Annotated in this window: 48 protein-coding genes (1 of these 48 running past the window's edge); 24 read left to right on the top strand and 24 right to left on the bottom strand. The window is 59.5% G+C overall.

Annotated elements, in window-relative coordinates:
* Positions 1–122: 122 nt before the first annotated feature.
* The gene (locus tag KFE13_RS06855) at positions 123–1496 is read left to right on the top strand and encodes an MATE family efflux transporter (RefSeq protein WP_260706421.1); all 1374 of its coding nucleotides are present in this window, start codon (positions 123–125) and stop codon (positions 1494–1496) included.
* Here the strand turns inward: KFE13_RS06855 and KFE13_RS06860 are convergent.
* The 3 genes from KFE13_RS06860 to KFE13_RS06870 all read right to left on the bottom strand — a co-directional run bounded on the left by KFE13_RS06860 (position 1493) and on the right by KFE13_RS06870 (position 6807).
* Complete coding sequence (locus tag KFE13_RS06860) at positions 1493–3664, bottom strand: FUSC family protein (RefSeq protein ID WP_260706422.1); 2172 nt, start codon at positions 3662–3664, stop codon at positions 1493–1495. The two genes, KFE13_RS06855 and KFE13_RS06860, sit on opposite strands and share 4 nt — an antisense overlap.
* 26 nt (positions 3665–3690) lie before the next feature.
* The gene (locus tag KFE13_RS06865) at positions 3691–4608 is read right to left on the bottom strand and encodes a DMT family transporter (protein WP_260706423.1); all 918 of its coding nucleotides are present in this window, start codon (positions 4606–4608) and stop codon (positions 3691–3693) included.
* Positions 4609–4689: 81 nt separating this feature from the next.
* A complete protein-coding gene (locus KFE13_RS06870; RefSeq protein WP_260706424.1) occupies positions 4690–6807 on the bottom strand; it encodes a M13 family metallopeptidase in 2118 nt (705 codons plus the stop codon).
* A gap of 163 nt (positions 6808–6970) precedes the next feature.
* Here KFE13_RS06870 and KFE13_RS06875 point away from each other — a divergent pair, with 163 nt between their 5' ends.
* Complete coding sequence (locus KFE13_RS06875) at positions 6971–8599, top strand: hypothetical protein (RefSeq protein ID WP_260706425.1); 1629 nt, start codon at positions 6971–6973, stop codon at positions 8597–8599.
* Between the two features lie 90 nt (positions 8600–8689).
* Here the strand turns inward: KFE13_RS06875 and rpsT are convergent, their stop codons facing one another.
* Positions 8690–8965 carry a 30S ribosomal protein S20 gene (gene rpsT, locus KFE13_RS06880; RefSeq protein WP_260706426.1) on the bottom strand — a complete coding sequence of 92 codons (276 nt, stop codon included), beginning with the start codon at positions 8963–8965 and terminating at the stop codon, positions 8690–8692.
* A 452-nt stretch (positions 8966–9417) separates the two neighbouring features.
* Between rpsT and KFE13_RS06885 the strand changes: the two genes are divergently transcribed.
* The 3 genes from KFE13_RS06885 to KFE13_RS06895 all read left to right on the top strand — a co-directional run bounded on the left by KFE13_RS06885 (position 9418) and on the right by KFE13_RS06895 (position 12422).
* A complete protein-coding gene (locus KFE13_RS06885) occupies positions 9418–10452 on the top strand; it encodes a PhoH family protein (RefSeq protein WP_260706427.1) in 1035 nt (344 codons plus the stop codon).
* Between the two features lie 102 nt (positions 10453–10554).
* Entirely contained in the window at positions 10555–11055 is a 501-nt protein-coding gene (gene ybeY, locus KFE13_RS06890) for an rRNA maturation RNase YbeY (protein WP_260706428.1), read from the top strand.
* Positions 11052–12422, top strand: a complete 1371-nt coding sequence (locus KFE13_RS06895; RefSeq protein WP_260706429.1) for a hemolysin family protein — start codon at positions 11052–11054, stop codon at positions 12420–12422. The genes ybeY and KFE13_RS06895 overlap by 4 nt, the downstream gene beginning before the upstream one ends.
* Positions 12423–12808: 386 nt before the next feature.
* Here KFE13_RS06895 and KFE13_RS06900 read toward each other — a convergent pair whose 3' ends face one another.
* Positions 12809–13873: a rod shape-determining protein gene (locus KFE13_RS06900; RefSeq protein WP_313900687.1), complete on the bottom strand. Its 1065-nt coding sequence runs from the start codon at positions 13871–13873 to the stop codon at positions 12809–12811.
* Between the two features lie 188 nt (positions 13874–14061).
* On the opposite strand from KFE13_RS06900, the gene ald reads away from it, so the two are divergent.
* The 4 genes from ald (at position 14062) to KFE13_RS06920 (ending at position 21968) form a co-directional block, all read left to right on the top strand.
* Complete coding sequence (gene ald / locus KFE13_RS06905) at positions 14062–15177, top strand: alanine dehydrogenase (protein ID WP_260706430.1); 1116 nt, start codon at positions 14062–14064, stop codon at positions 15175–15177.
* Between the two features lie 30 nt (positions 15178–15207).
* Positions 15208–17592 (top strand): sensor histidine kinase, encoded by a 2385-nt coding sequence (locus tag KFE13_RS06910; protein WP_260706431.1) that lies wholly within the window; start codon positions 15208–15210, stop codon positions 17590–17592.
* Entirely contained in the window at positions 17589–18968 is a 1380-nt protein-coding gene (locus tag KFE13_RS06915; RefSeq protein ID WP_260706432.1) for a sigma-54-dependent transcriptional regulator, read from the top strand. The genes KFE13_RS06910 and KFE13_RS06915 overlap by 4 nt, the downstream gene beginning before the upstream one ends.
* 354 nt (positions 18969–19322) lie before the next feature.
* Positions 19323–21968, top strand: coding sequence for a DNA translocase FtsK (locus KFE13_RS06920; RefSeq protein WP_260706433.1), 2646 nt, complete (start codon positions 19323–19325; stop codon positions 21966–21968).
* A gap of 21 nt (positions 21969–21989) precedes the next feature.
* Here KFE13_RS06920 and KFE13_RS06925 read toward each other — a convergent pair whose 3' ends face one another.
* Entirely contained in the window at positions 21990–23297 is a 1308-nt protein-coding gene (locus tag KFE13_RS06925) for a hypothetical protein (protein WP_260706434.1), read from the bottom strand.
* Entirely contained in the window at positions 23294–25396 is a 2103-nt protein-coding gene (locus KFE13_RS06930; protein WP_260706435.1) for a DUF2339 domain-containing protein, read from the bottom strand. The genes KFE13_RS06925 and KFE13_RS06930 overlap by 4 nt, the downstream gene beginning before the upstream one ends.
* A 79-nt stretch (positions 25397–25475) precedes the next feature.
* Here KFE13_RS06930 and KFE13_RS06935 point away from each other — a divergent pair, with 79 nt between their 5' ends.
* From KFE13_RS06935 to KFE13_RS06945, 3 genes are all read left to right on the top strand, one after another.
* Entirely contained in the window at positions 25476–26216 is a 741-nt protein-coding gene (locus KFE13_RS06935) for a response regulator (RefSeq protein ID WP_260706436.1), read from the top strand.
* On the top strand, positions 26213–26917 hold the full coding sequence (locus tag KFE13_RS06940) for a response regulator (RefSeq protein ID WP_260706437.1): 705 nt from the start codon (positions 26213–26215) through the stop codon (positions 26915–26917). Before KFE13_RS06935 ends, KFE13_RS06940 begins: the two co-directional genes overlap by 4 nt.
* Before the next feature lie 77 nt (positions 26918–26994).
* On the top strand, positions 26995–28008 hold the full coding sequence (locus tag KFE13_RS06945; RefSeq protein ID WP_260706438.1) for a YpdA family putative bacillithiol disulfide reductase: 1014 nt from the start codon (positions 26995–26997) through the stop codon (positions 28006–28008).
* On the opposite strand, the gene KFE13_RS06950 is transcribed toward KFE13_RS06945, so the two are convergent.
* The 4 genes from KFE13_RS06950 to KFE13_RS06965 are packed head-to-tail and all read right to left on the bottom strand — an operon-like array spanning position 28005 to position 34319.
* Positions 28005–28874 carry an ABC transporter permease gene (locus KFE13_RS06950; protein ID WP_390891606.1) on the bottom strand — a complete coding sequence of 290 codons (870 nt, stop codon included), beginning with the start codon at positions 28872–28874 and terminating at the stop codon, positions 28005–28007. The two genes, KFE13_RS06945 and KFE13_RS06950, sit on opposite strands and share 4 nt — an antisense overlap.
* A 4-nt stretch (positions 28875–28878) precedes the next feature.
* The gene (locus tag KFE13_RS06955) at positions 28879–29820 is read right to left on the bottom strand and encodes an ABC transporter ATP-binding protein (RefSeq protein WP_260706439.1); all 942 of its coding nucleotides are present in this window, start codon (positions 29818–29820) and stop codon (positions 28879–28881) included.
* A 45-nt stretch (positions 29821–29865) separates the two neighbouring features.
* Positions 29866–31065: an efflux RND transporter periplasmic adaptor subunit gene (locus tag KFE13_RS06960; RefSeq protein WP_260706440.1), complete on the bottom strand. Its 1200-nt coding sequence runs from the start codon at positions 31063–31065 to the stop codon at positions 29866–29868.
* Positions 31066–31088: 23 nt separating this feature from the next.
* Entirely contained in the window at positions 31089–34319 is a 3231-nt protein-coding gene (locus KFE13_RS06965; RefSeq protein WP_260706441.1) for an efflux RND transporter permease subunit, read from the bottom strand.
* A gap of 243 nt (positions 34320–34562) precedes the next feature.
* Here KFE13_RS06965 and KFE13_RS06970 point away from each other — a divergent pair, with 243 nt between their 5' ends.
* Positions 34563–34817, top strand: coding sequence for a hypothetical protein (locus KFE13_RS06970; protein ID WP_260706442.1), 255 nt, complete (start codon positions 34563–34565; stop codon positions 34815–34817).
* 52 nt (positions 34818–34869) lie between these two features.
* Here KFE13_RS06970 and KFE13_RS06975 read toward each other — a convergent pair whose 3' ends face one another.
* Together KFE13_RS06975 and KFE13_RS06980 are read right to left on the bottom strand one after the other, a co-directional pair.
* Entirely contained in the window at positions 34870–36492 is a 1623-nt protein-coding gene (locus tag KFE13_RS06975) for an OmpA family protein (protein ID WP_260706443.1), read from the bottom strand.
* 166 nt (positions 36493–36658) lie between these two features.
* On the bottom strand, positions 36659–37393 hold the full coding sequence (locus KFE13_RS06980) for a GvpL/GvpF family gas vesicle protein (RefSeq protein WP_260706444.1): 735 nt from the start codon (positions 37391–37393) through the stop codon (positions 36659–36661).
* Between the two features lie 372 nt (positions 37394–37765).
* Here KFE13_RS06980 and KFE13_RS06985 point away from each other — a divergent pair, with 372 nt between their 5' ends.
* Positions 37766–38977: a DUF481 domain-containing protein gene (locus KFE13_RS06985; protein ID WP_260706445.1), complete on the top strand. Its 1212-nt coding sequence runs from the start codon at positions 37766–37768 to the stop codon at positions 38975–38977.
* Between the two features lie 74 nt (positions 38978–39051).
* Here KFE13_RS06985 and KFE13_RS06990 read toward each other — a convergent pair whose 3' ends face one another.
* The gene (locus KFE13_RS06990) at positions 39052–39600 is read right to left on the bottom strand and encodes a c-type cytochrome (protein ID WP_260706446.1); all 549 of its coding nucleotides are present in this window, start codon (positions 39598–39600) and stop codon (positions 39052–39054) included.
* Between the two features lie 157 nt (positions 39601–39757).
* Between KFE13_RS06990 and KFE13_RS06995 the strand changes: the two genes are divergently transcribed.
* A complete protein-coding gene (locus KFE13_RS06995; RefSeq protein ID WP_260706447.1) occupies positions 39758–40447 on the top strand; it encodes an outer membrane protein in 690 nt (229 codons plus the stop codon).
* On the opposite strand, the gene KFE13_RS07000 is transcribed toward KFE13_RS06995, so the two are convergent.
* Entirely contained in the window at positions 40440–41909 is a 1470-nt protein-coding gene (locus KFE13_RS07000) for an aspartate ammonia-lyase (protein ID WP_260706448.1), read from the bottom strand. The two genes, KFE13_RS06995 and KFE13_RS07000, sit on opposite strands and share 8 nt — an antisense overlap.
* A 205-nt stretch (positions 41910–42114) precedes the next feature.
* Here KFE13_RS07000 and KFE13_RS07005 point away from each other — a divergent pair, with 205 nt between their 5' ends.
* The 4 genes from KFE13_RS07005 (at position 42115) to KFE13_RS07020 (ending at position 45925) form a co-directional block, all read left to right on the top strand.
* Positions 42115–43650, top strand: a complete 1536-nt coding sequence (locus KFE13_RS07005) for a fumarate hydratase (protein ID WP_260706449.1) — start codon at positions 42115–42117, stop codon at positions 43648–43650.
* Positions 43651–44021: 371 nt separating this feature from the next.
* Positions 44022–44453 carry a hypothetical protein gene (locus KFE13_RS07010; protein ID WP_260706450.1) on the top strand — a complete coding sequence of 144 codons (432 nt, stop codon included), beginning with the start codon at positions 44022–44024 and terminating at the stop codon, positions 44451–44453.
* Positions 44454–44459: 6 nt separating this feature from the next.
* Positions 44460–45659 (top strand): lactonase family protein, encoded by a 1200-nt coding sequence (locus KFE13_RS07015; protein ID WP_260706451.1) that lies wholly within the window; start codon positions 44460–44462, stop codon positions 45657–45659.
* A gap of 2 nt (positions 45660–45661) precedes the next feature.
* Positions 45662–45925 (top strand): hypothetical protein, encoded by a 264-nt coding sequence (locus KFE13_RS07020; protein ID WP_260706452.1) that lies wholly within the window; start codon positions 45662–45664, stop codon positions 45923–45925.
* Positions 45926–45939: 14 nt separating this feature from the next.
* Here the strand turns inward: KFE13_RS07020 and KFE13_RS07025 are convergent, their stop codons facing one another.
* The 5 genes from KFE13_RS07025 to KFE13_RS07045 form a co-directional block, all read right to left on the bottom strand.
* Positions 45940–46485, bottom strand: a complete 546-nt coding sequence (locus KFE13_RS07025) for an adenine phosphoribosyltransferase (protein ID WP_260706453.1) — start codon at positions 46483–46485, stop codon at positions 45940–45942.
* A gap of 3 nt (positions 46486–46488) precedes the next feature.
* Positions 46489–46770 carry an acylphosphatase gene (locus KFE13_RS07030; protein WP_260706454.1) on the bottom strand — a complete coding sequence of 94 codons (282 nt, stop codon included), beginning with the start codon at positions 46768–46770 and terminating at the stop codon, positions 46489–46491.
* A 99-nt stretch (positions 46771–46869) separates the two neighbouring features.
* The gene (gene efp, locus KFE13_RS07035) at positions 46870–47430 is read right to left on the bottom strand and encodes an elongation factor P (protein WP_260706455.1); all 561 of its coding nucleotides are present in this window, start codon (positions 47428–47430) and stop codon (positions 46870–46872) included.
* A 124-nt stretch (positions 47431–47554) separates the two neighbouring features.
* Positions 47555–48577 carry a nuclease gene (locus tag KFE13_RS07040; RefSeq protein ID WP_260706456.1) on the bottom strand — a complete coding sequence of 341 codons (1023 nt, stop codon included), beginning with the start codon at positions 48575–48577 and terminating at the stop codon, positions 47555–47557.
* A 16-nt stretch (positions 48578–48593) separates the two neighbouring features.
* Positions 48594–49181, bottom strand: coding sequence for an anthranilate synthase component II (locus tag KFE13_RS07045; RefSeq protein ID WP_260706457.1), 588 nt, complete (start codon positions 49179–49181; stop codon positions 48594–48596).
* A gap of 51 nt (positions 49182–49232) precedes the next feature.
* Between KFE13_RS07045 and KFE13_RS07050 the strand changes: the two genes are divergently transcribed.
* Positions 49233–50099 carry a hydroxypyruvate isomerase family protein gene (locus KFE13_RS07050; RefSeq protein WP_260706458.1) on the top strand — a complete coding sequence of 289 codons (867 nt, stop codon included), beginning with the start codon at positions 49233–49235 and terminating at the stop codon, positions 50097–50099.
* Between the two features lie 86 nt (positions 50100–50185).
* Positions 50186–50470, top strand: coding sequence for a hypothetical protein (locus KFE13_RS07055; protein ID WP_260706459.1), 285 nt, complete (start codon positions 50186–50188; stop codon positions 50468–50470).
* A 69-nt stretch (positions 50471–50539) separates the two neighbouring features.
* On the opposite strand, the gene KFE13_RS07060 is transcribed toward KFE13_RS07055, so the two are convergent.
* Positions 50540–51391: a hypothetical protein gene (locus KFE13_RS07060; protein WP_260706460.1), complete on the bottom strand. Its 852-nt coding sequence runs from the start codon at positions 51389–51391 to the stop codon at positions 50540–50542.
* A gap of 240 nt (positions 51392–51631) precedes the next feature.
* Here KFE13_RS07060 and KFE13_RS07065 point away from each other — a divergent pair, with 240 nt between their 5' ends.
* Entirely contained in the window at positions 51632–52129 is a 498-nt protein-coding gene (locus tag KFE13_RS07065; protein WP_260706461.1) for a GNAT family N-acetyltransferase, read from the top strand.
* Here the strand turns inward: KFE13_RS07065 and trpE are convergent.
* Positions 52126–53661, bottom strand: a complete 1536-nt coding sequence (gene trpE, locus KFE13_RS07070; protein ID WP_390891607.1) for an anthranilate synthase component I — start codon at positions 53659–53661, stop codon at positions 52126–52128. The genes KFE13_RS07065 and trpE overlap by 4 nt on opposite strands.
* Before the next feature lie 231 nt (positions 53662–53892).
* Here trpE and KFE13_RS07075 point away from each other — a divergent pair, with 231 nt between their 5' ends.
* The gene (locus KFE13_RS07075; RefSeq protein WP_260706462.1) at positions 53893–55158 is read left to right on the top strand and encodes a Glu/Leu/Phe/Val family dehydrogenase; all 1266 of its coding nucleotides are present in this window, start codon (positions 53893–53895) and stop codon (positions 55156–55158) included.
* 62 nt (positions 55159–55220) lie between these two features.
* Here KFE13_RS07075 and KFE13_RS07080 read toward each other — a convergent pair whose 3' ends face one another.
* Positions 55221–56720 carry an Ig-like domain-containing protein gene (locus KFE13_RS07080; protein WP_260706463.1) on the bottom strand — a complete coding sequence of 500 codons (1500 nt, stop codon included), beginning with the start codon at positions 56718–56720 and terminating at the stop codon, positions 55221–55223.
* A 222-nt stretch (positions 56721–56942) separates the two neighbouring features.
* On the opposite strand from KFE13_RS07080, the gene pgsA reads away from it, so the two are divergent.
* A complete protein-coding gene (pgsA, locus tag KFE13_RS07085) occupies positions 56943–57650 on the top strand; it encodes a CDP-diacylglycerol--glycerol-3-phosphate 3-phosphatidyltransferase (protein WP_260706464.1) in 708 nt (235 codons plus the stop codon).
* A 4-nt stretch (positions 57651–57654) separates the two neighbouring features.
* On the opposite strand, the gene KFE13_RS07090 is transcribed toward pgsA, so the two are convergent.
* Positions 57655–57671, bottom strand: the 3' portion of a protein-coding gene (locus tag KFE13_RS07090; RefSeq protein ID WP_260706465.1) for an alginate lyase family protein. Its footprint extends 1201 nt past the window's final position; only the last 17 of its 1218 coding nucleotides appear in the window; its start codon lies beyond the right edge, outside the window; its stop codon occupies positions 57655–57657.

Here is a 57671-nt window from a genome sequence, read left to right on the forward strand (position 1 = left end):
AAAGCCCCGATTCGTCGGGGCTTTTCTCGTTACCAGGTCTTACAGACCTCCGTAACTGCTCCAATAAGTCATATCATTCGAATACTTTGCGCAAATCAGTCCAGGGAGGAGGGGTCACACGCATGTCAATCCGTCAGCAGATTCGCCCCGTCCTCACCCTTGCCATCCCTCTTATCGCCGCCGAACTGGGCTGGATGACGATGGGCCTCGTCGACACCATGATGGTCGGCCACATGCAGAACCCGGCCGTGAACATCGCCTCCGCCGCGCTCGGACAGGTGCTCTACAACACGCTCGGCTTCGGCATCGCTGGCATCCTGCTCTCGCTGGACACCTTCCTCTCCCAGTCGCACGGCGCAGGCCGTTACGACGAAGCCAACCGCTGGCTTTACCACGGCATCCTCCTCGCCGCCATCCTGGCCGCCAGCTTCGGGGGCCTTATCCAGCTCGCGCCCTTCTTCATGCGCCTCATGCCCATCGACCCCACGGTCATGGACGGAGCCATCCGCTTTCTCCATGCCCTCAACTGGGGCACGCCGACACTCTTTCTCTACTTCGCGCTGCGCCGCTATCTGCAGGCCTTCAACCACGTGCGCCCCATCGCCTTCGCGCTGATCTCGGCCAACCTCTGCAATGTCTTCTTCAACTGGCTGCTGATCTACGGCCATCAATGGGGAGCAATCAGGATCCCCGCCTACGGCATCGCAGGCTCCGGCCTCTCCACCTCCATCGCGCGCGTCTACCTTGCCGTCTTCGTCGCCATCGCCATCTGGGTTGTCGAGAAAAAACACAACTACGGCCTGCGCTCCACGCTGCGTCACATCGAAAGCAGCCGTCTCAGGCAGCTCGTGCTGCTGGGCGCACCCGCCGGCGGACAGATCTTCGTTGAGATCTCCATCTTTGCCACCGTCACCTTTCTCATCGGCATGATGGGTGCATTGCCGCTCTCCGGCCATGAGATCGCGCTCAACTGCGCCAGCTTCACCTTCATGGTGCCCTTTGCCATCTCCGCCGCAGCAGCCGTCCGCGTCGGACAAGCCATCGGGCGCAAGGCACCGCACGAAGCCGCCGCCGCAGGCTGGGCCGCCATCGGCTTCGGAGCCGCCTGCATGGCGACCTTCTCCATCGTGCTCGCCGTCTTCGCGCATCCCATCGCGCGCGCCTTTACGCCCGATCACGCCGTTATCGCCGCCACCGTGCCTCTGCTCTTCGTCGCCGCAGCCTTTCAGTTCTTCGACGGCCTGCAGATCACCGCCACCGGAGCACTACGCGGCGCAGGCAACACGCACGCCGGACTCATCGTCCAGATCATCGGCTACTGGATCATCGGCCTGCCCATCGGCTCCTGGCTCGGCTTCCACCTGCACTACGGAGCCGTCGGCCTCTGGCTCGGTCTCTGCGCCGGACTCATCGTCGCTGGCATCGCGTTAACATCCGTCTGGCGCCACACCACGCGCCGTCTCGAAACCGTAGCCATAGACTCGCACGCAGCCTAACCTGCGGCTAATTGCGCCGCAGACCGCTCCAGCACGGCAATCTGCCGCTCCAGACGCCGTATCTGCTGCTCCGCGACATCGTCACCGCCAGACGAAGCATCCGAAACCTTCGCCTGCGATTCGACGATCTTCGTCTCTCCAGGCAACGCGGCGCTCAGCGCATCAAGACGCTTCGCAACTGCCTCCAACCGCGCGACAATCGCAGCGCTCTGCGATCCAACCACCGCAAGCGTCGTCACCGCACGCGTCATGCGGCGCAGATAAGTCACAAATGTCAGCGCCTCCTCCCAGCGCGCTCCCGGCCTGAACGCGATGCGCGGCTCCAGCATCAACCGGTCCAGCATCTCTTCCGCATCATTGATCGCCAGACCGCACGCGCGCCGCGCCGGAGCCAGCACCTCGCGATCGGCCGCCGTGCGACCCGCATTCGAGTGGTCCGTATCGATCGCCTGCCAGTAACGGAGCATCGCGCGCACATAAGCCGCATCGGCCTGCGCGCCGCGAGCCAGCAGACGGCCCAGTTGCAGCTTCTCCCGCTCCGGCCACAGCAACCGCATCGCCACAACCGCAACAACAGCTCCAAGCAATGTCGTTCCCATGCGCACGCCGGCAAAGTGCCAGTCGCGAAGATGCGGTAGCGCCAGCAGCACAAACGTCGGCGTCAGAAAAAAGCAGTACCATGCATAGTCGATCGCATACGTCGCCAGCGTGAAGATACTCGTCACCGTGATGACGGCAATCAGGCCCGTCTGGCTATGCACCGCCGCGGCGAAGATCGCAGCCAGCACACCGCCGGCAATGGTTCCGCTCACGCGCTGCACACCGCGACGCAACGTTCCCGAACCCGACGGCTGCAGCACAATAATCGAGGTCATCGCCAGCCACACGCCATGCTGAAGATGCACCAGGTGCATCAGCAGCACATCGACTGCGCCAACAATCATCATCCGTACCGCATGACGCATCATGATCGACTGCATCGTCCAGTTCGCCTGTGCAGCGTCCAGCATCGTGCTCCACCCGGAGACCGGCCGCTGCGACTCGCTCTGCCGCACCAGCAGCGAACGACGTTCGGCTCGCTCCGAACCTGACCGCGACGTGCGATACTCGACGCCGCTCCACAGCGCACGCACGGCCTCAAACGCGACTTCAAGATTCAACAGCGCATCACGCTCATCGTGAGCCAGATGCGCGACAAGCGAGCCGGGCGCAGCGTGCAACGCCTCAAGCGCAATCTCACGCTTGCGCAGATGCTCCAGCGAATGCGAACCCTCCGCCGCGAACGACGCGCCACCATCCTGCGGCCTCACGCTCAGCGCTCCAGCAATCGCCCGCTCAGCACGGCTCACCCAACTAAGCGCATCGGCGATCGCAGTCTGCGACTCCGCATCTGCCGCCGCTTCAAACAACTCTGTCCAGCGAATCGTTCCGGCAAACAGAATGTCCGCCGTCTCCAGCAGCACCGTCAGCGAACGCGCACGCACCGTGCGTGCGGTGATGCGCGCGCCGGTCGTTCCAATCGCAACACGCGCGGCCTCCATCTTCCGGCGCATGTTGCGCTGCAACTCGTGCATCCGAGAGCGCTCCGCACGCCGCTCCTCACTATCCGGAGCTGTATTGTGCACACCCGCCGTAAACTCCGCCAGCATCGCATAGCACTCCGCCACCGCCTGACGCGCCGGACGGAATGGATCGACCGGCCACAGAAAGAGACTGAGCGCAGCAGCCCACAGCCCTCCAAGCACGAAAGCCAGCGCATTCCCTAACGCGCCAGCTAGCGTATGCGTGACTCCGCCAAACCCAGCAAAGTAGATCACCAGAATGATGACCGAGGACGAGGCCAGCGGATTCGACAGCACACGCGCATACGTCACCGCGAAGCAGAACGCCGCCGTCACGATGACTGCCAGCCACAACGGAGCCGTCGACAATGCTCCCGCAACGCCTACTATGGCTCCGCCCAGCAGCACGGTAAGAATCGTCGTCAGACGACTGCGATACGGTCCGCCGTTATCGACCAGGATCGCTTCGAATCCGCCCAGCGCGGCCCATCCCATCGGCCTGCCGAGATAACGGCAGACCAGCATGGCGGCCAATACGGCAATGCCTGCGCGAAGTCCACGCGTCCAGTGCAGACGCTTGAGCGTCGCAGCCCATTTGGCGAACATGTGCATGTATCAGAAGTGTAGCCGCACTAACCTGCGGGTTGATGCTCAGGGACGTGCGCCTTCGAGTGTGTCGTCAGCGTAATCGCCGCCACCAGAATCAGAACTCCGCCAGCCCACGCCGTCGGCCCAAGATGCTCCCCAAGTACGAAGACGCCGAGCAGGCTGCCCATCAGCGGCTCCATGTTCAACAGCACGCCTGCCTGCGATGCAGGAACCTTCGTCATGCCCCAGTTCCACAGCAGCGTCGTCGTGGCCGTGCACAACACCCCGCTGGCCGCCAGCGCCAGCCATGCCTTTAGCGAGACATGCGCGACTGGCGGCGCTCCATAACGCAAAGGAACCCACACCAGCAGCATCAGTGTGCCCAGCAGAACGCCATAGGCCGTTACCACAATGGGCGAATGACGATCCATTAGCCTTTTATTGAGCAGAATCCAGCCCAGTGCGATCGCCAGCGAGAGCACAACCAGCAGATCACCAGCCAGCGACGGATTCCCCGCGCCGATACTGTGCCTGCCGAAGGCAATCAAGGCAGCGCCCGTCGTCGACGCAGCCAGAGCAAGCCAGCCCGTCGCATCCAGCCGCTCATGCGCGAAGAGTGTTGCGCCAACCGCAAGAATCACCGGCATCGTGCCCACCATCAGCGCCGCGTGCGAAACCGTCGTCAGCGAGAGTCCATAGAACTGGATCAGAAACTGCACCGGAATACCGAGAAAGGAGGCCAGCGCCAGCGTGCGCCACTCCTTCGCATTCAACCCCGGGCGATGCATCGCCAGCAGAGGCACCAGCGCCGCAAGCGCAAACAGAAACCGGTACAGCACCATGTGCGCGAAGCCCATCTCGGCCAGTGCGATCTTGCCGAAGAAGAAGCCGCAGCCCCAAAATGCGCTCGCCGACGCGCATGCAAGAAAACCGGCGAGCCGCTGTCTGGAAGGAGAAGGCATACTTCCACTGTCGCACAAACAGAACGGGCGCGGTCCCTATCCAACCTGGAGCCACGCCCGTCTGCTGCCACACGTTGTAAGCTACCAGACACGGCAGCTATTGACCGGAACCATCGGCACGCCCTTCTTGCAGCTGAAGGCAGCCGAAAATCCAGGCTGATTGACGATTGCACCATTCGCGCGGAAGTGGTCCGGCGAATGCGGATCGGTAAGCACCTGCTGGCGAATCACCTCAGGCCGCGAATTCTCACACCAGTTCTGCGCATACGCGATATAGAAACGCTGCGGAGCTGTATAGCCATTCACCTTGGCATTCAGATCCACCTTGTTCGTCTTCGCACGCTCGAGATACGCGAGGTAGGCAAGCATCAGGCCGCCGTTATCCGCCGTGTTCTCGCCAAGGGTCAGCTTGCCGTTCACCTTCACGTCATCGACAGCAACGAAGCTGCCGTATTCGTTGACCAGGCAGTCCGTCCGCGTCTCGAACTTCTTCGCGTCCTCCGCCGTCCACCAGTCGCGCAGATTGCCCTTCGCGTCGAACTTCCGACCCTCGTCATCGAAGCCGTGCGTCAGCTCATGGCCAATTACCGCACCGATATGGCCATAGTTCACCGCATCGTCCTGGCTCCGGTCGTAGAACGACGGCTGCAGAATCCCTGCCGGGAAGTTGATATCGTTCATGCTCGGATCGTAGTAGGCGTTCACCGTCGGCGGCGTCATGCCCCACTCCGAGTGATCGACCGGCTGACCGATCTTCGCAAGCTGGCGGTCGTTCTCAAACGCCGTGCCGCGGAACTTGTTGCCCAGCGCATCATCCGCTTTCACCTCAAGCTTCGAGTAGTCGCGCCACTTGTCCGGATAGCCGATCTTATTAGCAACCCCGTGCAGCTTCTCTTTCGCCTGCACCTTCGTCGGCGCCGACATCCAGTCCAGCTGGTCGATATCGCGGCTCATCGCCCCTTCGATATCGTGCACCATCTCCAGCATCTTCGCCTTGCTGTCTCCGGCGAAATACTGCGCAACATACACCTCACCCAGCGCCTCGCCCAGCGCGCCATTCACCGAGTTCGAGCAGCGCTTCCAACGCGCGCTCTGCTCCGGCTGGCCCGTCAGCTTGCGTCCGTAGAAATCGAAGTTCTCGTCATCGAAGCGCTTCGGCAACCGGTTCGCAGCAGCCGTCAGCAGGTGATAGCGCATGTACGCCTTCAACGTTGCGACATCGGTGTTGTGCAGCGCCTTCATCATCGCTGTCATAAACTCCGGATTCGCGTTGTTAATCTCGGTGATCTCCGGCGACCCGACTCCTTTGCGAAACGAACTGAACGCCATCGACGGAATCGTCTGATGGAAGGTCGACATCGTCTGCAGGTGATACACCTTCTCCGGATCGCGGCGGTCCGTCACCGGCATCGATGCCTTCGCCAGTACCGTCTCGAACGCCATAATCGCGTCGGCATCTTTCTTCGCCTGATCCTCTGGCGTTCCACCCAGCGTCAGCATCTTGGCCACATGCTCGACATACTGTTTGCGAATCGTCTCGTCCTTCTCACCTGTGCGCAGATAGTAGTCGCGCTCCGGCAGGCCCAGTCCAGCCTGATCGACATAAGCGATCTGCTTACTCGCGTCCTTGAAGTCCTGCTGCTCGCCATAGCCGAAGAACACATCGACACCGTTGCGCTGCAGCTTGCCCACCAGGTGCGGCATATCGTTCAACGACTCAACCGCATTGATCTCATCGAGCCACGGCTTCAGAGGAGCCAGCCCCTTCGCCTCGATCGCATCCGTATCCATACAGCTCTTGTAGTAGTCGCCGATCTTCTGCTCGTTCGCCGTCCGGCCGGCGCCACCTGCCGCGGCCTTCGTCAGAATCCCGTTCAGCGCCTGCGTATTGACGTTATAAAGTGCGTAAAACTGATCCACGCCCGGCTGATCGCTGGGGATCGGATGGTTCGTCGCAAACTTGCCGCAGGCAAACTTGTAGAAGTCGTTGCACGGATCGACCGAGATATCGATCGACGTGGCATCGAAGCCCGGAATGGGCTTATACACTTCGGCTGGCTTATCGTTTGCAGCAGCAGCGCTTACGGCCCGCGTCGGACTCTGCGCCATGCCGGTTCCTGCAGTCAGTATGGCAACCGCCCCCAGGCTCATCACCCGGCGGCCGTCGATCCAGCCTCCAAATATCTTTCGATTTTTCATGAAATTCCTCTTCTTTCCTTCTGCATGGTTACAAAACCGCCCACATCAGTATCCAACGTGTAGAGCTCTCCCTTGGCCAGCCGCCAGCGTCTGTGAAACAGTAGAACGCAGTACGGGCACAACGGTAGAACTCAACGGTAAAAACGGATACGAGCGGCTCAACATGCTGGTTCCAAGCATCATCCACGCTAATTCCCCGCTTCGCAAGCTGACCGGATGCGTGCTGGCTGCGATCTCACTCCTTTTTGTGACGAATCCGGCTCAGGCCAAAGGGCCAACCCCGGCGAAGCGCATCCCTCTCGAACCGCTCGGCTTCCAGCTGCCGCAGAATCAGTTCCTGCTCGCCGGCAGCTCCATGATGACCTTGGATTACGTCGACGACAAACACCTGCTCGTCACCTACACCGCCAAGCGCCTGCTCAAACGCATCCCCGATTGCCCACCCTCCGACCAGGATCGCGTCATCGACGCCGTGCTGGTCGAGCTGCCCGAAGGCAAGCCGCTGGCCCGCACCACGTGGCGTCTCCACGACCGCGGCCAATACCTGTGGAATCTCGGCCACGGACGCTTCATGCTGCGCATTCGCGACACACTCACCACGATTGCCCCGCTCGTCAACCAAAGCAAGGGAGACGCCTTCAAAGAGCACCCCTTCATCGAGACGAAGCGCAAGATCGGCGCCGTGATCGTCTCCCCGGATGCCGATCTGCTGATCCTCGAAACCACGGACCCACCAGCGCCGGCAGGCCTTGAGGAAGCCACCGGAGCCACCAACGGGGCACCCTACCAGAAGACCGACAACCCGGTACAGATCAACTTCTTCACCCTCGAACCTCGCTCCGGCGACGAGATCCAGATCATCCCCGGCACCAGTGCCCGCTCCCGCACTCCCGGACGCATCCCAGCCAACTCCTCCGGCTACCTCTCCATCGTCGATCAGGGACAACAGCACTGGGCCTTCGACTTCAACACCTACGGCGGCAAAAAACTGGAGCTTGCCCCCTTCGACTCCCTCTGCCGCCCGTCGGCCATGCTCGTCAGCCGCGGCGAGTTCATCGCCTTCGGCTGCCACATCACCCACACGCCGCAGATCATCGGCGGCTTCAACATGCGCGGCGAGGAGATGTGGGAGCAGAACCTGACCGAAACCTACCTCGCGCCTTCCTTTGCCTTTGCGCCCGCAGCAGGCCGCTTCGCCTTCAGCCGCATCCTCACGCATACCTCGCTTGTCGCTGAGGAGTCCCTCCAGCCCGAGCTCGTCGCCGGTCAGGACATCGTCGTCTACCAGAACGAGAGCGGTCGACAGGTGCTCCACACCGATGCCACTCCCGTGGCCCGCGCCGGACAGAACTTCGCCCTTTCGCCCGACGGCATGAGCCTCGCCGTCATCCACACCGACACCATCGACATCTACAGTCTGCCCCCACTCTCCGGCAAAGACCGCGAAGCCATGAAGCTGGCCGAAGCTGCCGCTCCCAAACCGGAGCCCGCCCCCGTCTCGCAGGCTCTCGTCGTCAGCCCGCCGTCTGCCGCTGAAACACCCGCAGCCAACCTTGCTCCACCCGAACCCAAGGCTCCTGCTGCAGCCGCACCTTCCGCAGCAGATACCGCAGCCGCAGAGTCAGCACAGCCCGAAACCACGCCGAAGCCAGCCGCCGAAGCCCAACCCGACGCCAGCGCCCAAACCAGTGGGAGCGACGCATCCGATGCTGACGCACCACCGAAGCCGCGCAAGCCGCCCACGCTCTACAACCCCGGCGAGCAACCCGACGCAAAACAGCCGAAAAACTAATGCGGCAGGCAGTAAAAACACGAAGGCCAGCCTTATCGAAATAAGGCTGGCCTTCGGAAATTTCAGGCAGCGGCTCCGCTGCGGGATGACTTATGCGGCCTTGGTGACCACAGCCTTAACGCGAGCGTTCAGGCGGCTCTTATAGCGGCTGGCGGTGTTCTTGTGCAGAACGCCCTTCTGGACGCTCTTGTCGAGCACCGAAACCGTCGCGCTGTAAACAGCCTTCAGCTCCTTGCTGTCGCCCTTGGCGATCGCCTCGCGCAGCGTGCGCAGGGTGCCACGGAGCTTGCTCTTGTTGGCGCGGTTGACCGCCGTTTTGGCCTCGGTCTGACGTGCGCGCTTCAGGGACGAAACATGATTTGCCATCTCAAAATCTCTCTTTGTAACCCGTATATAGTCGGGAATTTTAGGATGCAGACCTCAGGCTGGCCGAATTCACAGCCTGAACCATCCTCTGCAATCTCTAAGTCTACGGAAAACAGTGGCTAAGGTCAATAAAAACCGCGCCTCCCCGCCCCTGCGCCGTCGTCTGCCGCCGTTACCCCTTTAGATTCACTTCCCATCACATAACCTCTTGACTCCACACACAGGCGGGACTACTCTGTGCCCATCTTCGGCAAACGATTGGCAACTCTCGCCATCCCGGTCGGAATCCTTCAAAACCTGCACCATTCCTTGTGCCAAATCCCCTCTCCATTCCCACACCATGCGAGCGCGGAGTCTCTCCGTCTTCACATGGCCGCAACCCAGGCCCAGTACCGTGTGTCCAATAACCAGGGAGCCAACCCTGCTTCACCTGACGGAGGTCAGTCCTAAACTTGATCAGACAAGCCATCGAAATCACTCCCGGCATCGAATCCCTCTACGGAACCCACGACGAAAATCTACGCCTCCTGGAAGACGCTCTGCATGTCACCATTGACCTGCGGTCCGACGCCATCCACGTCACCGGCAACGTCGACAGCGTTGCTCGCGTCGATCACATCTTCGCGGACTACAGCGCACTCCGGAAGAGTGGGGTGAACCTCCACAACGGAGAGCTCCACGGAATGCTGAAGATGGTCATCGCCGATCCATCGACCACGCTGCGATCGCTGGTCGACTCCGGCAAGCAGCGCTCCGCCGGAGCCAAGCGCATGGTCAACCCGCGCTCGCCCAACCAGCGCAAGTATGTCGAAGCCATCGAGCAAAGCGACATGACCTTCGGCCTTGGGCCCGCCGGTACCGGCAAGACCTATCTCGCCGTCGCCATGGCCGTCTCCGCCCTGCTGGCTAAGAAAGTCTCGCGCATCATCCTCGTCCGGCCCGCCGTCGAAGCCGGTGAAAAGCTCGGCTTCCTCCCCGGCTCCCTCCAGGAGAAGGTCGATCCCTACCTGCGTCCGCTCTACGACGCACTCTACGATCTCGTCGATCCCATCAAGATCGACAAGATGCTCGAGACCAACGTCATCGAAATCGCGCCGCTCGCCTTCATGCGCGGACGCACCCTCAACGACGCCTTCATCATCATGGACGAGGCGCAGAACACCACCACCGAGCAGATGAAGATGTTCGTCACCCGCCTCGGCAACAACTCCAAGGCTGTCATCACCGGCGACCTCACCCAGACCGACCTTCCCAACCCGAAGAAGTCCGGCCTGCTCGAGGCGCTGCAGGTGCTCGATGGCGTCGAAGGAATCCGCTTCTGCCACTTCGAAGACGTCGACGTCGTCCGCCACCACCTGGTCCAGCGCATCGTCCGCGCCTACGACAGCTACGGCCGCGCTCAGCAGGAGCTTCCGCTCTCCATGGGCGACAACGTCATGCCGGGCAGCTCCATCAACGGCAGCAAACCCGTAGCCAAGCCGCAGTAAATCAGGCGCCGGTAAGGTACCATCGTTATAGGAGGATGCATCGTCGATGCCTCCTCCTATAAACGTTTGGCTTAACTTTCCGTTGATCACCACCACCGAGCGATGATCACCATCGAACCTCCAAGTACCCGCTCCAACCCAACGCCGCTGGCCAGGCCCGCGCTGACGCGTTTCCTCAATCGCGCCCGCAAAGCCGTTGGCCTTACCGGCGAGGTCGATGTCCTGCTCACCTCCGACGCCGACATCAAGCGCCTCAACCGCGACTTCCGCGGCAAGAACAAGCCCACCGACGTGCTCAGCTTCCCCGCTCCCGAAGAAATCTTCTCGCAGCACGCCGGCGACCTCGCCATCTCGCTCGACACCGCGGCAAAACAAGCTGCCGGCTTCGGCCACTCGCTCAGCGACGAGGTCCGCGTCCTTATGCTGCATGGCCTCCTCCACCTCTCCGGCATGGACCACGAGACCGACAAAGGCGAAATGGCCGCCCGCGAGGCCGAGCTGCGCAGCACGCTCAAACTCCCCGCAACCCTCATCGAGCGCGTCACCAACCCCAAGAAAAAGTCCGCGCCGAAGAAGGGTGTGGCCAGCAAGAGGCGCGCATGACCCTCGCCTACCTCATCACGCTCACGCTGCTGCTCGTTATCCTCGCGCTCGCAGCCTACGTCGACCGTGTCTACTCCGAGATGGGCAAGTTCCTCGCACGCGAGTATCAGGACAACATCGACACCTGGGAACAGTTCATCGAGCCGCGCTTCCGCCTGGCCCGCGAGTCCATCGCCCTCTCCGCTTCTGTGCTCCGGCAGCTTACCCTCGCCGCGCTCGCTCTGCTCTGGGGACTCCATCTCTACCGCAGCACCAATGGTCTGGTTGAAATCCCCGGCGCTGCGGCCATCGCCCGCGCCGCAGCTGAGCTCATCCTGCTCATTCTCATCTTCGACCGCCTCATTCCGCAGATTCTCTTTGCTCGCACGCGCGGCCTGTGGCTCCGCCACGCGACCATCATCCTGCAGGTGCTCTTCTACCTCATCCTGCCCGTCACCATCGTGCTGCAGCTTCTGCTCTCCATCGCCGCACTCGCCGAGCCTGAAGACATCGCCGTCGATGAGAGTCCCTCCGAAGCCGTCGAAGCTCTGCTCGAAGCCGGCGAAGAAGAAGGCATCCTCGAAGAATCCGACCGCGAGCTCGTCCGCTCCGTCGTCGAGTTCGGCGACAAAATCGTCCGCGAAGTCATGACCCCGCGGCCTGAGGTCTTCGCCGTCCCTGGCACCCTCACCCTCCGTGAATTCACCACCACCATCAACGAGCACGCCTTCTCCCGCGTCCCCGTCTATTCCGGCTCGCTCGACACCATCACCGGCATTGCCTTCGCGCACGATCTGCTCAAGGTCCTCGACATCGAGGCTGGCACACGCACCGTCGCCCAGATTCAACGCCCCGCCGCCTTCGTCCCCGAGACCAAAAACGTCGCCGAACTCCTCCGCGAGATGCAGCGCGAAAAACAGCACATGCGCATCGTCATCGACGAGTACGGTAGCGTCGCCGGGCTCGTCACCATCGAGGATCTGCTCGAGGCCATCGTCGGCGACATCGCCGACGAACACGACGAAGCCGAACCCGACGAGACTCCCGTTCACAACGAAGACGGCTCCTACACCGTCCCCGGCAACTTCGAAGTCTCCCGCCTTAAAGAGCTTTTCGCCGACCAGCTCGAGGAGATCGAGACACGCCCCGCCGAAGACAGCGAGACCCCTGAAGACGCCGAGACACGCGACGACGACGAGCCCGCCCCGCTTCCCCTCCCGGCCAACTATGAATCCACCACACTCGGTGGCCTCGTCTCCGAGATTGCCGGCCACATCCCCGTCCCCGGCGAAATCGTTCAAAAGGACGGCCTGCGCATGCAGGTCGTAGCCGCCACTGCCCGCCGCATCGACCGCGTCAAGGTCAGCCTCACCGAACACTCCGCCTGAAATCCAGTTGTGTCCTCGCTATTATTCGGAGCACAGCCTTAGAGCATGCCCTTGAGCGAAGTGGAATGGCTGCCGAATCCTGCCCTGGGCGTGAGCGAAAACTCTGTCAAGCCCCCAAAATTGCAACCTGCTCATTCCAAAGCAAATAAGCCCGATAAAAAGTGCCGATAAGTTCCCCTCACTTCGCTACACTTAAATCAGTAGCTCCAACACAGGAACTCCAGACAAAAAGCCCTGGCATCACGCCAGGACTAACTCTTTATAAATCAATATTTTAATGCCTAAAATACCTGCTTTCAATATTTTACCCTGTGCAAATCGCGCAACCCATTGAAAACAGGCGATCTATCGAAGAGAGGGCGGGGGGTGGGGCAGCAAAAAGACGATCAGTCGATCGAGATCTTCCGCAGCAGCTTGAAGTCCGAGAGCATCTTGCCCGTTCCCAGCACCACCGAAGCCAGCGGATCATCAGCGATCGAGACCGGAAGACCTGTCTCCTCGCGAATACGCTTATCGAGGTTCTTGATCAGCGCGCCGCCGCCCGTCAGCACAATGCCGCGGTCCGAGATATCGGCCGAAAGCTCCGGCGGAGTCCGCTCCAGTGCCACGCGAATCGCATTGATGATCGTGCCGATGCACTCCGAAAGCGCCTCGCGAATCTCCGAGTCATCGATGGTGATTGTCTTCGGCACACCCTCGATCAGGTTGCGGCCTTTGACCTCCATCGAAAGCGGCTTGTCCAGCGGATACGCGGAACCGAGCTGCATCTTGATCTGCTCGCCCGTGCGCTCGCCGATCAAAAGGTTATATTTCCGCTTCAGGTAGGTGATCACGGCCTCGTCCATCTGGTTTCCGGCCATGCGCACCGAACGGGAATACACGATGCCCGCCAGCGAAATCACGGCGATATCCGTCGTTCCGCCGCCGATATCGACGACCATGTTGCCGCCTGGCTCGGTGATGGGCAAACCCGCGCCAATCGCGGCCACCATCGCCTGCTCCACCAGGTGAACTTCCGATGCCTTTGCACGATACGCCGAGTCCATGACGGCGCGCTTTTCTACCTGCGTGATCTCGGAAGGCACGCCGATCACGATGCGCGGATGCACCATCATCTTGCGGTTGTGAGCCTTCTGGATGAAGTAGTTCAGCATCTTCTCCGTATGGCGGAAGTCGGCGATCACGCCGTCCTTCATCGGCTTGATGGCGACGATATTGCCCGGCGTTCGCCCCAGCATCTCCTTGGCCTCTTTGCCGACCGCCTCGACCTCGTTCGTAACCTTGTTGACCGCAATAATCGAGGGCTCATTCACGATAATGCCCTTGCCATGCGCGTAGACAAGCGTGTTCGCAGTTCCAAGATCGATCGCGAGATCGCTCGAAAACAGGCTGAAGAGTGACCGCATATTGTGGATGCGGGAATAGCGGGTCTGAAAGGCGTTCGAGGACATTTCGACTGATTCGTTCCTGGAGTGATGATCTACGGCTATTGTAAGGCTTTGTGCGAGTGTACTGCCTCCGGGGAGTTTTGGGGATTCCACCTTCGGAACAAGACACAATAAGCGATGCCCATACCGATCCGGCACGAAATATTCCGCAAAGGGGTCTACTTTACAATCGAATACGGAGAGGTCAGAAGATGATCATTGGCGTACCCAAAGAAGTAAAAGACCATGAGAGTCGCGTAGGTATCACCCCTGCCGGAGTCAAAGCCCTGGTCGAGGCCGGGCATAAAGTTCTTGTCGAGCAGAAGGCAGGCGTACTTTCAGCCATGCCCGACGATGAATACCAGAATGCAGGCGCCGAGATCGTCGCCTCTGCCCACGATGTATGGCGGCTTGCCGACATGGTCGTCAAGGTCAAAGAGCCCGTCGAGACCGAGTACCGCCACTTCCGCGAAGGTCTGGTCCTGTTCACCTACCTGCATCTCGCCCCCTTGGAAGCCCTGACGAATGCTCTCCTCGAGAAGAAGGTCACCGGCATCGCCTATGAGACAGTGCGCGACCGCGCAGGCGCTCTGCCCCTGCTGACCCCGATGAGCGAAGTCGCCGGACGCCTCAGCGTTCAAGTCGGCGCCGAGTATCTGACGAAGGAGCATGGCGGCCGCGGCCTCTTGCTGGGAGGCGTTCCCGGCGTTCCTCCCGCCAACGTGTGCATCATCGGCGGCGGAGTCGTCGGCACCAACGCCGCGAAGATCGCTCTGGGTATGGGCGCGAAGGTCACACTCGTCGACCTGAACCTGAATCGCCTGCGTGAGCTGGACGATATTTTCAACGGACGCGTCTTCACCATGGCCTCGAACAGCTACAACATCGAGCGCGCCGCCATTGAGGCCGACCTGCTGATCGGCGGCGTGCTGATCCCCGGCGCCGCGGCTCCAAAGATTGTGACCGCCGCGATGGTGAACAAGATGAAGAAGGGAGCGGTGATCGTCGACGTTGCTATCGATCAGGGCGGCTGCATCGAGACCGCGCATCCCACCACGCACAGCAATCCTTCGTACGAAGTCAACGGCGTTGTGCACTATTGCGTTACGAACATGCCCGCCGCTGTGCCCAATACATCGACGCTTGCGCTGACCAATGCGACCTTCCCTTATGTGATGAAGCTGGCAAAGCTGGGCGCAAAGGCAGCGATCAAGGAAGACAAAGGGATCGCCGAAGGCGTCAATACCTATGATGGCGTGTTGACCTACGCAGCGGTGGCTGCTGCGCAGAAGCGCGAATGGAAGAACGTCAGCGAGCTGGTCTCGTAACCTTCTTCCACGAAGACGGAAAGGGCGACGATGGCGAGCGGGATCAATCGGCGTAAGGTACGGACCATCGTACTGGGCGTCTGTCTGCTGGTGCTGTTGATCGCCCTGTTCGGCCTCAATGCGTTCAATCACGAAGTCAGCTTTCTGAATCCCGCAACGACGGAGCAGACCTTCGTGTTCACGGGGCTTTCGGCTCTTTCGTTTTTGCTCTTCGTGGCTGTGCTGGTTCTGCTGGGACGCAATGTGCTCAAGCTTTACGACGACCAGCGCAGTCGCGTTCTGGGTTCGCGTCTGCAAACGCGCATGCTGACCAACGCGGTGCTGGTTTCGCTGGTGCCGCTCGCGTTCATGTTCTTCTTCAGCTATGGACTGATGAACCGCGCAGTCGACCGCTGGTTCTCGCAGCCGGTAACGGAGATGCGCGACGACAGCAGCCGCATCGCGCTCGAGCTTTCGCGCTATACCGCTGCGAACGCGCGGGCCGAAGCCACATCGATTGCTTCTGCCCTTCCGGAGACGGCGATTCAAAAAGACAACGCCGGCATAGCCACACAGCATGATCAGGCAATCGACAAAGTCCTCCGCGCGCATGAGATCACGCTGCAGAACGGCTTCGCTATCGTCTATCAGGATCGCCATCCCGTCGCCTCGTTCCAGTTGCCGCAGCGGGAAGGCACGCACGCCGAGGTCAAGCCATGGCTTCCTGAAAAGTCCGCCGAGGATGGAGCAAGCCACAACGACTCCGATTCTGTAGCAGGCGCTTCGATTGATGCCGCGATTCTGGCAGCCGCGCAACGCAACGACGAGCCTGTGTTTTCGATCAATAAAAACGACTACGCTCTCGGCACAGCGACCCTGAAGCAGGGTGGAACCGTTGTGGTCGGCTTGCCCATGCCGTACGGCATGACTGCAACCATGACCGATCTGCGTGTGCGCGCTGACAATTATTGGAAGCTGTTTCGCGAGCGGCGCCAGATTCGCACGCTATACACCGTGCTTCTGCTGATGATGACCGGGCTGGCACTCTTCGCATCGACCTGGCTGGCACTGCATCTTTCCAAACAGGTGACCAAGCCCGTTGAATCGTTGGCCGATGCAATGGACGCCATCGCAGCAGGTGACTACGGACATCGTGTGCAGGAGAGCTCCACCGAGGAACTGCGCGAACTTACCCGCAGCTTCAACCACATGGCCGCCGACCTTGAAGGAAGCCGCCGCGCCGTAGAGGAATCGACCATTCAGTTGAGCGCTGCCAATGCTGCTCTCGAAGCTCGACGAGGCGAGCTCGAAACAATGCTGGAGACGATTCCCAACGGAGTCGCCACTCTGGATTCGGAGCGCCGCGTCGTCGTAGCCAACCGCGCGCTGAGCGAAATGATGGACCCCGGCGGTCAGAATCCCTTCTTCGGCCACACCATCGAAGAAGTCTTTCCTGCCGAGGTTGTCGAGGTGCTGGATCGCCTGATCAAGCGCAGCCACAGAATGGGAACCGCTTCGAGCGAGCTCGAAATAGCCGCACCGGGCAAATTCGGTGGAACGCTCAATCTGCTCGCAACGGTTGCGCTTTTGGAGACGACGTCGGGCAGCGAACGGATGCGCCGCGAGCACTGCGGCTATGTGATCGTCCTCGAAAACGCAACAGAGTTGCTGCGTGCGCAGAAGCAATCGGCATGGAAAGAGGTCGCCCGGCGCGTCGCGCACGAGATCAAGAACCCTCTGACTCCGATCAGCCTGAGCGCAGAACAGATTCGCCGTCACATCGATCGGCTTGCCGAGACCTTGAACGTCCACTCCATCGAATCCCCTTCACCCGCAGTGATCCGCCGATCGAGCGAGGTCATCTCCAGTTCGGTTGAGAGCATGCGCTCGCTGGTCGATCAGTTCTCGGCGCTCGCAGAGTTTCCCGCCGCACAGCCGCGCCCTGCCGATCTGAATACAATCGTCGATAACTCGCTCGCGCTATTCGCAGGCAGGCTGCAATCGATCAAGATCGTACGCCACATGGAAAGAGGCCTTCCGCTCGTGATGGCGGACCCTGAAGCGTTGAAGCGCGCGTTGAGCAACCTGATCGACAACGCTGCCGAAGCGATGCAGTCGAGCCTGCTGCGCGAGCTGCATATCTCAACCTGCCTGCTGGAAAACGGCATGGTGGAGTTGACCATCGCCGACACCGGCTCCGGCCTGACCGACGAGATGCGCGAGCGGCTCTTCCTTCCTTACTTTTCGACCAAGCAGCGCGGCACCGGACTCGGTCTCGCTATCGCCGGCAAGATCATTCAAGAACATCAGGGAACAATTCGTGCAGAAAAGAATGTGCCTGCCGGAGCGAAGTTCATCATTGAGCTGCGAACCGCAACAGCAGAGAGCGAGCCGGAGACGGGCGCGGATGCAACACAAGGGAGATTGACGGCTTGAACCACGTTCTTATCGTCGATGATGAGGCGGAGATACGCGAGGCGCTGGAGAGCATCCTGCGCGAAGAAGGCTATCTGGTCACGACCAGCGCAACGGCCACAGAAGCGCTCGAGCTGATCCGCGATGCCGACTACGACGTCGTGCTTCTGGATATCTGGTTACCGGACAAGGACGGACTGGAGACGCTTGGCGAGATTCGCCGCGAAGATCTGGCGAGTCCGCCTGAGGTTGTCATCATCAGTGGACACGGCACAATCGAATCGGCCGTGCGCGCGACGAAGCTTGGCGCGTATGACTTTCTTGAAAAACCGCTGTCGCTGGAACGCACGCTGATTGTCGTCAAGAATGCCATGCAGGCGCGGCAAATGCGCGCTGACAACGTCGAGTTTGCACGGCAACTTACAGCACGCAATAATGTCACCGGGCAAAGCGTTGCGATGAAAGCTCTGCGTCAGCAGATCAAGCTGATGGCTCCCACGAACGGACGCGTGCTGATTTTCGGTGAAAGCGGCACGGGCAAGGAGCTGATCGGACGCGCCATCCACGCCGCCAGCCTGCGCAAAGAGCGCCCCTTCGTTGAGCTGAACTGCGCCGCGATCCCAGAGGACTATATCGAAAGCGAACTCTTTGGCTACCGTCACGGAGCCGTGGCCGGAGGCTCGCAGGAAAAACGTGGCACCTTTGAACGCGCCGACGGCGGAACGCTCTTCCTCGACGAAGTCGGCGACATGAGCCTGAAGACACAGGCCAAGGTGCTGCGCGCTCTCGACGAGCAGCGCTTTCTCCCTGTGGGAGCCTCCAACCCTGTCCACGTCGATGTGCGCGTCATCGCGGCAACGAACAAAGACCTTGAAGAAGAGATCGCGCGCGGTAACTTCCGCGAGGATCTGTTCTACAGACTGAATGTCATCCCCTTCTATGTGCCGCCACTTCGCGACCGCAAGGAAGATATTCCGCTGCTTGTAAAAGAATTTCTGGAAGAATTCGGCCAGCAGTATGGGCGGCCTCACGTGGAGATGACAGAAGAGGCACTGAACACGCTGCGTCAGTATCACTGGCCTGGCAACGTGCGCGAGTTGCGCAATCTGGTTGAGCGTGTCCTGATCCTCAATCCCAAGATTCATAAGATCGAGAAGAAGCATCTGCCGATGCTTGTCTATCGCGGGCCAAAGCTCACCGATTCAGGACGGATCAGTACGAAGGGCGAGGAGTTCTCGAGCCTTGTCGAAGCGCGAGAAGCATATGAGCGCGACTTCATCCTGAAGAAGCTGGACGAGTTTCACGGCAACGTGAGCCGCGCCGCTGAAGGGCTTGGCCTCGAACGCAGCCACCTCTACCGCAAGATGAAGGCCCTTGGCGTCAATGTGAAGGAGTAAATCACTCGATTCAGACACACCAATGACCGGCCAAGGCAGGGTCCACCGGCTGACAGCGATTCTCCTTCGCCGGTGGCGAGCAGGAGAAATCGCGAAAATCCCACGCCCCTGCCGCCGGATACTAAGGACCGCTGGAGAACCACTCCAGCGGGAGGTAGTGAACAGATAGATGCGGCTTTTGGCCACAGGTTTGTATCCGGATACTGCCTTTGAGATTTTCGATTTTGCTTCGCGGAGGCCCGCTGCTGCTCTGGGATAATCAGAGTTGCTCTGGTGGTTCACAGCCTCGGTGGCGATCGCAGGCCGGCCGGCACGAAGGCTCGGCCCCGGCGAGAGAGGCTGCGCGCACCCCCGATGAAGACCCTACGACTCGTCTCGACCCCAACCCGCAACCGCAGACTCAATGAAATCATCGGCCTGACCGTACTGGTCGGTGCGAGCCTTCTGCTGCTTGCGCTGGTCAGCTATACGCCGACGGATCGCTCGTTCAATACGGTAGGCGGCTACGCAGGTAGCCACCCGGCACACAACTGGACCGGAATTACCGGCGCATATCTCTCGGATGCGATCCTGCAGATGATCGGCATCGCGGCATTCTTCCTTCCGCTGGTCATCGGCCGGCTGGGCATCTGCTGGATGATGTCGAGGCCCGCGGGTTCGCCGATGGCAAAGACGGTTGGGCTGGTGATGTGGATCGTGTTTGCTCCCGCTGCCATCGCGATGCTTCCCGGACACCTGTTGTGGCATGGCGCGCTGCCGATCGCAGGAACCTGCGGCATTCTGCTGGCCGATCTGCTGGTAGCGTTTCTGAATCCCCCCGGGGCAACCGTCGTTCTGGCGCTGATGGTAACTCTGTCGCTCTACCTTGCGACGACCTTCACGTTCAATACGGCACGCGAGTGGACGACGATGCGCTTCGGCTTTGCACAAAGAATGTGGGAGCGCTGGACTGCATGGCGTGAACGCCGTCGCGGAGTTGCAATTCCTGACGAAGAAAAATACGGCACCCGACGCGAGCGCGCAGCCCTGCGTGCGGAACGTGAACGCGAGATGGCAGAACGCAAGGCGCAGGAGGCCGAAGCCAAGCTGCGCGAGCCGAACACGACACTGCTGGGCAGCCTGTTCGGCTGGCTGAGCCGCAGGAAGAAGCCGGTTGAAACAGCTACGGAAGATGAGCCGATGCTCGCGCCGGCTGAACCGTCGATGTGGCAGGCAATGCCGCGCACGATGGTGGACGCTCCGCCAGTGACTCCATTGAGCACGGCGACAGCGGCTGCGGCTCCATTTGCCGAGGCATTGGCGAAGGCGGCGGCTCCCGTCCGTGCCATCGATGACGCGGCGAACTTTGAAGAGCCTCGCTTTGAACCGGCTCCCGTGATGCGCGAGACGGTGCCTCCGCCGGTAAAGAGGAATGTGCAGGAGATTCGCCCTGCGGCCGTTCCCGCTCCAACTCCAATGGCGGCAGAGGATGGCATCTCGTTCGGCAAGCGCGCAGATGCCGACATCAAAGCTGTCGCAATTACTCCGAAGAGCGTGCGCGGCTACAAGCTTCCACCGTCTTCGCTTCTGCATCGGAGCGAGGAACAGACAACGATCCGTGAGGACGCGCTGCGCGAAGAGGCACGCGTGCTGGTGGAGAAGTGCGCCGAATTCGACGTCGACGGGCAGGTGACCCACATCAATCCCGGCCCGGTGGTGACGACCTTCGAGTTCAAGCCGGATGCTGGCGTGAAGTACGCGAAGGTCACTGGCCTGGCTGACGATCTATGCCTGGCGATGGCAGCCGAGAGCATCCTGATCGAGCGCATGGCGGGCAAATCGACTGTCGGCATTCAGGTGCCGAACGCGGAGCGCGAGACAATCTGGCTGCGCGATGTCGTGGAGTGCGAGAGCTTCGCACAATCGAAGTCACGGCTGCCGATTGCGCTGGGCAAAGACATCAACGGACGCATTGTGACCGGCGATCTCGCCGCGATGCCGCACGTCCTGATCGCCGGTTCGACGGGTTCGGGTAAGTCGGTCGCGATCAACGCGATGATTATGAGCGTGCTGTTCAAGTCGACGCCGGAGCAGGTTCGCATGATCCTGGTCGATCCGAAGCGCGTTGAGCTTGGCATGTACGAGGGCATCCCGCACCTGTTTACGCCGATCATCACGGAGGCCAAGCTGGCCGCCAATGCGCTGCGTAATGCCGTGCGCGAGATGGAGCGCCGCCTGAAGCTGCTGGCGGCAAATCACGTCCGCAACATCGATCAGTTCAACAAGCTGTTCGACAATGGCAGCGGACATCTCTTTGAAGATGTGAATCAGGAGCCGCTGCCTTACATCATGATCATCATCGACGAGCTGGCCGATCTAATGATGCTGGATCGGGCAAACGTCGAAGAGGCGATCACACGTCTGGCGCAGATGGCTCGCGCAGTCGGAATTCATCTGGTGTTGGCGACACAGCGTCCTTCCGTGGACGTGATCACGGGTCTTATCAAGGCGAACGTCCCGACGCGTATGAGCTTCCGCCTGGCGACGAAGGTCGACTCTCGCACGATCATCGACTCAAACGGTGCAGAGAGCCTGCTGGGTCGTGGCGACATGTTGTATCTGCCGCCGGGAACGAGTCGCGTGCAGCGTGTACACGCTCCGTTTGTGACGGAGAAGGAGATCTCCGCGGTGACCGAGTTCTGGAAGGCGCAGGGCGAGGCCGAGTACGTGCATGGCTTCCTTGAAGGCCCGAAGGACGAGGCTGGCCGCGAGATCGATTCGAACTCAGACGGAGACGACAACGATCCGATGTACAACGATGCGGTCCGGCTGGTCTTCGAGTTTGGCAAAGCTTCGACTTCGCTGCTGCAGCGCAGGCTACGTATCGGCTACGGCAGGGCAGCTCACCTGATCGACATGATGTACAACGATGGACTGGTGGGGCCAGCAGATGGATCGAAGCCGCGTGAACTGCTGAAGCCGGCCAACTGGTTGAGCGAAATGGATGCGGCTACCCGGTAGTGCCCTCCCGCTGACTCATTGTCAGCGGGGGATGTGACGGGTAGAGCGCAGCGCGATAACCGCGAGGACGCAGATGACGCCGAGGAAGACGACCCAGATGAGTTCGGGATGGCGTTCGGTGGCGGCGCGGGTGTCGGGGCGTGCAGTATAGATGGGATTCGGCTGCTCAGGGCCGACGCGGGCAGCGAGGATGTTGCTGCCAAGCGAGAGTGTGCGGGCATAGTCATACTGCGGAGCCTGCAGGGCACTGTCTCCGTAAAAGAGCGTGAGCGGTGCGGTGGAGGCAGCGTCGAAGCAAATCTTGCGCTCGCGCATCTCGAGTCGAACGGACTGGATGGGAAGCGGGTGGTCGTCGCCGTTGTCGATAGCGACCTCGACCTGCGCGGAACTTTGCAGGTTGGAGCCGAGCGTCGCAGGGATGCCTAGCTGCTGCTGGCGTATCTCGCGTTCGGCCTGTGTCATCTGTACGCGGAAGATATTGCCGGTAATGGTCTCGCTGGCTTCGCGGCCTCGCGCGGAAGCGGGTACGTCGGTGGCGTGATCGTTGATAATGACATCGCGGCTGAAATTGGAGTGATAGTCAGGGGCGAGAGTGAAGGCCACGCGCTCAACAGGAACACGTTCAGGCAGCGTGAAGGTGGCGATGGTCTGCCGGTTGCGCTGCGTGATAACGGAGGTTTCAGCGGCGAGAGCGAAAAGTGACTGCGCCTCGCGGCTGGGCGGCACGCTGGCACCCTGGACCATCTGCGGCGTGTAGCGAGCAGCAGCGGCGTGCGGCGCGGGAGAGATGCTTAGCTCGACGTGAAGATACGGGAAGCTGGATTCGACAAAAGCGAGCGTTGTGTTGCGGGAAAGATGCTGCGCGGTGAGGTCAAAGAGAGTGAACTCCCCGAGGCGCGTCCCGGAGCCGCCCGGAGCATCGGAGCCAGTGACCGTAGCTGTGGCGATAAAGTCGTGGCCGTCAAGGTCGAGGGCGACGTTTGTATAAGGCCGTTGCGGCATGGCGAGATCGAAAACGATAGCATTGCCACGCTGGCCGAGGTTCATCACGCGTGCAGGCTCGGTGTCGGGCTGCGCGGGTTCGCTGAGCGTGACCGCATAAGGGATATCGTGCGCGTCAGAAGTCTGCGGATAAAGACGCAGGTCTTTGAGCGAGGCCGAAGAGTGAGCGAAGGTGCCAGCGTCAATGACGGCGCAGTTGGTGCCAGCACCGGCGGGGACGATCGACCGCTGGTAGTGGAAGTACTGCGGCGCAGGCTCAGGCGCGTTGCCCGTGCTGCTCGCAGAGGTTTGCCAGAGGAGCAGAGCGATGAGAGCAAGATGCTTCAACGGGCTCCTCCTTCGGAATCGGGGGCCGGTTTTGCGGGCTCACGCAGGCCGAGCCAGTCTTTCTGATAGGCGAAGCTGATCGCCATCAGGATGACACCCAACGCGAGGAAACTGGCAAAACGGTAGCCCTGGCTGAGGTTGCGCATGTCGTAGAGGAAGGTCTTGCCGATCGTGAAGACGAGCAGCACAAGCGCCTGCCAGCGGATGAAGGCGGTGCGACGCCAGAAGCCGATGGCGAGAAGTGCGGCTCCATAGATCATGAGGAAGGCGGAGACGGCGAGTGCTCGCTGGAGTTCCAGGTCAGGATTGGCCGCGGTGGAGGGCCAGAGTGCTGAGATCTCGCGCACGCCGGTTAAGACCGCGACGAGATTGATGATGATGATTGAACCAGCGGCGAGCTGCGGCCAGAGATGCGAGGCTTCGTTACCGCGTGCAATGCGGAGAGAAGCCCAGGCAAGAGCACCAAGGATGGCGATGGCGAGGAGGGCCATGCCGAAGTCGGCGTTGGCGAAGGCCGGGAGCAGAACATAGGCAGCGTGGGTCACGACTTCACGCAGGGAGAGAAGGATGGCGATGCCTCCGATGGCGACATAGGAGGCGAGGGCAAAGCGCTGCCAGGTCTGGAACGGGTCTTGTGAGGATGCGGATACACGCAGTGACATCCACGCTGCGGCGACAAAGGCGGCAACGGCAATGAGCGCAGTGGCGAGGTTGTGATTGAAGAAGGAGAGAGACGCTCCCCCTCCGAACCAATACGGGGAGGCGATCAATCCGCCGAGGCCGAGGACGAAGGAGCCCGCGGAGAGCCACTGGAGGACGCGTCCTGAGCTGGCGTGCGCGGGAGACTGAAGGCGGGTTGCTACCCAGAGCAGCGCAACACCTTCGACCAGCCATGCAACGGTGATCCAGTGGCCGCTGGCCTTGAGCGGAATCGCAATGGTGAGGAAGACGACGGCGAGCGAGAGATGGAGGGCGGCGGCGACGGCGCTCTGCGGCAGGCGCGTGATGAGCAGATAAGCCGCGGCGAGGATAAGCATCAGCCAGGGCAGGAACCAGTGCCGGTCGGAGTCCTGCATGACGGAGTAGAGCGCGAGAGAGACGAAGGCTGCGTTGCCGAGCGGTAGAAGGATGTTGCGAATGTGAGAGCCGAAACGGCGAGCCTTAGGCGTTGGGGCGTCGGGCGTTACGGCTTTGACGGAGATGCTGACGAAGGTGAGGAAGAAGAGTGCGATGAAGAGCGTCGTGACGGCGAATGCGGGCTCGTGGTAGTGGCTCCAGTACCAACCGATGAAGAAGAGAACGGTCCCGGGAAAGGCCATCAGGAGGAGGCGTTCCCAGGGCTTCACACGAACGAGCATGGCAATCGCGATGTCAATGGCGAGGAGGTAGGTGAAGAGGAATACCTCGTGATTGCCACCCGTCGAGAGCAGGAGAGGCGTCGCAAAGCCACCGGCGACGGCATAGGCGGCGAGCAACTCGGCGTCCTGCGCCCAGGCCATGTAAGCATTCCATGCGGTGACGAGGATCATGCCGAAGAGCGCTGCGCTTGGCGGCAGCAGGTGATAGAGCTGGAAGGCAGCCCAGAGCGCCAGATAGAGCACGCCGCTGCCAACGGCCTTCAAGGAGTAGGAGAAGGCGGAGAAGCCTTTGCGGCGGAATCGCTCCGACCAGACGACGATGCCCGCTCCTGCGATAAGCCCGATGAGGATGCGGCCCACCGGGCCGATCCACTGGTTGTCGATGGCGAGCTTGAGGCCGAGCGTGGCGGCGAAGAGCAGCGCGACGATGCCAATACGGTTGAAGATCTGTGCGCCAAGGCGGCTTTCGAGTGATGGCTGCGGGGCGGGCGAAAGCGTGTTGAGCGACGGCGGTGGCGGGATCGGAGCGACGGCGTCGGGCGGGACCGGCTGAACGGTCTCTGGCCGCGGCGGTGGTGGCGGTGGCGGAACTGATGTGGCCGCAGGCTCTGCGATGGGCAGAGGGCCAGCCGCGCGAAGCTGGGCGAGTTGATGCTCAAGCTCGTCGACTCGGTTGCTGAGCAGGCGCAGCTGGGCTGCCAGCTGTGCCTGCGTCTGAGGGGAGAAGTCCTCCGAATCCATGGAAACTACTGTATCGCCTTGAGATGGATTGCGCTGCAGGAAAACGAAGAGGCGCCCGGCTCTGATACTCTTTGCGCACATGATGTCTCTTCGAGTTCTAGTGGTCGATGACGATGCGCTAAGCCGGGAACTGCTGGTCCTGCTGCTCGCGCAAGCGGGCTATGCGGCAGAAGCGGTGGAGTCGGGAGCGGCTGCCATCGCTGCTCTCCGTGCCGATTCGAGCTTCGATCTGCTACTGGTGGACCTGCAGATGCCAGGGATCGCCGGAAGTGTGCTGGCGCGTGAGTTGCGTGGGACAGGAAACGAGGCGACATTGCTGGCGATGAGTGCCAGCCAGCCTGCGATGAGCGCCCTTGAGGGCTTCGATGGCTTTCTATTGAAGCCGTTCTCTATGGAAACGTTTGCTGCGGCCATCGAGAAGAAGAATGTGATCGCTTATCAAGCTGCGAAGGACGAGGGAGTGCTCAACGAGGAGGTCTATCGCAAGCTGACCCGCTCGATGAGCGCGGAGAAGCTTGCGCAGCTCTACGCCCTTTGTCTTGGAGACGTGAAACGGCGGGTTGAGGCCATGCGCCAAGCAGCTGCGGAAGGTGACGATGCCGAGTATCGCCGCGAAGCCCACGCCATCAAGGGAGGTTGCGGACTAGTCGGAGCAACAGAGTTGCAAAGTATTGCAGCCAAAGAGGAAAACAGAGGTATCACTGCTAATCATGTAGTTTCGCTTGATGAAATCCTGCTGGCTTGTACGCGACTGGAGGATATGCTGGTCGCAAACAACAAAGCAATGAGAGAGCAAGGACCTGTAAGGAGTCACGCATGAAAGACGCAGTGAGAAGACCAGGTGAAGCCAATTCCTCAACACCGATTCGTGTTGTTGTCGCCGACGATCATCCAGTCGTTCGCTTTGGTGTAAAGAACATGCTGGAGAATGAGCCCGGCTTTGAAGTCGTGGGCGAAGCAGAGGATGGCGACGTTGCCATTACGGAGACGTTAGAACGCGAGCCTGACATTCTGCTGCTGGATGTCATGATGCCGCGCCTGCCTGGGTTGGAAGCGCTGCGCGCGATCATGGACAAGTCGCCCCGCGTGAAGATCATCCTTTTGACCAGCACGATCACACAGCAGCAGATTATCGAAGCCCTACAGATCGGCGCGCGCGGCATTGTGTTGAAAGATGCAGCAGCATCCGATCTCTCGAGGTCGATGCGCGCTGTGCTCTCCGGTGACTATTGGATCGGCGGCGAACGCGTTGTGAATCTTGTCGCAGCCCTGAATGAGTTGATGAAGCAGGCAGCCGCCTCACCGGACAAGAAGACATATGGCCTGACTCCGCGTGAGATTGAAGTAGTGACCTGCATCGTCGAAGGCTGCAGTAACAAGGATGTCGCGAAACAGTTCTCCATCAGCGAGGAGACGGTGAAGCGCCACCTGTCGAACATCTTCGACAAAACGGGCGTCTCGACAAGGCTGGAGCTGGCGTTGTTTGCAATCGCGCACAAGCTGGTTACGCTGGACAACTAAATCGACGCAAGCCATAGGAGGCGTCCGGCGCAGAGGGTGTGCGCCGGACGCCTTCTGCATTTAAGTAAGATGGATGTATGAGCGAACGTGAAACGATAGCGGATCTGCTGGTGATTGGCGCCGGGCCAACCGGGATGGCATGTGCGATCGAGGCCCAGCGCGCGGGCTTTCGCGCCATGCTGGTGGATAAGGGCTGCCTGTGCAATTCGCTCTTTCACTATCCGTCGAACATGACGTTCTTCACGACGCCGGAGCTGCTGGAGATTGGCGATATTCCCTTCTCGAGCCCAAACCAGAAGCCGAACCGCAACGAGGCGCTGGAGTACTACCGCAAGGTCGCCGAGCACTACAAGCTGGATGTGCGTCAGTATGAAACGGTCAACCGGGTAACTGGTTCCGATGACGACTTCACCGTGCATACGACAGATCGCTTTGGACGACCGCTGGCGCATCGTGCGCGCAAGCTGGTGATTGCAACCGGATACTACGACCTGCCGAACTATCTGAACATTCCCGGCGAGGAACTGAATAAGGTCTTTCACTACTATCACGATCCACATCCCTACTACGGACTGGACGTGGTGGTAATCGGCGGAAAGAACTCGGCGGCTATCGCTGCACTCGATCTGTGGCGGCATGGCGCGCGGGTGACGCTGGTTCATCGTGGGCCGGATATGCATCGGCACGTGAAGTACTGGATTCTGCCGGACATCAAAAATCGCATCAGGAATGCAGAGATTGCTGCGCACTTTTCCAGCAACGTTACGCGCATCACCGAAGATGCGGTGACGCTGGCAACACCTGACGGCGAGGTAACGCTGCCCAATCATTTTGTGTTTGCGCTGACGGGCTATAGACCTGACTTCGAGTTTCTTGAAGCACTAGGCGTAAAGCTGGATGAGGCGAATGATCGCTGCCCAGTGTGTAATCCGGTAACTCTTGAAAGCAATGTGCCGGGGATTTACCTTGCGGGCGTTGTGATTGCAGGAGAGCGAACGAATGAGATTTTCATCGAAAACGGACGCTTTCATGGCAGGCAGATCGCAGAGGACTTGCAGGCCAGGCTGGCAAACACAACAACGACCGCCTAGCCGATAACGCGACGCATGAAACCGCGGATACCCAGCCATGTCAGCAGTACAAGGAAGAAAATAAGCATGCCGAGAATCAGCGCAGGGTGCATATGCGGAAGCGTCGGCGTGAGCGCGGAACGCAAACCTTCGCTCATATAAACGATCGGGTTGAACAGCACGCCAATCTGCAGCCACTTAATCCTGTCGAGCGCAGCCCACGGATAGTAAACACAGCCGAGAAACGTAATCGGCATGACGACGACGCCGAAGATAAGGCCGATCTGCTGGGGTTTGACGCTCGTGCCAATCGTGAGGCCCAGCGCGCCTGAGGTGAGGCTGGCAAGAATCATCACGACAATCAGATAAGGCCAGTTGGAGACGTGTGCGACTACCGGCGTCGATGGAATGTAGTAAGCCAGTGGAAAAACGATAGCGGCAGCGATGATGCTCTGCATCGCAGAGAAGCACATCTTCTCCAGTGCGATGGCCGCGACGGGCAGAGGACACATCACGCGGTCGTCGATCTCACGCGTGACGCCGAACTCCTGCGCCAGTGGCAGAGCAACGGCAGCGATACCGCTGAACATGATGGCGACTGCCATCAGTCCCGGCAGCAGGACCGTGCTGAAGTTGCCGCCGGCCATGGCGGCGGTGGGATTCATCGCTGCGCCTCCGCTCATGTGCGGCATGATGAACGTGAAGACGAAGAGAAACAGCAGCGGATTCATGCAGACACGAATGGCGAACGGAAAAATCTCGCGTCGCAGAACGTGGAGGTCGCGCACAAAGAGGCCTGCAAAAGCGCGAAGATACTGCATCCTCTTCGTGCCGCTGTGTGCAGCCGGTGCGGGAGTTTGGAGTTCGATTTCTGCCAGATCTGCCATATCGTTACTCCCGCAGGTCGCGCCCGGTAAGGCTAATGAACACCGTCTCCAGGCTGGTCTCGGTGATGGTAAGGTCGCGCAATCCGTATGGATTGGCGGCATTCACCACGTCGGATAGCAGGCCCTCGGTACCCTCCGCAAAGATACGCACTCCTTTAGACGTGGTTTCGACGCTGGCGACGCCGGGCTTTTGTTCAAGCTGATCGACGAGCTGCGGAACATTCTGCTGGCTGCGCAAATCCAGCTCATACACCCGGGCAGCGCCTACGGAATTTTTGAGCGCAGCAGGCGTATCTTCGACAAGAATTTTCCCGTGGTCGATGATAGCGACGCGGTCGCAGAGTTCGTCGGCCTCCTCCATATAGTGCGTGGTGAGGACCACCGTGATGCCCTCCTGCCGGAGATTGCGAACCGCCTCCCACATCGCGATGCGGCTCTGTGGATCGAGCCCCGCGCTAGGCTCATCGAGGAAGAGCACCTTAGGACGATGCGCGATGGCACGCGCGATCTGGACACGCTGCGCCAGGCCGCCGGAAAGCTGCGTGGGATAAGCGCTGGTGCGCTCCGTGAGATGGAACTGCGCGAGCAGTTGCGTGGTGCGCGCACGTGCCTCGGCACGGGAGAATCCAAAATAGAGACAGTGGAAGAAGATATTTTCGTAGACGGTACAGGCGCGATCGAGCGTGTTGTACTGCGGCACGACGCCGATCTGCTGCCGCGCCTGCGCTGGAGTTTGAACGACATCGATACCGGCGATATGGACGCGGCCCGATGTGGGCAATGCACGCGTAGTGCAGATGCTGATGGTTGTCGTCTTCCCTGCTCCATTAGGCCCCAGCAGGCCGTAGAGCTCTCCGGCGCGCACGCTAAGGTCGATGCCGTCGACTGCGACGACACGCTGCTTGCCGTCGTAGATTTTTTTCAGGCTCTCGATCTCAACGATCATATGGACTCCAGGGACGCGACACTTCAGCTTACAGCAAGTGTGTAACTACTTCTGTAACTGAGGCTGCACCTTTGCCCCTTCGGTAACCTCATCACCGGGGCTAAGGACGACGATGTCGCCAGGATGGAGGCCACTGACAACTTCGGTAGCCGTACCCAGATCGCGGCCAAGCACAATCGCACGGAAGTGCACGACGTTGTTGCTATCGACAACGACAGCCTGCGGCCCCGCCGTACGAATAACCAGGCCATTTGCTGGAAGCAGAACGGGCGCGGCTCCGCTCGGCGGAAGATCGAAGATGACCGTGGCATACATGCCGGGAAGAATCTGACCGTCGTTCTTAAGGTCAACCTCGGTAAGAAGAGTCCGCGTAGTGGTGTCGATGCTCTGGCTTGTGCGAGTGACGGTACCCGTATAGACCTTGCCGGGAAGCTCGCGGAAGGCGATCTTTGCCGTGTGGCCGTTGGTCAGGCCGACAGCACTGGTCTGCGGAACGTTCGCGAAGATACGCACTTTATCCGCCTGGCCGATGGTGAACATCTGCGTCACGCTATTGGCGCTGCCCGAACTGATCAGCGATCCGCGATCGATACCGCGCGAGAGGATTACGCCATCGAAGGGAGCCACGACGCGCGAGAAAGATGCCTGCTCTGTAAGCGAGCGAACGTTCGCTTCGCCGGCAGCAATGTTGGCCTGCGCCGCAGCAACATTCGCAACATCGGCGTCAGCCTGAGCTTTCCTCTGATCGGCGTCCTGCTGTGAGACCACGCCCTGACGGACGAGTCCCTGCCAGCGTTCATTGGTGACTTTAGACAGCGCAGCGTTCGCCTGCATCTGCTGCAGCTGCGCCTTCGTCTGCAGCAACGCAGCTTTAGCCTGCATCAGCGCCTGCGTCGTCTGCGGATCGTCGATATCGGCCAGCAGCTGGCCACGATGCACGCGGTCGCCGATATCGACATAGCGAGCTCTCACGTAACCCGAGGTGCGGGCATAGATCGGCGTCTGATCGAAGGCCTGGACCGTTGCAGGCAGCTCAATATGCCCACTGGGATTCCCCGTGGCGAGCTTTGCCGCGAGCACGGTGGGCGGGCCTGCAGCAACCCTGGCCTCGGCCTCAAGCTGATCGCGGTGGCGAAGCTTCGGCAGCAGGAACAGCACCCCGACGACGATCAGCAGCAGAAAGAAGGCCGTCATCCCCACATAGGGGCCTCGGCTGTTGGATTCGGCTTGGGCGTGTTGCGTCATCTTTCCTCTCTCAATCGTACCGGTTACTCCGGCACCTCTTCCATGTGCATCTTCGACGGCTGTTGGCTGCGTAAACGGCTATAGATCAGCGGCACAATCAGCAGCGTAGTAAACGTAGCAATGATCAGGCCGCCGATAACGGCGCGACCCAGGGGTGCGTTCTGCTCGCCGCCCTCGCCGAGGCCAAGCGACATCGGCAACATACCGATAATCATGGCAAACGCCGTCATCAGAACCGGGCGGAGACGTGTTGCGCCTGCAGAGGATGCGGCCTCACGAGCCGTCATGCCCGCAGCGCGCTGGTCGTTCGCGAAGGTCACCATCAGAATGGAGTTTGCGGTAGCAACACCGACGGTCATGATGGCTCCCATCAGCGAAGGCACGCTGAATGTCGTCCCCGTGAGGAAGAGAATCCAGAGGATGCCGCAGGCTGCACCAGGAAGCGCGGTAAGGATGATGAAGGGATCCAGCCAGCTCTGGAAGTTAACCACCATCAGCAGGTAAACCAGCAAAACGGCGAAGATCATCCCGAGTCCGAGGCCCGTGAAGGAGTCATGCATACTCTTCACCTGGCCGCGTACGGTGATCTGCGTTCCCGGCGGTACCAGCTTGCGATACTTTTCGACAATCTGGTCGATGTCGCGTCCGATCGCTCCAAGATCCCGGCCATGTGCTCCGGCGAAGATGTCGAAGACGGGCTGCACGTTGTAATGATTCGTAACCGCTGGGCTGGAGTTGCGATCGATGCGCGCCAGGTTGTTGAGAAGCTGCGGCCCCGGAGCGGCAATGGTTGAAGGATCGGTTGTATTGGCCTGGCTGCTGGAGCCGGAGGTAACCGGAATATTGTTCAATGCCGCCATGGAATCCAACTGATACTGCGGAGTCTGCACGACGACCGAGTAGTTCACACCATTCTGCGGGTTGAGCCAGTAGTTGGGAGTCGCCGTGCCGCTGCCGGCCAACGCGTACAACATGCTGTTGGCAACGTTGTTCTCCGTAAGCCCGATGGTCTGCGCGCGCGACCGATCGACGTTCACCCGCAACTCAGGCGAATAGACCACCTGGTTGATATGCACATCGGTGGTGCCGGGTACGCCTGCAATCTCCTGACGCATCTTACGTGCCACTTCATAGTTCGGATAGAACGCGCGGCCGCTGATTTGAACATCGATCGGCGCCGGCAGACCGAAGTTGAGGATCTGATTCACAATGTCCGACGCCTGAAAATAAAAGGTGACATCAGGGAACCGCTGATGCAGCACCTCGCGCAGCTTGCGTCTGTACTGCACGGTCGGATGATGGTCTTCGTTCAGCGAGACCAGCACCTCACCATCCTGCACATCGGTAAGACTGCCGTCGCCGAAGGCGAGGTTGAAGCTGCCGTTCGGAATACCGATATCGTCAAGGACGAGGTTCAGCTCCTTCGGCGGAATGACCTCACGAATCGTGGCATCGACACCGGCGAAGATCCGCTCTACCTCCTCAATACGAGTACCAGGAGCCGTCCTCACATGAAGCCGAAATGTTCCCGCGTCCACATCAGGGAAGAAGTCCTGCCCGATAAATGGAACCAGACAGGCGGAGATCGCAATGAAAACGGCAAAACATCCCAATGAAAATCCTGCATGCCCAAGCACCCAATCCAGCACACCGCGGTAGCGTGCACGAAAGCGCTCAAAGGCTGCATTGAAGCGGAAGTGCGTCCGCCAGATCAGGTTGGCGCCCTCGGGAATGCCGTGCGCTTCGCCGGATTCGTGGTCCTGATACATCTCCACTTCGCTGGAGAGCAGGAACTTGACCATCGTCGGCACCAGCGTTCGCGAAAGCAGGTAGGACGCCATCATGGCGAAAACCACGGCCAGGCCCAGCGGCGTGAACAAACTCTTCGCCGCGCCCGAGAGGAAGACAACCGGGACGAAGACGATACAGATGGCAAGCGTGGAGACGAACGCAGGTACAGCAATCTGCGCTGCGCCATCGAGAATCGCCGGCTCGATCTCCTTCCCCTGGCCGAGATTGCGATGGATGTTCTCAATCTCAACCGTCGCATCGTCAACCAGGATGCCGACGGCAAGCCCCAGGCCGCCGAGCGTCATCGTGTTCAGCGTCTGCCCCAGGAACTTCATCACGATGATCGACGTCAGGATCGACAACGGGATGGAGATGGCAACGATGAGCGTGCTGCGCCAGCTTCCCAGGAACAGCAAAATCATCAGAGCCGTCAGGCTGGCGGCAATCACCGCCTCACGTACAACGCCCTGCAGGGCTGCGCGAACGAAGATCGACTGATCGAACTGCAGGTCGATCTTCAGGTCCTTCGTTAGTCCCGCCTGAATGACCGGCAGGCGTTCGCGGACACGTTTAACGATGTCGAGCGTCGAGGCCGAGGCCGACTTGAGGATCGTAAGCAGCACAGCGCGCTTGCCATTAACGCGCACGATGTTCTGCTGAATGGCGAATCCTTCGTGAACATGGCCGATATCGCGGATGTAGACCATCGCGCCATTCACATTCTTAATCGGCATGTCATTCAGCTGATCCAACACCAGCGGACTGGCATTCGTTCGGACGATATAGTCCGTCGTGCCAACTTTAGCCGTACCCGCAGGCAGAATCAGGTTCTGCGCCGTGAGCGCATTGACCACATCCGTAGGCGACAGCCCCCTGGCATATAGCTGGCCAAGATCCAGATCGACCATGATCTGGCGCGCCTTACCGCCATAAGGAGCAGGCACCTGCGCACCCTGAACCGTTGCCAGCTGCGTACGGACAAACTGCAGACCAAGATCGTACAAATCCGCCTCTGACAGCTTGTCGCTCGACATGATGGCCTGCAGAATAGGCACGTTCGACGCGCTGAACTGCAGGATGAAGGGAGGCGTAGAGCCCGGCGGCAGAATACGCAGAATCGTCTGATTGACGGCTGTCACTTCAGCCACGGCGGCCTCGATCTTTGTGCCGGGCTGGAAAAACACCTTAATGATGGAGATGCCGCTTACCGATTGCGACTCGATGTGTTCGATGTCGTTGACGGTCGTCGTCATAGCGCGTTCACTGATCGTGGTGAACCGCTTCTCCATCTCGTCGGGGCTGGTGCCGGAGTAGCTCCAGACCACAGTCACCACGGGAATGTCGATCACGGGAAAGATATCCGTGCTCATCGTCTCGATGCTCACGATTCCCAGAACCAGAATCAGCACTGCCATGACGACGAAGGTGTAGGGTCGCCGGAGTGCCAGTCGAACAATCCACATAGCAAAAGGGTCCTTCTGTTTTGAGGGCTGTACTTCTGTTGAAGACGAAGGGAGCTAATTCATTGTTTCACTTAAGTTTATGACACGATGCGGACAAACGTTCTAATCCGTGCGATTGTCGCATTCGGCATAGGCCTGATCTGGTTGTTTTGGAATCGCACCAATCTCATCAATAGATGCACCTCGGCCCGTAATTGGAGCAAAATCATCTGATTTGTGATCGGCCAAGCGTAAAATGTGACCATGTCGCGTGGATGGGAGAGCAAATCCGTGGAAGAACAGCAGGCACAGGCACAGGCAGCCGCATCGAAGACCGAAGCCGAAAAAAACTCCGCCGAAGCTGCCGAACGCAAGCGCAGGCTGCAATCGCTTGAGCTACAGCGCGAACGCATTCTGTCAGAGCGAACGGCAAATCCGCATCGCCGTTCGGCATTGACCTATGCACTGGCCGATATCGAAGAAAAGCTCGCCGAGTTAGGCTGGAGCGTCCACATATAACAATCACCCCACCGCATATCTTCATGCCAGCAGGGTGACTGCCTCTGCGCGATTACAGTGGCTGTTGCGGGTTGGAGACTCCGGTCGCAGGCGGAGCGGCTGGGGCAGGTGGAGCAGCCTCCGCATCCGGCCCTTTCTGCTGCACCCCGATCGCATCGCCTGAAACCACAAGCTGCACGCGTCGGTTCAGCGCACGGCCCTTCGCCGTATTGTTATCGGCCACGGGCTTGGCCATGCCATACCCCGTCGCAACGATGTTGTCCGCATTGACTCCCTGACCCACGAGGAAATCCCTGACCGCACCAGCCCGGTTTTCTGACAGCTTTTGGTTGAACTCCGCGCTGCCCGTGCTGTCGGTATACCCCTCGACCTGCAGCTTTAGCCCCGGATACGACTGCAGAATGCCGGAAACACGAGCCAGGCTGACCTGTGTTGAGGGCTTAAGCGTGTACTTGCCCGTATCGAAGAGCACGTCCGACATATTGACGATCAGCCCGCGCGCAGTCTCGCTGGTAGCCAGCACACTATTCAGCTGGGCGAGAAGACGCTCACGCGCCTCGCGAGCACTGTCGGCCACCTTGCTTGCGGCTGCGGCCTGAGCCTGAGCCTGGGCAGCTTGTGCCTGAGCCTGCGCAGCAGCGGCCTCGGCACGCGCACGCTCTGCATCGGCCTGGGCCTGGGCAGCCTTCGCCCGTTCAGCCTCCACCGCAGACTGTTGCGCATCCGCCTGGGCCTTTTGTTTAGCCATCTCGGCATCGCGCTCCCGTTCGGCAGCCTGCTTTCGCAGCGTCACCAGACGGGCATCCTCGGAACGCTGCACGGCCTGCCGCGCATACGTGATGCCCATCTTCTTGTCGGGCTTCTTCCCCGAGAGGATATCCGTGGCATTCTTCAGGTCGAGCATCGCCTCTTTATAGATGTCGCCCGCATACTTCTCTGCCCCACTCTGCTGCGCGATGCGGAGAGCGTTATTCGCCTCATACAGCTCCAGCGGCATCTTCTCGTCACGCGTAATCGGGTCCGCGACAGACCTTGCGCCCGCCGTCTCCGCATAGGTCCCACGCGGCAGCAGCATATAGTGCGCATTGACCTTCTCCAGCACCCCGGTCGTCTTGTCCTGAATAATCTGGTTCTCCAGCACGACAACATCGCTCGGCTGCGTTACGGAGAAATATGGCTCGGCCGTCACCACCAACCCAAAGGACTGCAGCGCAGTCGTTACCGTAATGTTGTTCTTCGTCCCGGCAGGAAGCACTTCGCCAAGATTGTTCGGCCGTCCATCCGGCGTAATCGCCCACAACACATAGGTCAGATACTCACGCCCAAAACCATTGGCTGGAGTCAGCCCTTCAAACCTCGCCTCGATGACGATGCCACCGCGCTCGCTGGTTACCTTGGCTTCTCCCTTGGCCAACGGCAGCAGAGGCGTCCCTTTAAACGCGATCCTGGTCGAGCCGCTGCGATGGAGATAATTCACGGCGTCCAGATCACGCTGAACGACCTTGACCTTGTAGAGATAGACGCCTTCAGATTCCTTCGTAATCTTGTTATCGTCCGCAGGCGCCTGTTGCGCCATCGGATTCGGCTCCTGCGCTCGAAGATGGAGGAAAGCTCCTGTAGCAGTTACAGAGAAAACCAGGGCAGCATAGATCGTCCGTCGTGCAACGTTCGGCATTCAACGTTCTCCTTTTCTTCGAGACATCACCTGTACTCTACCCTGTGCGATGCGCATGTTCCGGCAAAAGGTAGTCTGGCGGGCTTGCATTTGATCCTGCCTGCTAACTGAAAAAGCGAGGCTTCATTTCGAAGCCTCGCTCCATCTTCAACCGAACCGTTATGCCTCAGGCGTGCTGGTGGCCCGCAGTAGGACGATGCACGAAATGATACGGCGGCCAGGGACCGGACAGCTGCATCTGGCACTCCTTCATCTGCTGCATCGCTGACGAGTACTTGTTCTGGTAGCGCTCAACCGTCTTGTTGTCGATCAGGTGTGCGATATCGAGCAGCATCTTGCCCGACTCCATCCGGCGGCAGGTGATCTCCTCAGCCAGCGGAAGGAACATGCGATGCATCTGGACGGAGAGAGCACGAGCCTTGGATTGGCGCTCACGCTGGCGACTGGCGCTCTCGCGCAGGCTGGTCAGATACTGCTGGCCCACGGTCATATCGCGCAGAGTCGTTCCGGGGCAGGTGTCATCGACCAACACCTTGAGGTGCATCTCGGCCTTGCCGCGGAGACGCTCCACATTGGCCAGAAAGTGACGCTGATTCGACCGAACAGAGCGCCGCAGCGCATCGTCGTCTTGAAAAGAGGTCCCAAAGCGGAAAGGAAGAACGGTGGAGTGCTTGAAACAGTCGGCGATAACGCGGGCATGATCTTTCTGTGCCTGTTGGTCCATCCGGGCGCTGTCTTCAGCATTGAATTCAGAAACGATTACGGCGAGATCGCTGGCGGGGAAGAGAAACGTCTGATTACCGAAAATACCAGTAACCCCTGTGAGAGGCATCGGGCGGCGGTGCCGACAAAGTTCCGGAAAGGCCTGTCTCTCTGCAATGCAATAGGCGTACCATGCCATGTTTTACCTTCCTATAGACGCTGCAGGGCGTTACCACCCGTGCAGGCAGCTTGTTTGTGTAACTCACACTGATACGAAAGGTGTCAGCAAGCGATTCATCTGCAACAAATTGCATTCGACACGTGCGCGATAAGCGAACTGTATCGAAGCCGAAACGGATAGTAAGCCCATGGAAATACGGTTGGCAAGAGTTGATGTGAAAAAAGTGCACCGAATGGGCAGCAACCGCATCTCGCTAAGGCCCGGCCGACTGGCTTTTACTGGCAGAAGAACCTCAGGAAGCGTACCCCCGGACACAACCCCGCTGCCGGAATAGCGATCTAAAATCTACTAGTTACACCCAACTGAATCGAAACGGGATTGTGAATCGCTATGAATCTGTTTGAAAACATGCTGTCTTTTGGGCCCAAAAAATCGACGCTCCTTCTTCTGGGCCTGTTTGCAGGTCTTGTCGCCTCCCCTTCCAACGCACAGAACAAGCCCGCTGCCCCAACGCCGGACGTCATCATCCTCACAAACGGCGATCAGCTGACCGGCAAGCTCGAGCGCAGCGTCGGCGGCAACATCGTCTTCAAGAGTGATGTCATCGGCGAGGTCACCATCCCCATGGCGAAAGTCCAGGAGCTCCGCTCTGCAGCCACCTTCGTCGTGCTGAAGAAGGATGAGAAGATCACGCGTCAGGCAAAGCCTGCCACCACGATCGCCATCGCCGACGATACCGTCAAGGAAACCAGCGGTGCTGGCCAGTCTGTGCCCGAAAAGAACCTCGCCTATGTCGTCGACGACGCAACCTATAACAAAGAGCTGACCGGCAACCCCGGACCGTTCCAGGGCTGGAACGGCTCCATCACAGGTGGAGCGACCATCCTGCAATCGACCTCCTACGGCCAGACCTACACCGTGGGAACCTCGTTGATCCGTACCATTCCGTCCGTCGCGTACCTCCCGCTGCGCACACGAACCACCTTCAACCTGCTCGAGACGTACGGCAAACTGACGCAGCCGGTGCGGCCGCTTCCGCCCTCCTGCAACGGCAGCACGGCTCCTGTAGGCTGCGAGGACTCCGTCGCGAAGACCAACATCTTCCATACCGATTTCGAGCACGACAAGTACTTCACCTCGCGCTTCTACATGCTCGGCGGCGTGGCCTACGACCATAACTATGCCCAGGGCCTGAGCCTCCAGCAGATCTATGGGGTGGGCGCCGGTTACACCATCCTGCTCGATGCCGTGCAGCAGCTCGATGCCAAGACCGACATCCACTATGAGCGCCAGCACTTCACGCAGTATGCGCCACCGCTCGTCTCCAGCCCCGACCAGAACCTGATCGGCTCTACCTTTGGCGAAGCGTACAAGCGCACCTTGCCCGGCAAGATTCTGTTCACGCAGAGCGGCACGTACATCCAGTCGTGGAACAACACCAATGCCTGGTCGGCAGTCGGTGCCTTCGGACTGGCCCTCCCCGTCTACCACCGCTTCAGCCTGAGCGTGAACTTCCTCGACAACTACCTGAACAATCCAGCCATCGGATTCAATAAGAACAGCATGCAGTTTGTCACCGGCGTCACCTACACGCTGCACTAGAAACCAGCCAGATCAACTAAAAGGGAAAGCCCGCCTCCATCCGAAGCGGGCTTTCTCTTTGCGTATCTTTACCTTTACTGCCCCTGCAGAATCTTCATTACCGGATCAGGCAGCTCCTTGTCGGCGTTCTTCAGCAGCAGACTCACCTGCCACATCTCCGTGTCTGAAAGCACATGCCGGAATGCAGGCATTCCTGTCAGGCGAATCCCGTTAGCCACACGCCAATACGTCTCGCCAGGCTCATCGTCGCTTACGCCGACGACATTGCCATGCGCATGCTTCTTCCACAGCTGCGGTGCCTGCGGATACATCTGCTTCGCAAACGCCACATCGTGACCAGGAGTCCCGTGGCAGCTCGCGCACTGCGCCCGGTAGACCTTCGCGCCGCCTTCAAAAACATCCTCACTCGTGCCAAAAGGAGCATCTTTCTTCTCGGCATCGATGCGGGCATGCAGCGGAAGCCGCACCAGCTCCTTTTCAAAAGGAAACGGCTTATCCACGACCGCCACGGGCAGTGGCCCGAAGCGAAGATAGAGAAATCCACCGGCAACAACCGCCACGATTCCCAGCAGGAACCCCAAAATCAGCTTCCCGCCCCCTCCACCGCCACTTTTCTTCGCCATTTATCCCGTCCTCCATACCGATTCATGCCGCTCAGCCGTCCTATGGATGGCGGCGGATGTTCTAATAAGAAATGGCCCGCGGTTCGAGTCGTCTCCAGCGGCGCGCCTTCGAGTTCCACCATAGCAAGAGCATGAGCATGTGCAGGAGTATTCGTTGATGTTCGGTTTCAGGTTTAGTGTGAGGTCTGCAGTCACTCTCTCCATCGCGGCCGCAGTCTTAAGCGCCGCCCCTTCCGTTAAAGCGCAGTCGGCACACCGCACGCGCCGCGAGTCCAACGCCAATCGCAAGGCACGCATCGATCGCACCATCCAGGACACCTACAGCCATCAGTGGGAAGTCGGCGGCGGCGGCGGCTATCTCCGCTTCCAGTCCGGCGAGTTCCTGCAAAGGAACAATGAGGTGAACTTCTGGGTCTCCGGCACGCGCTACTTCAATCCGAAGCTCGGCATCCTGGCCGATGTGCGCGGCAACTATGGCAACGCCAAGGTCGGCAACACGATCTACAACATCTCTAACCCGCAGATCTCCGAGTACACCTTCATGGCCGGCCCCAACTATCGCGTCTACTCGAAGATGAAGTACGCGGCCAGCGTATTCGGAACCGTCGGTGCAGGTATCGGCAAGTTCGACTCCGGGTCGAAGGGCATTCCCGCAGCGAATCTCGGCATCTGGCCCTCGGAGACACGCGCTGTCTTCTCTGTCGGCGCGAATCTTGATTACAACTTCTACCCCAACCTCGCAGCACGCGTTACGCCCAACTATCTCGGCTCGACCTGGGGAGGCAAGATCCAGAACAACGTCGGCGTCAACGTCGGCTTTATCTACCGTTTCGGACGCGTCAAGTAACAGAATCCCAAAAGATGACCGGACTTCCCGTCAGGACTTCCTGGCGTGGCGTCCGGTCATTTTTTTTTTGCGGCTGCGTCATGCTTTTCGGATCGAGTATCTCCGCGATCTGCTCCTCGCTCAGCAGCTTCTTCTCCCGCGCCAGCTCTACAATCGAGCGGCCACTGGCGACGGACTCCTTCACCAGTTCCGCTGCCTTGCGGTAGCCGATATAAGGATTCAGAGCCGTAGCCAGAGCAATCGTGCTCGATGCGTAAAACGCCGTGCGGTCTTTATTGGCCGTAATGCCGCGGACGCAATGCTCGTCCAGCTGATGCAGCGTATGCGTAAGAATCGTGATCGATTGCAGCGTGTTGTGCGCAATCGTCGGCATCATCACATTCAGCTCGAGCTGGCCCGCCTGCACCGCCATCGCCGTCGCCGTATCGTTGCCGACCACCTGAAACCCGACCATCGCCGTCAGCTCCGCAAGCACCGGATTCACCTTGCCCGGCATGATGCTCGACCCCGGCTGCAGGCTGGGCAGGTGAATCTCGTTGAAACCCGTATTCGGCCCCGACGACAGCAGCCTCAGGTCATTCGAGATGCGGATCATCTCCAGCGCCAGCCCGCGTAGCCCACCGGAGACATCAGCCATCGGCGCGCACGACTGCATCGCGTAGCGCAGATCGTACGCCGGATGCAGCTCAAGCTTTGCTAGCTTAGCGAGTTTGGCGATAGTCTTCTGGCTGTACTCCGGATGCGTATTCAACCCCGTGCCGACAGCCGACCCTCCAAGCCCAAGCGCGTGCAGCGTAACGGCATTGCGCCGTATCGCAGCAGCAGCCTCTTTCACCGCGACGCCATAAGCAGCAAACTCCTGCCCCAGCGTGATCGGCACCGCATCCTGCATGTGCGTGCGGCCTGCCTTGAGAACGTCTTTGAACTCCCGCGCCTTGACTGCAAAACTCGCAGCCAGCCGGTCGAGCACGGGGTACAGCTCCTCAAGTGCAAGCAGCGCAGAGAGCCGCATTGCCGTCGGAAAAACATCGTTCGTCGACTGCCCATAATTAACGTGGTCGTTAGGATGAACCTTCTTATACGTGCCAGGCGACTCACCAAGAATCTGCCCTGCACGATTCGCCAGGACCTCGTTCGTATTCATGTGCAGGCTCACACCGGCTCCGGCCTGAAAGACATCGACGACAAACTCGCCGTCGTGCCTTCCGTCGAGCACCTCCTGCGCTGCCTCCGCAATAGCTCTTCCCTGCTCCGGCGTAATCAAACCCAGTTCCGCATTGGCCTCCGCCGCAGCCAGCTTGATCATCGCCAGCGCCCGAATGAGGAACGGACTCGCCTTCTGCCCGCTGATGGGAAAGTTCGCAACCGCCCGGGTCGTCTGCGCTCCATACAGTGCATCGGCCGGAACCTCCACCTCGCCAAGCGAATCCGTCTCTCGCCTCGTCTTCTTTGCAGCAGCCATCGCGCGTGTCCTCTCTAGGTCAGATGCCCGTTCCACCGGAAAGAGACAGTATTTGCCTTTTCCGCGGATTCTGCACAATCGCGCTTCCTCCCGCATATCACGCAGAACTTCTGGGACAGAAGTGAGCAGATGAAGTTTTCGATAACCGCGCAGTGCCCGTGAACGCACGACAAGCATCCTTCAGAACCCCTAGAATGATCGTGCTATGGCCACCATCAAGCAAGCCGACTTTATCCAATCTGTCGCCGACGCGCTGCAGTACATCAGCTACTATCACCCTGAAGACTTCATCACCAACCTCACCCGCGCCTATGAGCTCGAGCAGTCGCCCGCGGCCAAGGACGCCATGGCGCAGATCCTCATCAACTCGCGCATGTGCGCCGAAGGCCACCGCCCCGTCTGTCAGGACACCGGCATCGTCACCGCCTTCGTAAAGGTCGGCATGGAAGCGCGCTGGGAGAACGACGGCAAACCGCTCATGACCGTGCAGCAGATGGTCGATGAAGGCGTGCGGCAAGCCTACAACTATCCCGACAACAAGCTGCGCGCCAGTATTCTGGCCGACCCCGCATTCTCGCGCAAGAACACCGGCGATAACACGCCCGCAGTCGTCTCGGTGGAGCTGGTAACCGGCGGCGACGTCGACGTCACAGTCGCCGCCAAAGGCGGCGGCTCCGAGGCGAAGTCGAAGTTCGCCATGCTGAATCCTTCCGACTCCATCGTCGACTGGGTCATCAAGACCGTGCCCACCATGGGTGCAGGCTGGTGCCCTCCCGGGATGCTCGGTATCGGCATCGGCGGCACGGCAGAGAAGGCAATGGTGATGGCGAAAGAATCCTTGATGGACCCCATCGACATGCAGGAGCTGATCGCCCGCGGCCCGCAAAGCAAGCTCGAAGAGCTTCGCATCGAGCTTTACAACAAGATCAACCAGCTCGGCATCGGCGCGCAGGGCCTCGGCGGACTGACGACCGTACTCGATATCAAGATCAAGGACTACCCGACGCATGCGGCCAACCTGCCCATTGCGATGATTCCCAACTGCGCGGCAACCCGGCACGCGCACTTCCATCTCAACGGCTCGGGGCCTGTCGCATTGGAGCCTCCGTCACTCGAAAGCTGGCCCAAGCTGACCTACGACACGTCGAAGGCCCGTCGCGTGAATCTCGACACCGTCACTCACGACGAGGTAAAGACGTGGAAGCCGGGCGAGGTGCTGCTCCTCAATGGAAAACTTCTGACCGGCCGCGATGCCGCGCACAAGCGCATGACCGACATGCTCTCGCGCGGAGAAAAACTTCCCGTGGACTTCAAGAACCGCTTCATCTACTACGTCGGTCCGGTAGACGCCGTGCGCGATGAGGCCGTAGGACCGGCAGGACCCACCACCGCAACCCGCATGGATAAATTCACCCGCCAGATGCTGGAGCAGACCGGACTGCTGGGCATGGTCGGCAAAGCCGAGCGCGGACGTGCCGCCATCGACGCCATCGAGGAATTCGAAGCCGTGTATCTGATGGCCGTAGGCGGCGCAGCCTATCTGGTTTCGAAGGCGATTCGCAGCTCGAAGCTCCTGGCCTTCGGCGATCTGGGCATGGAGGCCATCTACGAGTTCGAGGTCGTGGACATGCCCGTGACCGTGGCCGTCGACTCAAAGGGCACAAGCGTCCACCAAACCGGACCAGCAGAGTGGCAGGCCCGTATCGCCGGAGCCTTGGCGGGCGTACCAATTCTGCAATAGCTCTCCTGGCTGCCATCCCTTTGAAGCTTCGTGGCTTCCGAGGGATGGACGTCCGGAAAGCTGTCAAGCCCCGGCTTTTGCAGCAATCTCCGTAACCTGCTGACAACAATGCAGTTACGCAGAAAAATAAATGACCGAAAACTGCCGATTAGTTTCTATCCATTGGCTAAACTTAAAACACGATCAGAAAAAACCGGATCGAAGCTTCGAAAAAGTCCACAACTCATTTATTTTCAATATTTTTAGGGTTAACTCCTTTCGATGGAATATTTTGCATCGAAGCCACCGCACTAAACCATGCAAAATCAATATTTTGCATAAAACATAGGGGAGGGGGAGGACCCCATCCTCCGCTGCGCTAAAATTCAACCATGTACGAAGATTTCAAAGTGACCGACCGCTGGACTGGCGAGCAGCTTCACTGCACCTGGCAGGGAACCATCGTCGCCATCGCCACCCGCCATGCCGACGCCACCGACATCCGCTTCTCGGTCAATGGACGCTCCGTCTGGATTGCCCTGCCGAACCTCGCTTGGATCGAGCAGAAGCGCCGCAACGGCAAGGTCATCACCGACTACCTCGCCGCGCAGATCGCGGGACGCTACCTCAAGCAGGCCATCGAGTCCGGCTACGACAACGGTCGCGACATGTACACCATGACCGTCGACGAGGTCCTGACGCACGCTGATGCCATCGTCCACGAAGCCGGAAGCACCATCAACCTCCCCAGTCTTCCTGTGATTAACGAAAACATCCGCCCCGAAGACGAAATGGGAATCCATCTGCCGGGTGAAGCGGTCTAATTACCAATGACCACGCGCCGCCGCTTTCTTCTTCTGCTGCCGGCTTATGCAGCTTCGGCCCAGACCTTTGTCTCGCCCTTCCATCGCCAGAAGCCCGCTCCGGCGATGTCGATGCATGTCTTCATCGGTACCGACACCACCAAGGGAGTCGCGAAGGGCATCTACCGCTGCAGCTTCGAAAACGGACATCTCGGCGAACCGGTCCTCGCCGCTGAAACGCAGCGGCCCAGCTTCATGGCCATCTCGCCCCAGCGCGATGCAATGCATCGTTCCCTCTTCGCCGTCAATGCCATCAACGATCCTGCGGCCACAATCACCAGCTTCAGCCTCGACATGCGCTCCGGCGCGCTGACGCAGAAAAATAAAGTCTCCTCCGCAGGCGCAGGTCCCTGTTACATCTCGGTCGACTCCACCGGAAAATCCGCCTTCGTCGCCAACTACTTCGGCGGAACCATCGCTTCTTATCGCATCCAGTCCGACGGAACGCTCTCCAGTCCCGTCGAAACCTTCGACTATCACGATGCGAAATACGGTGCGCGAGGCCCCAACCCGACGCGTCAGGACAAGCCGCATCCACACTCGGTCCACATTTCGCCCGACGATCGCTTCCTCATCGTCAACGATCTCGGCAGCGACTCGTTGACCGTCTACAGCATCGACCCATCAACGGCAAAGCTGACTCCCTCCGAACCGCTCGTTACAAACACGCGAGCAGGCTCCGGCCCGCGTCACATTGCCTTCCATCCCAACGGACGCTGGATCTACCTCATCAATGAGCTCGACTCCACCATCGACCGCTTCCTCTGGTCGACGACTCGTTCAGCCACGAACCCAAAAGGCCTGCTCATCAACGCCGGAGCAACGGTCAGTACACTCGCTTCTGGATTCCCCGCAGCAAAGAACACAGCCTCCGAGATCATGGTCTCGCCCGACGGCAACTTCCTCTACGCCTCAAACCGCGGCGAAGACACGCTCGTTGTCTTCGCCATCAACGATGACGGCTCGCTCAAGGAAGTCCAGCGCATCTCCAGCGGAGGCAAAACACCACGCCACTTCACCTTCGATCCCACCTTCCAGTGGATTCTCTGCGGCAACCAGGATTCGGCTTCGATCACCGTCTTCCGCCGCGATCAGGGAACCGGAAAACTGACCGGACCGACGCAGACCGTCGCGCTCGACTCACCGTTCTATATCCTTTTCGCCTGAGCATGTTCGCCCGTCGCCTGCGCATTGAACACATCGACAAAGAAGGCACCGCGCATCCGTGTCCGATCCACTGGATAGACAACTTCAGCATGCGTAACTTCACCAACGACGCCATCTTCGACGACACGCTACCTATTGCCGACGGCCTTCTCGAAGTCGGCTACCGCGTCCCGCTCAATCGCCTCGAAGCCAGCATGACCGACTGGTTCCGTCGCAAAAACTACATCGGGCTCGAAGAACGACTACGCGTCTCCGAGCCCGCATAAGTTGGATTAAGAATCTACTCGTCGTAGTGCAACAGGCTGAAGACGTCGTAACCAGGAAACTTGGCTCGGCCCTTCAGGAAGTCCAGCTCGATGGCAAAGCCAAGGCCTGCGATCTCGCCACCCATTTGGCGCACCAGCTGCACGGTTGCTTCCATCGTGCCACCCGTGGCCAGCAGGTCGTCGACAATGATGACGCGTTGACCGGGCTTGATCGCATCCAGATGAATCTCCAGCGAATCCGTGCCGTATTCCAGGTCGTAGCTGACCTTGGCGGTCTTCGCAGGCAGCTTGTTCGGCTTGCGCACGGGAACAAATCCCGCGTTCAGGCGATACGCCAGCGCCGGGCCGAAGATGAAGCCGCGCGCCTCAATGCCCAGCACCAGGTCGATCTCCTTGCCGATATAATACGCGGCGAAGGCGTCGATCAGCTGCGCGAAGCCCGTCTTATCCTTCAGCAGCGTCGTAATGTCGTAAAAAAGAATCCCCGGCTTGGGAAAATCCGGCACAGTGCGGATCAGCGGCTTCAACGGCTCACAGTTGATCAGGCTTGCATCTTGCATTCTTTACCACGCTCCTTCAATCACAAACGGTCCCAGCTTCGCGTCTTCGCTTGCATCCAGCTCTTCTTCGATGACGGCATCGACGCGGCTTCCGCGCGAGCCCTTATGCAGTGCCTTCTTCAGTTCGTCCAGCACTTCAGGTGAGCCTGAAGCGATGACCTCGACGTGACCTGAGTCCGTATTACGAACCCAGCCTCGCAGACCAAGCTCCGCGGCTTCGCGATGTACAAACCAGCGAAATCCAACGCCCTGCACACGGCCTTTGACGAGATAGTAGCGAACCATGAGGATTCAGTTTCGCAGAGCGATGCGCCACGCGCAACAATGCACCGCAGACAAAAGAGGCAGAGCACCGCGCTCTGCCTCCCAGTTGTCTCATTGAGACTAAGCGCGGCTCATATAGGCGCCTTCGGCCGTATCCACGCGGATCTTCTCACCTTCGTTGATGAACGGAGGCACCTGGACCACTAGGCCCGTCTCGAGTTTCGCAGGCTTGGTCACTGAGGAAGCGGTGGCTGACTTGATGCCTGGCTCCGTCTCGACGACAGTCATCTCGACCACATTAGGCAACTCGATACCTACGGCCTTGCCGTCGTGAAAGCTGACGGCGATGGTGAGATTGGGTAACAGGTAGTCCACGGCATCGCCCAGCGTCTCGCGCTTCAGATGCGTCTGCTCGAAGGTCTCCATGTCCATGAAGTAGTAGTCGTCACCGTCGTTGTACAGGTACTCCATCTTCACTTCGTCAACGACGACGCGGTCGATCGGGTCGGGCGAGCGAAAGCGCTCGACGAACATCGCGCCGGTGCGGATGTTACGCAGCTTCGCCTGGATAAAGGCGCGGAGATTGCCCGGCGTCCGGTGCTCCACCGAAAAGACGAGGTGGAGATCGTCCTTGAACTTGATAACCATGCCCGGGCGCATCTGCGTTGCGGGAATCGACATAAAAAACCCCTGATCTCTGCTGAAGTTCAGCTTGTTTTTAAGAGTTTGTCCGGCGGCGCACCAGCAGGCAGCCGATCATCCAGACCTCTCTTTATTGTACCGCAGCAGGGCCCGCAAAGCCGCGTCAGTGGCCACCGAATAGCCTCTTGAAGAAGTGTCCTATCGAGCGGAAAACATTGCCACTTGAAGGCGCAGGAGGAGGAGGCGGAGCCTCTGCACGCACCGTTGTACTGGTAGTCGTGCTGTTTTGCTGCGTCTCTGCAGCTGGTACGGCGCTTGTATTTGCCGCAGTATTTTTTGCCGTTCCCGTGACCCCAGGATCGCCACCGATGGCGGGATTGCCATTGTTGCCTTCGCCATAACTCAACGATGTTGATACCTGCGCATGCACCTGGCCCTGCGGAGCAGCAGGAGGCAAGGAGCTCGTGGGAGAAAGTCCGGCGCTGACTGCAGCAGGAAATGGATGCTGTTCCGCCGCCGCTTTAGACGTGTTGCCGGCAACCTGCGTTCCAGGAGTCGCTGGCGTTCCTCCATGCGCACCGGCATCGGCAACCGAGATCACAGGCTCAGACGGACATCCACACGGCTCGCTCTCGTGATCGACGACCTCTTTCAGACTCCCACGTTCGAAAAGCACATGCTGATCCGCATGAAGCTGATAGTTCGATTCGCCAAACTGATCGGCTACTTTCAGAACTGGAGCAGCGCTGCCCCGGTTCTCCACACAGGTATCACCGTTACGAGCAACACGCAGTCGCAGGTCCAGCTCTCCCGCAGAATCCATGGTGAAGCGCAGATCCGGCGTCATCACGACATCGTTCGACGTAACTCGTGTCGCAATCTCAACCGCACCGCGATCGAGAGCCAACATCAATGGAACATCCTTTGTGCCCTTGCCAGCGGTAATGTGCAGGCCGCTTGTCGCACATACCTTCACGGTACCGCCGCGCTTCAGGGCAATCTCTGCCGTGCGGTCGCGAGCTGTTACCGTCGATGCCCCCTGCAGGATCGCCCGTCCGTTCGAGACTTCCAGCGCTCCGGCAACCGTCGCGTCTGCGATTCCGACTGAGCCGATCGACTGCTGCGCTTGCGCGTGGATACCAACCAGCGTGCACAGCGCACCCATCGTCATTAGTCGTCGACGCATGTCAGCTTCGCTCCACCTACATCTTGAGAAAGTTCGCAATAATCTCTTTACCGTGCGAGGTCAGCACGCTTTCGGGATGAAACTGTACGCCTTCAATCGGCAGCTCACGATGCCTGAGGCCCATAATTGTCTCTTCGCCTGTTAGTGCATCGGTCGTACGTGCTGAGATCTCAAGCTCAGCAGGCAGTCCTTTTGGGCTCACAATCAGCGAGTGATACCGTGTGCAGGTCATCGTCCTCGGGATGCCTGCGAAGATCGTGCGGCCATCGTGTTCCACCTCGCTCGTTTTGCCATGCATCAGCTTTGGCGCGCGGATCACTTCGCCGCCAAAGGCCGCTCCAATTGCCTGATGTCCCAGGCAGACGCCGAGTATCGGCACACGCTTGTCGGACCTCGCAAAGTGTTGGATCAGGTCCATGCTGATACCCGCATCCTGTGGCGTGCATGGGCCGGGCGAGATCAGGATGCGCTCTGGATTCATTGCCTCAACTTGTTCGGGCGTCAACTCGTCGTTGCGCTTCACCACCATCTCGGCGCCCAGCTCGCCCATATACTGCACCAGGTTGTAGGTAAACGAGTCGTAGTTGTCCAGAACGAAGACCATGATGAGTTAATTCTAGCCCCTGCGCGCCACACCCTGTACCATGTTGCCGTTATGGCGAATCGACGCACCTTTCTCAAATCCGGGCTGGCGGCGGCTGTTCTGACTGGAACACCGTCCTTTGCCGAGCAGACAAACACCATTCAGCAGCCTGTACAGCGCAAAGGACGCATTCGGCAATCCGTCTCCCGCTGGTGCTACAAGCAGTTCACCCTCGACCAACTCTGCGAGTATTCGGCACAGATGGGGTTGAAGGCCATCGACCTGCTCGATATCAAGGACTGGGATGTGCCGCGCCGCTACGGTCTGATATGCGCCATGGGCTATGCCGGTGGAGGCACAATTCCCGACGCGCTCAACCGCACTGAAAATCACGCAGCCATCGAAGAAGCCTTCCGCAAAAATATCCCGCTCGCGGCCAAGGCTGGTGTGCCGAACGTGATTACCTTCTCCGGAAACCGGCGCGGTATGTCGGATGAAGAGGGCGCACGCAATACCATCGCCGGGTTGAATCGCCTGAAGAAGATCGCCGAAGACAATGGCGTCAACATTTGCCTAGAGCTGCTGAACAGCAAGCGCAATCACAAGGATTACATGGCCGACCATACGGCCTGGGGGGCGCGCGTGATGCGCGAAGTGAATTCGCCGCGTTGCAAGTTGCTCTACGACATCTACCATATGCAGATCATGGAAGGTGACCTGATCGCCACCATCCGTGAAAACATCGACGTTCTCGGCCACTTCCACACGGGTGGTGTTCCGGGCCGCAACGAGATCGACAATACACAGGAGATCTACTACCCAGCGCTGATGAAGGCCCTCGCCGATCTAAAATTTCAAGGCTACGTTGCCCATGAGTTCGTGCCGAAGGGTGATCCGCTGACCTCACTGCGGCAGGCCGTTGATCTTTGCGATGTGTGAGGTCGCGCAGGAGCTTCCAGCGGATTTCGATGGGCAAACGCAGAGGGCTCTCCATGCGTCTTATAAAACGACTGGAGAAATCTTCGATGCAATTCGACCTCAACCGCTGGAAGAACTTCACCGCTATGGCCATCATTGGCGATGGCATTATGGGAATCATCAATCCACGTCGTGATGCCAGGGCCTGGCACTTCGGCCCGCAGCCGCTCCAGAACCTCATGCAGTCGCTTGAAGATAAACCCAACGTAACGCGTATCCTCTCCGCTGCACAGGTTGTCGGGGGCATCCTGTGGGTGCTGCATTCCAGCAAAGATGACCACACCGCAAAAACACCTGTAAAGATTGAAGGCTCTTCGCGTCGCCTGGCTTAAACAACTCGGCTTCATGACGGGTGTCATGAAGCCGAGTTGCTTGCGAATGATGAAGGCGGTGTGCGCTTGTTATTGCACATCGCTGACTTTGCCGTCCGTGAAGACGACCTTCATGTCGGGATACTTGTAAATCTTCTTGGACCCCAGGTCGACGATTTGCTTTGGTGTTCCCAGAATCGAAGTCACCTGATCCGGAGTCTGCCCCAATGCAATAGTGGGTGCGCTGGCTGGTGGAGGTGGGGCGAATGCACTGCTCGGTGTTCCGACCGGAGCTCCTGTGGTCGCGGAAATAGCGCAATGCGGTTCGCAGGAGCGCGTAACCACACCAGCATCATGCGTCCTCACCTGATCGGCAGGGTTGAACGACAGAACGGCTTCAATCATCTTGGATGCACTGTCCACCGACATTCCCGACAGTGAGCCCTTGGGCAACTTGAATGCCAGGGTCGTCGAATATCTCTTCGCGGTTTGATACGAGCTGTAGGCTCCGCTCGAGAATCGAGCCAGAATAGCGTCGCTCGTCAGAATGGTGATCTTGAGCGAATCTTCCTGTCCCGACGTGCTTTCGTTAATCTTGGTGATATAGACCTTCTGGCCGGGCTGCAGAATCTGCAGGTTGTTGCTTTTGAGAAAGCCAAGGCCCTTGGAGCGCTGTTTCACCTGCCCATCCACGACTGGGTTCTCAAAGGTGATCATCGTGGGATAGGGCTCGGCGTTGATTCCGTCCGCCTCGATCGTCAGGACAGTTCCAGGGTTAGCGACGACGCCCTGAGCATTGATCTCTGAAATGCGGTACTTCTGCTTCAGGCCCTCGATAAGCGCGTCCTGCCCAAAGGCAGCAGGCGTAAGGGTAAGAACAACCGCCAAAGCAGAAAGAGCTCCAAGCGTAACTTTACGTGCATACAGCCGGTGTAGCAGCATTCATGCCTCCTCATAGTGATGGAAATCTGGTTCCATGCCAGGTCAGAGGCCGGCTTGCTAACCTCCCATACTGCTTACTTTAAGTAAACCTTTGCAAAAACCTTCTGAATTATAAATACGGTTTTGGTTTCTTTAGGAAAGACTTTGCTCGGATATGTGACTGACAGGTAAAACCTGCAGGCATAAAACTCGGGCAAAGATCATAGGCTCCCGCGTCGCTTAGCTTAGACTCAGCCTTAAATGACCGAGCTCATCCCCATTACCCCATTACTCGTTGCGGATTATAAAGTGGTGCGTCTGCGCGCTTTGCAGGACACGCCATTAGCCTTCGGGAGCACCTATGCACGCGAGTCTCAGTTCACCGACGACGAGTGGCTGGCACGGGCAACGCGCCTCATCCATGGGCATGACATTGGCTTCCTCGCTCGTAATAACGGCAGCTATGTCGGTCTCGCACTCTGCTTCACTGACGAAAATGATGCGGAGAAAGGGCAGATCATCTCTATGTGGGTTGCGCCTGAGGCTCGCAGGCTGGGCATCGGACGCCAGCTGATCGACAAGATTGCAGTATGGGCTGCTTCGAAGAGCATCAAGACGCTGCATCTGATGGTGACCAGTGTCAACGACTCCGCCATCGAGTTTTACCGCAGCATCGGATTTGGCATGACAGGAAAAACAGAGCCCTATCCCAACGATCCAGCAATCGTGGAATATGAAATGGTTAGAGCGGTTCTCTAGCCTCTCGCTTTTTCAATCGCGCGCACAACTGCCTGCGCCTTATTTCTGCACTCCTCGAACTCCTTCTCAGGAACCGAGTCCGCCACAAGCCCCGCACCAGCCTGAATGTGTCCATGCGGGCCATTCATGTAGAGGGTACGAATGGCGATGCATGAATCCAGATTGCCGCTGAAATCGGCATAGAGCACGCTTCCGCCGTAGACGCCACGACGCGCCGGCTCAAGCTCTTCAATGATCTCCATCGCGCGAACCTTCGGCGCGCCGCTCAGCGTACCAGCGGGGAAGCAGGCTCGAAACGCGTCGATCGGCGCCAGCCCATCCTTCAGCTTTCCTTCGAGCGCGCTCACCAGGTGCATCACGTGGCTGTAGCGCTCGACGAACATGAGATCCTTCACCTTCACGCTGCCGAACTCGCTCACGCGGCCCACGTCGTTGCGCCCCAGGTCGACCAGCATGATGTGTTCCGCGCGCTCCTTCTCGTCGGCACGAAGCTCGGCTTCGATGCGGCGATCCTCCACCTCGTCGGCGCTGCGCGGACGCGTGCCTGCAATCGGCCTGTACTCCACATCGCGGCCATGCACGCGAACCAGCAACTCCGGCGACGAGCCGACGATATGATGCGCGACCGGCTTCTTTGCTGGCTTCGCCTTACCATCCTCCAACCCGAAGCGCAGAAAATACATATACGGCGAAGGATTCACAATGCGCAGCGCACGATAGACCTCAAACGCATCCACGCCCGGCTCGCAGTCGAACCGCTGCGACAGGACACATTGAAAAACATCGCCCGCCGCAATGTACTCCTTCGTCTTCTCGACCGCCTTCAGGAAGCTGGCCTTCGCCGTCCGTGGAACCAGCTTCAACTTGCCTTGCGGCTTGCGTTTCTTCATCGCAGGCAGCGGGCTCGCAAGCCTCTTCTCCAGCCGATTCAGCCGCTTCGCCGCGCGGGCATACGCCCCTTCGCGCTTTTCGCGCGTAAGGTCGGCGGTCACCATCAGGTGAATCTCTTTCTTCACGTGATCGAACGCCAGCACCTGGTCAAAAAACATCAGGCAGGCGTCGGGAACTCCCAGCTCATCCTTTGCCGTCGCAGGCAGCTTTTCTATTTGCCGCACCACATCATACGCAAAGAAACCCACTGCTCCAGCCGTAAACGGAGGCAACCCGGACAGCTTCGCCGGTTTATGTCCGCTCAGGGCCTTCTTCAACTCAGCGAAGATGTCACCAGGAAACGCCGTCTCTTTTTTGCCCTCGCGAACCGTGATGTGACTTCCGCGAGCCACCATCTTCTTGTACGGCTCAATCCCGATGAAGGTGTACCGCCCAACATGCTCGCCGCCCTCGACCGACTCCAGCAGAAACGCCTCCGGCTCCTCGGCTGCAATACGCAGAAACGCTGAAACCGGCGTCTCCAGGTCGGCAGCCACCGTGCGATAAACCGGCACCAGGGTGTACGTGCGGGCAAGCTTAAGAAAGTCACGCTCCGACGGCGACTGAGTAAGGGGGCTGATCGTGGGCATCTTCTTCATCATAACCGCGCCTTAGCAAGGCCTTTGCCACTTGATCAACATGATCCAAAAGTGGTACGTAACCCCCTTTCCTATGTTTGCGAAAGCCACTTTCGGCGGCCTATACTCCCTGAGGTTTGAGCCACAGACCGGTCTGGCCCAGGCTGTATGCTTGCTTTCATCTGGTTTTCACCGGAGGGCAAAACGATGGCCGGAGAATCGCTGATACCAGCAACGGAACAAAAGGAAATCACGATGCAAACGCTAACCCTCGAGCAGGAGACCAATCCCTGGGAAGCCCAGGCTGCTCGATTCGACTTCGCTGCTAAAAAACTCAACCTCGACCGCGGACTCTGGAAGGTCCTCCGTCAGCCCACCCGTGAACTTATCGTCCACATTCCTGTCGGAATGGACGACGGCTCTATCGAGGTCTTCACCGGCTACCGCGTTCAGCACTCCATCGCACGCGGACCAGCCAAAGGCGGCATCCGCTATGCACCCGATGTTTCCTTAGACGAAGTCCGCGCCCTTGCCTCCTGGATGACCTGGAAGTGCGCCGTCGTCAACATCCCCTTCGGCGGCGCCAAAGGCGGAGTGATCTGCGATCCCAAGAAGATGTCCCAGGGTGAGATCGAGCGCATGACGCGCCGCTACACCGCTGAGCTGGTCGAGTTCATCGGCCCCGAAAAAGATGTTCCCGCCCCGGACATGGGCACCAACGAACAGACGATGGCCTGGATCATGGATACCTACTCCATGCACATGCGCCAGACCGTCAACGCCGTCGTCACTGGCAAGCCCGTCAACCTCGGTGGCTCGCGCGGCCGCACCGCCGCCACCGGCCGCGGTCTCTCCGTCGTATGCGATGAAGCGCTCAAGACCCTCAACATGCCCGTAGAGGGCTGCCGTGTGATCGTCCAGGGCTTCGGTAACGTCGGATCAAACGCAGCCAGGTTGCTGGCGGAGAAGGGCTACACCATCATCGGCATCGCCGAGTACGACGGCGGTCTCTTCAACGCCAAGGGCATTGACATCCCCGCCCTGCTCGAGCACCGCCAGAACACCGGTACGATAACAGGCTTCCGCGAAGCCGAGGCCGTCGATCGGCACGAGCTGCTCACCTACCCCTGCGAGATCCTCATTCCCGCAGCAACCGAAAACGTCATCACGAGCAAGAACGCTGACAAGATACGCTGCAAAATCCTCTGCGAAGGAGCCAACGGCCCGACGACACCCATCGCCGACGAGATGCTCGCCGACAAGCGCGTCTTCATCATCCCCGATATCCTCGCTAATGCTGGTGGCGTGACCACCAGCTACTTCGAGTGGGTGCAGGACCGCATGGGCTATTTCTGGACCGAGTCCGAAGTCAACCAGCGCCTCGACCACATCATGTCGGAGAGCTTCCGCGACGTCGTTACCTACGCGCAGACTCACAATGTCAACAACCGCATCGCAGCCTACATGCTCGCCATCGACCGCGTGGCCTACACCACGCGTCAACGCGGCATCTACGCATAGTAAGTTCGCAAGCAGGCAAAGAGGCAGCCGCAAGCTGCCTCTTTCTTTTCTCTGCAACACGACTACGGCACTACGACCAGCTTCACCTTTTGAGAAACACTCGTCCCTCCAGCGCTTCCCGTCACGGTAACCGTATACGTCCCTGGCCGCGAGCCAAGATCCGTGCAGTTCCCCGTCCCACATCCAGCCATTGTCCCTAATACCATCACGGCGCACACAGCAGTAAACAAACTTTTCACTGCCCACCGGGATTTCGGCAGAAAGAGAAACAACAAGCCAGCCAGCACCGGTCCCACGATCGGCAGTCCTGCCCGGTTATATGGCACCGTCGTGCCGCAATCCCTCGGACCCATCGTGCTGATTCTCAATCCATCCGCACCTATTGAGCATGAAGCCTCGTCCGGCAGCCCGCTGCAACTGACATTCAGCGTCTTCGCAAAGATCGAGCCCGCGGTCGTCTGCACCGGCACAATCGCCGTATCGCCCGCAGCCACTGTCACCGTACTGACGCCCAGCGTGAATCCGCCCGAGGCTGAAGCTGCGCTGACTATTTCATTCAGCACCGCAGAAATACTCGCAGCTGTACTTGCATCACCTGCATAGCGAGCCACGATGCTGTGGCCTCCCACGCTCAAAGCTGACGTGCTCCACACCGCCGCCCCCGTCGCATCCAACATGGCCGAGCCCAGTACGGTTCCACCCTCAACAAATGTTACGGGGCCGGTCGGTAGAGCTGCGCCACCAGATACTTGGGCCGTAAACATAACGCTGTCTCCTGCAACCGCAGGATTCGCACTTGCGCTCAACGTCGTTGCAGAAGCCACCAGCGGATTCGCCACCACCTCATTGAGAACGGGGCTTGTCGAGCTGGCAGAGTTGGCATTGCCTACATATACCGCCGTCATGCCGTGCGTTCCCCCAGCGACTATCAGTGCGGCAAGCCTCGCCTGCCCATTGACATCCAGCGATGCCCGACCGATGGAAGCCGTTCCATCGAAGAACTCCACTGTGCCCACAACCGTTCCATGAGCCCCCTGCACCTGCGACGTGTACACCACGTTGCCACCCGCGGCCACCGGATTCAATGAGCTGCCTAGTGTCGTCGAAGTCGTATCCTGCTTCACCACTACCGTCACCGCGTTTGAGGTCGCAGCAGCATGCGTCGCATCACCTGAGTAAACCGCTGTAAAGATATGGGTTCCAGCACTGAAGCTCGTTGCCACGCTCGCCGGGCAGGTCGCGCCATTGGTCAGCGGCAGTGTGCAGAAACTGGTGGTGCCGTCGTAGAAGGTCACCGTCCCTGTCACCGTCGCCCCATCACTCGCTGTTACCTGTGCCAGACCATCGATCGGTTCGCCAAAAAACACTACCAATGACGTCGTAATCTGTAGTGCAACTGTGCTCGGTACCAGCGGCGCACTCTGCGAACTTACCGTCGGGGGCGTCGTGGGCGGTTCCACCACAGGAGCTGACACCACCTGCCCTTCGGCCCTTGTCGTAAACGGAGGCAGTCCGGCAATGCACAGCGCCAACAAAATCGTCTTCAGGTCGCGAATAGTCATAACCGAGTCCGGCAGATACATGCCTTATCGGCATCTTTCCGCCCGGAAACAGTCCGCGATGCCCCATCCTGCCCGATTACCGGAGCTCGAAGCAGGGAGTCCGCAACATAAACCAACGAAAGGCTGTTTTAAACAGCAGGCGAGCGCGTCCATGCATGTGGCAGAATGACAGTGTCTCCTCTGGAGCGCGCCTGCCTGCCCGGGAACGTCTAATCACCAGCGATGAATCTGCCCAATTCCATTACGATGAGCCGCATAGCAGCGATCCCGCTGTTCATCTGGATACTCTCGTCCTCGTTCCCCCTCCAGGGCCACGGGCAGACCGGCCTGCGCGGTGGAGAGCAGGAGATCATCGCTTCGGTCGTCTTCATTCTGGCCGCCATCACCGACGGCCTGGACGGCTACCTCGCCCGTAAGCGCGGCCAGATCACCACCATGGGTATGCTGCTCGATCCTCTGGCCGATAAGCTCATGGTCTCGGCGGCTTTCATCGTGCTGGTTGCCTACAACCCGCGTATCGTCCCACCGTGGATCGCCGTACTCGTTATCGGGCGTGAGTTTCTGGTTTCGGGATTGCGTTCGATCGCAGCCGCCGAGGGCTTCACGATCGAAGCCTCGGAGATCGGCAAGCTCAAAACCGTCATCCAAATCGTCTCCGTCGTCGCTTCCATCCTCGCCCATCGCTGGGACTACTGGATCTGGTTTCCAAACTTCCACGGAGGCTTCGTCATCGCCGTCCGTTTCATCGCGTTGACGGCAATCTACTGGATGACGATCGTCTCGATCATTTCGGCTGTCGATTACTTCGTCGGATTCTGGAAGAAGATCGACCACGCCTCCGAGCGCCAGCGGCGACGACGCGGCATCGTCCTCAGCCGCAAAGCCAAGCCAACCCAGCCGTCCTCAGAACACCCATCCCGCATCTCCTGATGCATTAGTTGTCAGCAGCAG

The sequence above is a fragment of the Edaphobacter flagellatus genome, from assembly GCF_025264665.1.
GTDB lineage: Bacteria > Acidobacteriota > Terriglobia > Terriglobales > Acidobacteriaceae > Edaphobacter > Edaphobacter flagellatus.

What these genes read in the sequence shown, in the direction of transcription:
- trpE (WP_390891607.1), bottom strand. Translation starts at nt 53,661, where the DNA reads ATGATGAAGAAGATGCCCACGATCAGCCCCCTTACTCAGTCGCCGTCG.
- KFE13_RS06910 (WP_260706431.1), top strand. Translation starts at nt 15,208, where the DNA reads ATGGCGAGCGGGATCAATCGGCGTAAGGTACGGACCATCGTACTGGGC.
- KFE13_RS07055 (WP_260706459.1), top strand. Translation starts at nt 50,186, where the DNA reads ATGCAATTCGACCTCAACCGCTGGAAGAACTTCACCGCTATGGCCATC.
- KFE13_RS06955 (WP_260706439.1), bottom strand. Translation starts at nt 29,820, where the DNA reads ATGATCGTTGAGATCGAGAGCCTGAAAAAAATCTACGACGGCAAGCAG.
- pgsA (WP_260706464.1), top strand. Translation starts at nt 56,943, where the DNA reads ATGAATCTGCCCAATTCCATTACGATGAGCCGCATAGCAGCGATCCCG.
- KFE13_RS06865 (WP_260706423.1), bottom strand. Translation starts at nt 4,608, where the DNA reads ATGCCTTCTCCTTCCAGACAGCGGCTCGCCGGTTTTCTTGCATGCGCG.
- KFE13_RS07065 (WP_260706461.1), top strand. Translation starts at nt 51,632, where the DNA reads ATGACCGAGCTCATCCCCATTACCCCATTACTCGTTGCGGATTATAAA.
- KFE13_RS07005 (WP_260706449.1), top strand. Translation starts at nt 42,115, where the DNA reads ATGGCCACCATCAAGCAAGCCGACTTTATCCAATCTGTCGCCGACGCG.
- KFE13_RS07045 (WP_260706457.1), bottom strand. Translation starts at nt 49,181, where the DNA reads ATGGTCTTCGTTCTGGACAACTACGACTCGTTTACCTACAACCTGGTG.
- KFE13_RS06930 (WP_260706435.1), bottom strand. Translation starts at nt 25,396, where the DNA reads ATGGATTCGGAGGACTTCTCCCCTCAGACGCAGGCACAGCTGGCAGCC.
- KFE13_RS06970 (WP_260706442.1), top strand. Translation starts at nt 34,563, where the DNA reads ATGTCGCGTGGATGGGAGAGCAAATCCGTGGAAGAACAGCAGGCACAG.
- KFE13_RS06995 (WP_260706447.1), top strand. Translation starts at nt 39,758, where the DNA reads ATGTTCGGTTTCAGGTTTAGTGTGAGGTCTGCAGTCACTCTCTCCATC.
- ybeY (WP_260706428.1), top strand. Translation starts at nt 10,555, where the DNA reads ATGATCACCATCGAACCTCCAAGTACCCGCTCCAACCCAACGCCGCTG.
- KFE13_RS06965 (WP_260706441.1), bottom strand. Translation starts at nt 34,319, where the DNA reads ATGTGGATTGTTCGACTGGCACTCCGGCGACCCTACACCTTCGTCGTC.
- KFE13_RS06975 (WP_260706443.1), bottom strand. Translation starts at nt 36,492, where the DNA reads ATGCCGAACGTTGCACGACGGACGATCTATGCTGCCCTGGTTTTCTCT.
- KFE13_RS06870 (WP_260706424.1), bottom strand. Translation starts at nt 6,807, where the DNA reads ATGAAAAATCGAAAGATATTTGGAGGCTGGATCGACGGCCGCCGGGTG.
- KFE13_RS07020 (WP_260706452.1), top strand. Translation starts at nt 45,662, where the DNA reads ATGTTCGCCCGTCGCCTGCGCATTGAACACATCGACAAAGAAGGCACC.
- KFE13_RS06980 (WP_260706444.1), bottom strand. Translation starts at nt 37,393, where the DNA reads ATGGCATGGTACGCCTATTGCATTGCAGAGAGACAGGCCTTTCCGGAA.
- KFE13_RS06860 (WP_260706422.1), bottom strand. Translation starts at nt 3,664, where the DNA reads ATGTTCGCCAAATGGGCTGCGACGCTCAAGCGTCTGCACTGGACGCGT.
- efp (WP_260706455.1), bottom strand. Translation starts at nt 47,430, where the DNA reads ATGTCGATTCCCGCAACGCAGATGCGCCCGGGCATGGTTATCAAGTTC.
- KFE13_RS07060 (WP_260706460.1), bottom strand. Translation starts at nt 51,391, where the DNA reads ATGCTGCTACACCGGCTGTATGCACGTAAAGTTACGCTTGGAGCTCTT.
- KFE13_RS07040 (WP_260706456.1), bottom strand. Translation starts at nt 48,577, where the DNA reads ATGCGTCGACGACTAATGACGATGGGTGCGCTGTGCACGCTGGTTGGT.
- KFE13_RS06935 (WP_260706436.1), top strand. Translation starts at nt 25,476, where the DNA reads ATGATGTCTCTTCGAGTTCTAGTGGTCGATGACGATGCGCTAAGCCGG.
- KFE13_RS06875 (WP_260706425.1), top strand. Translation starts at nt 6,971, where the DNA reads ATGCTGGTTCCAAGCATCATCCACGCTAATTCCCCGCTTCGCAAGCTG.
- KFE13_RS07030 (WP_260706454.1), bottom strand. Translation starts at nt 46,770, where the DNA reads ATGGTTCGCTACTATCTCGTCAAAGGCCGTGTGCAGGGCGTTGGATTT.
- KFE13_RS06900 (WP_313900687.1), bottom strand. Translation starts at nt 13,873, where the DNA reads ATGTCCTCGAACGCCTTTCAGACCCGCTATTCCCGCATCCACAATATG.
- KFE13_RS07000 (WP_260706448.1), bottom strand. Translation starts at nt 41,909, where the DNA reads ATGGCTGCTGCAAAGAAGACGAGGCGAGAGACGGATTCGCTTGGCGAG.
- KFE13_RS06990 (WP_260706446.1), bottom strand. Translation starts at nt 39,600, where the DNA reads ATGGCGAAGAAAAGTGGCGGTGGAGGGGGCGGGAAGCTGATTTTGGGG.
- ald (WP_260706430.1), top strand. Translation starts at nt 14,062, where the DNA reads ATGATCATTGGCGTACCCAAAGAAGTAAAAGACCATGAGAGTCGCGTA.
- KFE13_RS07080 (WP_260706463.1), bottom strand. Translation starts at nt 56,720, where the DNA reads ATGACTATTCGCGACCTGAAGACGATTTTGTTGGCGCTGTGCATTGCC.
- KFE13_RS07075 (WP_260706462.1), top strand. Translation starts at nt 53,893, where the DNA reads ATGCAAACGCTAACCCTCGAGCAGGAGACCAATCCCTGGGAAGCCCAG.
- KFE13_RS07050 (WP_260706458.1), top strand. Translation starts at nt 49,233, where the DNA reads ATGGCGAATCGACGCACCTTTCTCAAATCCGGGCTGGCGGCGGCTGTT.
- KFE13_RS06920 (WP_260706433.1), top strand. Translation starts at nt 19,323, where the DNA reads ATGAAGACCCTACGACTCGTCTCGACCCCAACCCGCAACCGCAGACTC.
- KFE13_RS07010 (WP_260706450.1), top strand. Translation starts at nt 44,022, where the DNA reads ATGTACGAAGATTTCAAAGTGACCGACCGCTGGACTGGCGAGCAGCTT.
- KFE13_RS06855 (WP_260706421.1), top strand. Translation starts at nt 123, where the DNA reads ATGTCAATCCGTCAGCAGATTCGCCCCGTCCTCACCCTTGCCATCCCT.
- KFE13_RS06945 (WP_260706438.1), top strand. Translation starts at nt 26,995, where the DNA reads ATGAGCGAACGTGAAACGATAGCGGATCTGCTGGTGATTGGCGCCGGG.
- KFE13_RS06895 (WP_260706429.1), top strand. Translation starts at nt 11,052, where the DNA reads ATGACCCTCGCCTACCTCATCACGCTCACGCTGCTGCTCGTTATCCTC.
- KFE13_RS06950 (WP_390891606.1), bottom strand. Translation starts at nt 28,874, where the DNA reads ATGGCAGATCTGGCAGAAATCGAACTCCAAACTCCCGCACCGGCTGCA.
- KFE13_RS07015 (WP_260706451.1), top strand. Translation starts at nt 44,460, where the DNA reads ATGACCACGCGCCGCCGCTTTCTTCTTCTGCTGCCGGCTTATGCAGCT.
- rpsT (WP_260706426.1), bottom strand. Translation starts at nt 8,965, where the DNA reads ATGGCAAATCATGTTTCGTCCCTGAAGCGCGCACGTCAGACCGAGGCC.
- KFE13_RS07025 (WP_260706453.1), bottom strand. Translation starts at nt 46,485, where the DNA reads ATGCAAGATGCAAGCCTGATCAACTGTGAGCCGTTGAAGCCGCTGATC.
- KFE13_RS06985 (WP_260706445.1), top strand. Translation starts at nt 37,766, where the DNA reads ATGAATCTGTTTGAAAACATGCTGTCTTTTGGGCCCAAAAAATCGACG.
- KFE13_RS06940 (WP_260706437.1), top strand. Translation starts at nt 26,213, where the DNA reads ATGAAAGACGCAGTGAGAAGACCAGGTGAAGCCAATTCCTCAACACCG.
- KFE13_RS06960 (WP_260706440.1), bottom strand. Translation starts at nt 31,065, where the DNA reads ATGACGCAACACGCCCAAGCCGAATCCAACAGCCGAGGCCCCTATGTG.